At 73.6% G+C, this 55,043-nt stretch carries 51 protein-coding genes, 1 tRNA gene and 1 pseudogene (1 of these 53 running past the window's edge); 22 read left to right on the forward strand and 31 right to left on the reverse strand.

Translation table 11 applies throughout. The annotated features are described in order from the left end of the window. Positions 1-148: 148 nt before the first annotated feature. Complete coding sequence (locus tag ACFWXO_RS11870; RefSeq protein ID WP_380523408.1) at positions 149-1,351, reverse strand: globin domain-containing protein; 1,203 nt, start codon at positions 1,349-1,351, stop codon at positions 149-151. 14 nt (positions 1,352-1,365) lie between these two features. Next, the gene (locus ACFWXO_RS11875) at positions 1,366-1,776 is read right to left on the reverse strand and encodes a globin domain-containing protein (protein ID WP_380523450.1); all 411 of its coding nucleotides are present in this window, start codon (positions 1,774-1,776) and stop codon (positions 1,366-1,368) included. Positions 1,777-2,122: 346 nt separating this feature from the next. Between ACFWXO_RS11875 and ACFWXO_RS11880 the strand changes: the two genes are divergently transcribed. From ACFWXO_RS11880 to ACFWXO_RS11890, 3 genes are all read left to right on the forward strand, one after another. After that, positions 2,123-5,143 carry an Ig-like domain-containing protein gene (locus ACFWXO_RS11880; protein ID WP_380523409.1) on the forward strand — a complete coding sequence of 1,007 codons (3,021 nt, stop codon included), beginning with the start codon at positions 2,123-2,125 and terminating at the stop codon, positions 5,141-5,143. A gap of 195 nt (positions 5,144-5,338) precedes the next feature. Continuing rightward, positions 5,339-6,622 carry an SPFH domain-containing protein gene (locus tag ACFWXO_RS11885; protein WP_380523410.1) on the forward strand — a complete coding sequence of 428 codons (1,284 nt, stop codon included), beginning with the start codon at positions 5,339-5,341 and terminating at the stop codon, positions 6,620-6,622. Further along, a complete protein-coding gene (locus ACFWXO_RS11890) occupies positions 6,619-7,617 on the forward strand; it encodes a C40 family peptidase (protein WP_380523411.1) in 999 nt (332 codons plus the stop codon). The genes ACFWXO_RS11885 and ACFWXO_RS11890 overlap by 4 nt, the downstream gene beginning before the upstream one ends. Positions 7,618-7,673: 56 nt before the next feature. Here ACFWXO_RS11890 and ACFWXO_RS11895 read toward each other — a convergent pair whose 3' ends face one another. Then, the gene (locus ACFWXO_RS11895) at positions 7,674-8,627 is read right to left on the reverse strand and encodes an aldo/keto reductase (protein ID WP_380523412.1); all 954 of its coding nucleotides are present in this window, start codon (positions 8,625-8,627) and stop codon (positions 7,674-7,676) included. Positions 8,628-8,782: 155 nt separating this feature from the next. On the opposite strand from ACFWXO_RS11895, the gene ACFWXO_RS11900 reads away from it, so the two are divergent. Next, entirely contained in the window at positions 8,783-8,986 is a 204-nt protein-coding gene (locus ACFWXO_RS11900; RefSeq protein ID WP_375882615.1) for a hypothetical protein, read from the forward strand. A 54-nt stretch (positions 8,987-9,040) separates the two neighbouring features. Here the strand turns inward: ACFWXO_RS11900 and ACFWXO_RS11905 are convergent, their stop codons facing one another. The 8 genes and pseudogenes from ACFWXO_RS11905 to ACFWXO_RS11940 all read right to left on the reverse strand — a co-directional run bounded on the left by ACFWXO_RS11905 (position 9,041) and on the right by ACFWXO_RS11940 (position 19,276). Continuing rightward, positions 9,041-10,042 carry an endo alpha-1,4 polygalactosaminidase gene (locus tag ACFWXO_RS11905; protein ID WP_380523413.1) on the reverse strand — a complete coding sequence of 334 codons (1,002 nt, stop codon included), beginning with the start codon at positions 10,040-10,042 and terminating at the stop codon, positions 9,041-9,043. Between the two features lie 22 nt (positions 10,043-10,064). Beyond that, positions 10,065-10,760, reverse strand: coding sequence for a spherulation-specific family 4 protein (locus ACFWXO_RS11910; RefSeq protein ID WP_375882610.1), 696 nt, complete (start codon positions 10,758-10,760; stop codon positions 10,065-10,067). Further along, the gene (locus tag ACFWXO_RS11915; protein WP_380523414.1) at positions 10,757-11,674 is read right to left on the reverse strand and encodes an NAD-dependent epimerase/dehydratase family protein; all 918 of its coding nucleotides are present in this window, start codon (positions 11,672-11,674) and stop codon (positions 10,757-10,759) included. Before ACFWXO_RS11915 ends, ACFWXO_RS11910 begins: the two co-directional genes overlap by 4 nt. 125 nt (positions 11,675-11,799) lie before the next feature. Continuing rightward, positions 11,800-12,501 (reverse strand): annotated as a pseudogene (locus ACFWXO_RS11920) (NDP-sugar synthase); the annotation flags it as partial. Between the two features lie 73 nt (positions 12,502-12,574). Continuing rightward, complete coding sequence (locus tag ACFWXO_RS11925; protein ID WP_375882606.1) at positions 12,575-13,567, reverse strand: SDR family NAD(P)-dependent oxidoreductase; 993 nt, start codon at positions 13,565-13,567, stop codon at positions 12,575-12,577. A gap of 80 nt (positions 13,568-13,647) precedes the next feature. After that, positions 13,648-15,201, reverse strand: a complete 1,554-nt coding sequence (locus tag ACFWXO_RS11930; protein ID WP_375882604.1) for a hypothetical protein — start codon at positions 15,199-15,201, stop codon at positions 13,648-13,650. A 73-nt stretch (positions 15,202-15,274) separates the two neighbouring features. Continuing rightward, positions 15,275-16,789 carry a GT4 family glycosyltransferase PelF gene (pelF, locus tag ACFWXO_RS11935; RefSeq protein ID WP_375882602.1) on the reverse strand — a complete coding sequence of 505 codons (1,515 nt, stop codon included), beginning with the start codon at positions 16,787-16,789 and terminating at the stop codon, positions 15,275-15,277. 114 nt (positions 16,790-16,903) lie between these two features. Continuing rightward, positions 16,904-19,276, reverse strand: coding sequence for a hypothetical protein (locus ACFWXO_RS11940; protein ID WP_380523416.1), 2,373 nt, complete (start codon positions 19,274-19,276; stop codon positions 16,904-16,906). Positions 19,277-19,692: 416 nt separating this feature from the next. Here ACFWXO_RS11940 and ACFWXO_RS11945 point away from each other — a divergent pair, with 416 nt between their 5' ends. Then, complete coding sequence (locus ACFWXO_RS11945; protein ID WP_380523417.1) at positions 19,693-20,580, forward strand: tyrosine-protein phosphatase; 888 nt, start codon at positions 19,693-19,695, stop codon at positions 20,578-20,580. A gap of 30 nt (positions 20,581-20,610) precedes the next feature. Here ACFWXO_RS11945 and ACFWXO_RS11950 read toward each other — a convergent pair whose 3' ends face one another. The 8 genes from ACFWXO_RS11950 to ACFWXO_RS11985 all read right to left on the reverse strand — a co-directional run bounded on the left by ACFWXO_RS11950 (position 20,611) and on the right by ACFWXO_RS11985 (position 25,562). Next, positions 20,611-21,531, reverse strand: coding sequence for an RNA polymerase sigma factor SigF (locus ACFWXO_RS11950; RefSeq protein WP_380396449.1), 921 nt, complete (start codon positions 21,529-21,531; stop codon positions 20,611-20,613). 145 nt (positions 21,532-21,676) lie between these two features. Beyond that, on the reverse strand, positions 21,677-22,516 hold the full coding sequence (locus ACFWXO_RS11955; protein WP_375882921.1) for an RNA polymerase sigma factor SigF: 840 nt from the start codon (positions 22,514-22,516) through the stop codon (positions 21,677-21,679). A 275-nt stretch (positions 22,517-22,791) separates the two neighbouring features. Beyond that, positions 22,792-23,085, reverse strand: coding sequence for a Dabb family protein (locus tag ACFWXO_RS11960; RefSeq protein ID WP_375882594.1), 294 nt, complete (start codon positions 23,083-23,085; stop codon positions 22,792-22,794). Between the two features lie 12 nt (positions 23,086-23,097). Next, complete coding sequence (locus ACFWXO_RS11965; protein ID WP_188304848.1) at positions 23,098-23,262, reverse strand: hypothetical protein; 165 nt, start codon at positions 23,260-23,262, stop codon at positions 23,098-23,100. A gap of 513 nt (positions 23,263-23,775) precedes the next feature. Further along, a tRNA-Ser gene (locus tag ACFWXO_RS11970) sits at positions 23,776-23,862 on the reverse strand. A gap of 68 nt (positions 23,863-23,930) precedes the next feature. Beyond that, the gene (tadA, locus tag ACFWXO_RS11975) at positions 23,931-24,458 is read right to left on the reverse strand and encodes a tRNA adenosine(34) deaminase TadA (RefSeq protein WP_380523418.1); all 528 of its coding nucleotides are present in this window, start codon (positions 24,456-24,458) and stop codon (positions 23,931-23,933) included. A 50-nt stretch (positions 24,459-24,508) separates the two neighbouring features. Next, positions 24,509-25,066, reverse strand: coding sequence for a tRNA adenosine deaminase-associated protein (locus ACFWXO_RS11980; protein WP_375882588.1), 558 nt, complete (start codon positions 25,064-25,066; stop codon positions 24,509-24,511). Positions 25,067-25,325: 259 nt separating this feature from the next. Continuing rightward, positions 25,326-25,562, reverse strand: coding sequence for a hypothetical protein (locus tag ACFWXO_RS11985; protein ID WP_375882586.1), 237 nt, complete (start codon positions 25,560-25,562; stop codon positions 25,326-25,328). Positions 25,563-25,724: 162 nt separating this feature from the next. Between ACFWXO_RS11985 and upp the strand changes: the two genes are divergently transcribed. Then, positions 25,725-26,360: a uracil phosphoribosyltransferase gene (gene upp, locus ACFWXO_RS11990; protein ID WP_049650159.1), complete on the forward strand. Its 636-nt coding sequence runs from the start codon at positions 25,725-25,727 to the stop codon at positions 26,358-26,360. A 77-nt stretch (positions 26,361-26,437) separates the two neighbouring features. Here the strand turns inward: upp and ACFWXO_RS11995 are convergent, their stop codons facing one another. Together ACFWXO_RS11995 and ACFWXO_RS12000 are read right to left on the reverse strand one after the other, a co-directional pair. Continuing rightward, on the reverse strand, positions 26,438-27,109 hold the full coding sequence (locus ACFWXO_RS11995; protein ID WP_375882919.1) for a LytR C-terminal domain-containing protein: 672 nt from the start codon (positions 27,107-27,109) through the stop codon (positions 26,438-26,440). 253 nt (positions 27,110-27,362) lie between these two features. After that, positions 27,363-27,659, reverse strand: coding sequence for a type II toxin-antitoxin system VapB family antitoxin (locus ACFWXO_RS12000; RefSeq protein WP_014136828.1), 297 nt, complete (start codon positions 27,657-27,659; stop codon positions 27,363-27,365). A 181-nt stretch (positions 27,660-27,840) separates the two neighbouring features. Here ACFWXO_RS12000 and ACFWXO_RS12005 point away from each other — a divergent pair, with 181 nt between their 5' ends. Next, positions 27,841-29,403 carry a helicase HerA-like domain-containing protein gene (locus ACFWXO_RS12005; RefSeq protein ID WP_380523420.1) on the forward strand — a complete coding sequence of 521 codons (1,563 nt, stop codon included), beginning with the start codon at positions 27,841-27,843 and terminating at the stop codon, positions 29,401-29,403. Between the two features lie 33 nt (positions 29,404-29,436). Here the strand turns inward: ACFWXO_RS12005 and ACFWXO_RS12010 are convergent, their stop codons facing one another. Continuing rightward, on the reverse strand, positions 29,437-30,603 hold the full coding sequence (locus ACFWXO_RS12010; RefSeq protein WP_380523421.1) for a hypothetical protein: 1,167 nt from the start codon (positions 30,601-30,603) through the stop codon (positions 29,437-29,439). A 137-nt stretch (positions 30,604-30,740) separates the two neighbouring features. After that, positions 30,741-31,415, reverse strand: coding sequence for a rhomboid family intramembrane serine protease (locus tag ACFWXO_RS12015; protein ID WP_380523422.1), 675 nt, complete (start codon positions 31,413-31,415; stop codon positions 30,741-30,743). A gap of 83 nt (positions 31,416-31,498) precedes the next feature. On the opposite strand from ACFWXO_RS12015, the gene ACFWXO_RS12020 reads away from it, so the two are divergent. Together ACFWXO_RS12020 and ACFWXO_RS12025 are read left to right on the forward strand one after the other, a co-directional pair. Continuing rightward, a complete protein-coding gene (locus ACFWXO_RS12020) occupies positions 31,499-32,017 on the forward strand; it encodes a YbhB/YbcL family Raf kinase inhibitor-like protein (protein WP_375882577.1) in 519 nt (172 codons plus the stop codon). Positions 32,018-32,025: 8 nt separating this feature from the next. Then, positions 32,026-32,910 carry a hypothetical protein gene (locus tag ACFWXO_RS12025; RefSeq protein ID WP_380523423.1) on the forward strand — a complete coding sequence of 295 codons (885 nt, stop codon included), beginning with the start codon at positions 32,026-32,028 and terminating at the stop codon, positions 32,908-32,910. Here the strand turns inward: ACFWXO_RS12025 and ACFWXO_RS12030 are convergent. Then, positions 32,907-33,887: a helix-turn-helix transcriptional regulator gene (locus tag ACFWXO_RS12030; RefSeq protein ID WP_380523424.1), complete on the reverse strand. Its 981-nt coding sequence runs from the start codon at positions 33,885-33,887 to the stop codon at positions 32,907-32,909. The genes ACFWXO_RS12025 and ACFWXO_RS12030 overlap by 4 nt on opposite strands. Before the next feature lie 94 nt (positions 33,888-33,981). Between ACFWXO_RS12030 and ACFWXO_RS12035 the strand changes: the two genes are divergently transcribed. Further along, positions 33,982-35,538 carry an MFS transporter gene (locus ACFWXO_RS12035; RefSeq protein WP_380523452.1) on the forward strand — a complete coding sequence of 519 codons (1,557 nt, stop codon included), beginning with the start codon at positions 33,982-33,984 and terminating at the stop codon, positions 35,536-35,538. Positions 35,539-35,610: 72 nt separating this feature from the next. Beyond that, on the forward strand, positions 35,611-35,832 hold the full coding sequence (locus tag ACFWXO_RS12040; protein WP_375882570.1) for a KTSC domain-containing protein: 222 nt from the start codon (positions 35,611-35,613) through the stop codon (positions 35,830-35,832). Between the two features lie 2 nt (positions 35,833-35,834). Here the strand turns inward: ACFWXO_RS12040 and ACFWXO_RS12045 are convergent, their stop codons facing one another. Continuing rightward, positions 35,835-36,476, reverse strand: a complete 642-nt coding sequence (locus ACFWXO_RS12045) for an HhH-GPD-type base excision DNA repair protein (protein ID WP_380523425.1) — start codon at positions 36,474-36,476, stop codon at positions 35,835-35,837. A gap of 283 nt (positions 36,477-36,759) precedes the next feature. On the opposite strand from ACFWXO_RS12045, the gene ACFWXO_RS12050 reads away from it, so the two are divergent. The 4 genes from ACFWXO_RS12050 to ACFWXO_RS12065 all read left to right on the forward strand — a co-directional run bounded on the left by ACFWXO_RS12050 (position 36,760) and on the right by ACFWXO_RS12065 (position 41,456). Continuing rightward, entirely contained in the window at positions 36,760-37,107 is a 348-nt protein-coding gene (locus ACFWXO_RS12050; RefSeq protein ID WP_375882567.1) for a DoxX family protein, read from the forward strand. A gap of 170 nt (positions 37,108-37,277) precedes the next feature. Beyond that, entirely contained in the window at positions 37,278-39,785 is a 2,508-nt protein-coding gene (locus ACFWXO_RS12055; RefSeq protein ID WP_380523426.1) for a germacradienol/geosmin synthase, read from the forward strand. A 346-nt stretch (positions 39,786-40,131) separates the two neighbouring features. Beyond that, complete coding sequence (locus tag ACFWXO_RS12060; protein ID WP_375882555.1) at positions 40,132-40,929, forward strand: VOC family protein; 798 nt, start codon at positions 40,132-40,134, stop codon at positions 40,927-40,929. After that, complete coding sequence (locus ACFWXO_RS12065) at positions 40,929-41,456, forward strand: DinB family protein (protein ID WP_375882553.1); 528 nt, start codon at positions 40,929-40,931, stop codon at positions 41,454-41,456. Before ACFWXO_RS12060 ends, ACFWXO_RS12065 begins: the two co-directional genes overlap by 1 nt. Before the next feature lie 35 nt (positions 41,457-41,491). Here the strand turns inward: ACFWXO_RS12065 and ACFWXO_RS12070 are convergent, their stop codons facing one another. Then, positions 41,492-42,271, reverse strand: a complete 780-nt coding sequence (locus ACFWXO_RS12070) for an ArsR/SmtB family transcription factor (protein WP_380523427.1) — start codon at positions 42,269-42,271, stop codon at positions 41,492-41,494. Positions 42,272-42,335: 64 nt separating this feature from the next. Here ACFWXO_RS12070 and ACFWXO_RS12075 point away from each other — a divergent pair, with 64 nt between their 5' ends. After that, on the forward strand, positions 42,336-43,664 hold the full coding sequence (locus ACFWXO_RS12075) for a hypothetical protein (RefSeq protein WP_380523428.1): 1,329 nt from the start codon (positions 42,336-42,338) through the stop codon (positions 43,662-43,664). Next, positions 43,661-44,488: an isocitrate lyase/phosphoenolpyruvate mutase family protein gene (locus tag ACFWXO_RS12080; protein WP_380523429.1), complete on the forward strand. Its 828-nt coding sequence runs from the start codon at positions 43,661-43,663 to the stop codon at positions 44,486-44,488. The genes ACFWXO_RS12075 and ACFWXO_RS12080 overlap by 4 nt, the downstream gene beginning before the upstream one ends. 31 nt (positions 44,489-44,519) lie before the next feature. Here the strand turns inward: ACFWXO_RS12080 and ACFWXO_RS12085 are convergent, their stop codons facing one another. Further along, positions 44,520-45,296, reverse strand: a complete 777-nt coding sequence (locus ACFWXO_RS12085) for a TetR/AcrR family transcriptional regulator (RefSeq protein WP_375882543.1) — start codon at positions 45,294-45,296, stop codon at positions 44,520-44,522. A gap of 276 nt (positions 45,297-45,572) precedes the next feature. Here ACFWXO_RS12085 and ACFWXO_RS12090 point away from each other — a divergent pair, with 276 nt between their 5' ends. Beyond that, positions 45,573-47,099, forward strand: coding sequence for an MFS transporter (locus ACFWXO_RS12090; RefSeq protein WP_380523430.1), 1,527 nt, complete (start codon positions 45,573-45,575; stop codon positions 47,097-47,099). Positions 47,100-47,218: 119 nt separating this feature from the next. Then, positions 47,219-47,926: a helix-turn-helix domain-containing protein gene (locus ACFWXO_RS12095; protein ID WP_380523432.1), complete on the forward strand. Its 708-nt coding sequence runs from the start codon at positions 47,219-47,221 to the stop codon at positions 47,924-47,926. A 97-nt stretch (positions 47,927-48,023) separates the two neighbouring features. On the opposite strand, the gene ACFWXO_RS12100 is transcribed toward ACFWXO_RS12095, so the two are convergent. Then, positions 48,024-48,431, reverse strand: coding sequence for a VOC family protein (locus ACFWXO_RS12100; protein WP_380523434.1), 408 nt, complete (start codon positions 48,429-48,431; stop codon positions 48,024-48,026). A gap of 74 nt (positions 48,432-48,505) precedes the next feature. Between ACFWXO_RS12100 and ACFWXO_RS12105 the strand changes: the two genes are divergently transcribed. Both ACFWXO_RS12105 and ACFWXO_RS12110 read left to right on the forward strand, forming a co-directional pair. Beyond that, positions 48,506-49,054, forward strand: coding sequence for a GrpB family protein (locus tag ACFWXO_RS12105; RefSeq protein WP_375882533.1), 549 nt, complete (start codon positions 48,506-48,508; stop codon positions 49,052-49,054). 83 nt (positions 49,055-49,137) lie between these two features. Next, positions 49,138-50,079 (forward strand): molybdopterin-dependent oxidoreductase, encoded by a 942-nt coding sequence (locus tag ACFWXO_RS12110; protein ID WP_375882531.1) that lies wholly within the window; start codon positions 49,138-49,140, stop codon positions 50,077-50,079. A 96-nt stretch (positions 50,080-50,175) separates the two neighbouring features. Here the strand turns inward: ACFWXO_RS12110 and ACFWXO_RS12115 are convergent, their stop codons facing one another. Continuing rightward, positions 50,176-51,261, reverse strand: coding sequence for an alpha/beta fold hydrolase (locus tag ACFWXO_RS12115; protein ID WP_380523437.1), 1,086 nt, complete (start codon positions 51,259-51,261; stop codon positions 50,176-50,178). Positions 51,262-51,423: 162 nt separating this feature from the next. Here ACFWXO_RS12115 and ACFWXO_RS12120 point away from each other — a divergent pair, with 162 nt between their 5' ends. Continuing rightward, positions 51,424-52,164 (forward strand): TetR/AcrR family transcriptional regulator, encoded by a 741-nt coding sequence (locus ACFWXO_RS12120; protein WP_380523439.1) that lies wholly within the window; start codon positions 51,424-51,426, stop codon positions 52,162-52,164. Between the two features lie 50 nt (positions 52,165-52,214). On the opposite strand, the gene ACFWXO_RS12125 is transcribed toward ACFWXO_RS12120, so the two are convergent. After that, positions 52,215-53,351, reverse strand: a complete 1,137-nt coding sequence (locus ACFWXO_RS12125; RefSeq protein WP_380523441.1) for a metallophosphoesterase — start codon at positions 53,349-53,351, stop codon at positions 52,215-52,217. Between the two features lie 702 nt (positions 53,352-54,053). Beyond that, a protein-coding gene (locus ACFWXO_RS12130; protein WP_380523443.1) for a DNA sulfur modification protein DndB crosses the window boundary here: on the reverse strand, positions 54,054-55,043 show its 3' portion. It continues 303 nt past the right edge of the window; 990 of the gene's 1,293 nt are visible here — the last part of the coding sequence; its start codon lies beyond the right edge, outside the window — the gene reads right to left on this strand; it ends in the stop codon at positions 54,054-54,056.

Here is a 55,043-nt window from a genome sequence, read left to right on the forward strand (position 1 = left end):
CACAACCCCACACCGTTTAGCCAACTTCCCTCCGCATAATGGGGTTGCGGTTTCCATACCTGGTGCGCCCACCCGCCAGACGCCCCCGCCCCCGGGCGGGGCGCTTCTCCGTTTCCGGGCACGGTTTCCGCCGCTGAGCGGGCGCTGGTCACTCCAGGTCGGTCCGGTTGATCCAGGGCACGTCCCGGCGGTCCAGGAACCAGTCCGAGCTGGTCAGCGGCCGGGCCCGGTTGAAGGTCACCGGCGCCGGGTCGTGCCGGACCAGCTCCGGGGCGGCCCCCAGGGCGAGCAGCAGTCCGGCGAGCTCGGCGACCAGCTCCGGCGGCCCGGAGAGGTGGACCTCCCAGCCGGTGAAGTCGCCCTGCCCGAGCAGCGTCTCCCGCAGCAGCGCGGTGGTCGCGCCCGGACCGGCGGGCCGGTCGGGGGCGGCGGTCAGCACCCGCAGCCGGGCCTGGCGGGTGAGCATCCGCCGCACGGTGTCCAGGTCGTACTGCCCCGCCGTCGACCGGGCGGCCAGCAGCACGGTGGCCACCCGCTCCGGCTGCCCGGCGGCGAGCTCCTCCAGCAGCGCCTTGGTCTGCCCCCAGCCGCTGCTCGCGGCGACCAGCAGCAGCGGCCGGTCCGAGGCGGGGGCGAGCACGGCCTCGCCCAGCGGCGGTCCGAGCCGCAGCAGCTCGCCAGGCATCACGTCCTCCACCAGGACCGGGCTGAGCAGCCCGCCGGGCACCCGCCGCACGTGCAGTTCCAGGCTGCCGTCCGGGCGCGGGGCGTTGGCGAGCGAGTACGGCCGCCAGACCCGGGGCCTGCGGGGGCTGCTGAGGGTGACGTACTGGCCGGCCGTGAAGGGGTACGGGCGCATCGGGGCCAGGGTGAGCACGACCAGGTCGGGCGCGGCCCGGCGGCGGCGGGCCACCTCGGCCTCCCACCAGGCGGGGTGGTGCTCCGGGAGCTCCCCGGCGGCCCCGCACATGATCCGGGCGATCACGGTGTAGGCCTCGGACCAGGCCTTCTCGGTCTCCGGTGTCCAGGAGTGGCCGGAGCACTGCCGCAGCGCGGCGATCAGGCTGGCCCCGACGGCCGGGTAGTGCTCGGGCGCGGCCTGGAACTTCCGGTGGTCGCGCCCGAGCGCCCGCAGGTACGCGGTGAGCCGCTCGGGGTCGTCCAGTTGCCGCACGATCCGGGTGAGCGCGGCGAACAGCCGGTCCCGCTGCTCGTGCAACTGGGCCGGGAAGAGCGGACGCAGGCCGGGGTTGTGGCTGAACAGGTGGGCGTAGAAGTAGGTGGTCAGGTGGTCGGCCCGGCGTTCCACGACGGCGAAGCTGGCGCGGATGACCGCGGGGTCGAAGGCCACCACGCCGCTCCCGGCTAGACCGACCGGGCTTCGGTGAGGGCCGCGCCCATGGTGTCGCTGACCACTCCGTAGACGGCGGTCCAGGCGGCCTCGGCCTCCGGGGTCCACGCGTCGCCGGCGTAGTGGGCGAGGGTGGCGAGCAGGCTCGCGCCGACCGCCGGGAAGTGCTCCACCAGCGCGCCGTACCGGGCGTGCCGCGCGCCGAGGTCGCGGAGCAGGCCGACCACGGTGTCGGTGTCCTCCAGGTGGGTGACCAGCACGCCGAGGGCGGCGAACAGCCGGTCCTGCTGCTCGCCCAGGTGCTCGGCGAAGAGGCCGCGGACGCCGGGATTGTGCTCGAACAGGTGCTGGTAGAAGTATTCGGCGACGACCGGGCCGTGGGGCTCCACCGCGGCGAAACTGCGCTTGACGAGTACGGGGTCCATAGTCACGGTGCCCGACTCTACTGAGCGGGTGGGTAATTCGAACAGAGTTCCTCGATGAATGGTCAGGTACCGGACACTGGTGTCCGTCTGATCAGCCGGAATTACCCTCTCTCCGCCATTCGGGTGGGTCCGGGCGTTCCCGGCGGGATCCATTACCGCCTAATGGATGAAATGCAGTCGTTTCGGGTACATCCCGTCCTGCCGCCCGGATGGCCGCCAATCGGGTGGGACGCGGCCAAAAGCGCAGGTGTCGGAGTATGACCGGTCCAGGATCGTGATTCCGTTTTGTCGGATCTTGTGCCCGGACTGCCCGCCGCCCCGGCAGCCGACCGTGAAGGAGAGCCGGATGAGCCGACAGTTTCCCCGCACAGCTGCCGTCCTGGCCGTTCTCACGGCCGGGGCGCTGAACGGTTGGAACGCCCCGCTCTCGGCGGCCCGGCAGGCCCCTGATTCCTGGTCGGCCGAACACCGGGCGGTACTGCCCTCCGGACTCTCCGTCCAGTTCGACCTCACGGCCGAAACCGGAACGGCGGTCACCGCCGAGGCGGGCCGATTGGCCGATCGTTCCGGAGGGGGGCGTTCCGTCGGGTACGCGGACGGAATGCACGCCGGAGACCCGGCCCAGACCTTCCTCCTCACCCCCGACCGTCCGCAGACGGACGGTTCCTGGCGGACCGTCGGAACCCTCCGGCTGGGTTTCTCCCGGCCGGTCCGCAATCCCCGGCTGCACCTCAGCGGACTCGCCGCCGTCGCCACCGGGAATTCCGGCACCACCAGCACCGCGGCCCGACTGACCCTCACCGGCGGATCCCCCGCCGCCCCCGGCCTGATCGGGCGCACCGACTGGCCCGGCTGGACGGTCGACGGCAACGCCCTGGCACCCGCGGGCACCGACGGCTCCACCGACGCCGCCGCGGGCTCCGCCGCCGAGGGCACCCTGGAACTCACCGGGCCGGTCCGCACCGCGGTGTTCCGGATCGAGCAGCGCTCCACCCCCCGGGCCGGCAGCACCACCGCGCCGCCCGTCCTGCGGCAGGCCTACACCGTCACCGTGGACGAGGACCTCGGCACCGCGCCGCAGGCCTACGGCAACGCCTCGCACGTGCTCTCCGACCTCTTCCTGGGCGCCGACGCCACCGGCCCCGGCCACCGCGACCGCCGCCGCCCCGCCGTCACGGCCGACCGGCCGCTGGTCGAGCTCGACCACGACGCGGTCCGGCGCGGCAACCCCTTCGCGAGCCTGCCCGCCGGCCCGTCCGGCAGCCCGCCGCCGCCCAAACTCCAGCCCGGCCGCGGCGAGTACCAGGGCGCCGACCCCTCGCTCGGCTTCCCCGACGAGGCCGCCATCGGCCGGTACTACCGGGTCACCGTCCCGGTCGCGGTGGGCGACCAGCCCGCCACCCTGGCCGGCTGGATCGACTTCGACCACAGCGGCCGGTTCGACCCCGCCGACCGGGTGCAGACCGAGATCCCGGCCGGCGCCGACACCGCGACGCTGGAGTGGACCGTGCCGGCCGGCGCCGCCTCCGGCGACACCTGGGCCCGGCTGCGGATCGGCCGCGACACCAGCCAACTCGTGCCCTCCGGCGGCTTCGCCGACTCCGGGGAGGTCTCCGACCAGCGGATCAGGCTGACCGTCGGCGCCGCCCGGCCCGAGGTCGCCGAGCCGGTCGACGGCACCGTGCTGGCCGACGCCCGCCCCAGGATCAGCGGTGAGGGCGCCGTCGCCGGCGCCTCGATGGAGATCCGGGACGGCGACACCGTGCTCTGCCGGGCCAAGGTCGAGCGCAAGGGCGACTGGTCCTGCCGCCCCGGCAGCGCGCTCGCCGCCGGGCCGCACTCCCTGACCCCGGTGGAGACCACCACCGGCGGCGTGGTGCTGCGCGGCGAGCCCGCCAAGGTCACCGTGAAGACCACCCCGCCGACCGCGCCGGTGCTCACCCTCCCCGCCTACACCAATGACCCGGGGCTGCAACTCACCGGCACCGGCGAGGCCGGCAGCACCGTCTCGGTCACCGACCGGTCCGCCTCCGCGTCCACCCCCGCCTCCGCCTCCGCCGAACTGTGCAGCAGCGCGGTCCGCCCGGACGGCGGGTGGTCCTGTCTGCCGGTCGAGAACCTGGCCGACGGCAGCCACCAGCTCGCCCCCGTCGCCGTCGACGCGGCCGGGAACCGGACGGCCGGACAGCCGGTCGCGCTGGTCGTGGACACCGTGCCGCCGGACAAGCCGGTGCTCACCGCGCCCGCTCCCGGGGAGGTCCTGCGGGTCAGCCGGCCCAAGCTCGCCGGACGGGCCGAAGCGGGGGCGAACGTGCAGGTCGCGGCCGCTCCGACGGCGGGCGGCGACCGTACGGTGCTCTGCGGGGCCACGGCGGCGCTGGACGGGAGCTGGAGCTGCACCGCCGGCCGGGACCTGACGGACGGGGAACAGTGGCTGACCGTCACGGTCACCGACCGCGCGGGGAACGGGACTTCGGCGGATCCGGTGCGGGTGCGGGTGGCGGCTGCGGGGGTGGCGAGCCCTTCGGCGGCGAGCTCTCCGGCGGTCAGTCCTCCGGCGGTCAGTGCGCCGGTCGTCAGTTCTCCGGCGGTCAGTCCGTCCGCGGCCGGTCCGTCCGTGGTCGGCCCTTCGGCGGTGAGTCCTTCGGTGGTCGGTCCGTCAGGGGCGGTTCCGTCGGGGGCGGGTGGGGTGGCATCCGTGGCGGCGAGTGCGAGCGTGAGTGCGAGCCCGTCGGCTTCGGCTTCGGCTGCGCCGTCGGCGGTGGTGGCGCCGACGGCCGTCGGGTCGCCGAGTCCGACCGAGGTGCCGGTGTTCCCGCCGATCCCGGTGGGGCTGCTGCCGATCGTCGTGCCGCCGGTGGCGCCGTCGGTGCTGGTGGCGCCGGCGGTGCCCCCGGTGCCGGCGCCGTCGGTGACGTCCGTCCCTGCGGTCCCGGCGGGGGTCTCGGCCGCCCCGACGTCCCCCGGCGCCTCCACCGGGTCCGGCGCCTCGGCCCGTCCGCCGGTTCCGTTCGTTCCCGCCGGTTCCGCCGTCCCGGCCCCGCCGTCCGGGAGTGCGGTGCCGTCCCCGGGCGTCGGCTCGTCGAGAGCCCTGGCCGCCTCGCCCGGCGGCAGCCCGGCCCCGGTGGCCGCGTCCCCGTCGGAGGTCGCCGCCGTGCCGCTGTCGGCCGCTGACCAGGAAGGATCCAGGGCGAGCGGCACCGCTGCCCGGCCGTTGCCGGCGCCCCCGGCCGAAGGGGCGGCGGCCGCCCGGCCCCGGGAGGCCGGCCGGCACGGCCTGCTCGCCGGGGTGCTGCTGGTGCTCGCCGGAATCGGGCTGATCACCCGTCGGGTGTTCGCCCGTGGATCCGGTGCCCGACGGCGCTGACCTGCGCCGAACCGTCCCGACCACCCGACCATGTGCCTGCGCGTCAGGTCAGCTTTGGACGATTCGTCAGCAATTGTCGACACACCTCGGCTCAAATGTCGCATTTGATGACGTATGAACTTAGCCTGACTCTGGCACTGCCCGTCAGATCCGGGCCGCCCGTTGCGCGACACACCAGACCCAGAGGATCCGTGCATGGACGTCACCCGCGATTCTTCGCAGCGACCCGACCACCTGCCCAAGGCGTTCCCCCCGGCCCTGCCGGAACGTTCCGCCTCCGGCGCCAGCCCGCTGCCCAAGGTCTCGACCGTCAAGGCATCCAAGCCGGTCGGCCCGGCCGGCCCGGTCGACGGCGGTCCGGCCACGGCCCCGCTGGCGGTCGTCCCCGCGCCGTCCCCGGCCGGTCCCGTCGACCGGCGGGACCCGCTGGAGGCCGTCGCCCCGGAGACCGTCGAGCTCCCCGAGCTCGGCCCGGCCGATGCCTCCGCCGTCACCACCTCGCGCCGCCCCCCGCGGGCGGACCGGGCGCTGCGGGAGCACACCGCCGCCGTCCTGCCCGGCTGGGTCGCGCTGCTGGTGGTGCTGCTCGGCCTGGCCGCGGTGGGCTACGTGCTGCTGCGCACCGGCGTCCTCCCGCACTGGGACGGGCTGCCCGAACTGCGCAGCCCCGCCGCGCTGGCGAGCGGCCGGGCCGGGATCGACGCCCCGGCCATCGCCGCGGTCAGCGCCGCCGGGCTGCTGGTGGTGCTCGCCCTGGCCGGCCTGCTGGCCAACGCGGGCGGCGAGACCCGGGTGCTGAGCCGCTGGGGCCGCTACCGGGGCACGGTGCGCAGAACCGGCCTGGTCTGGGTCAACCCGCTGCTGCGCCGCCGCCGGGTCGACGTGCGGCTGCGGCACTGGCGCAGCGAGCCGGTCAAGGTCGTCGACCGCACCGGCACCCCGATCGTGGTCCGGCTGCTGATCGTCTGGCGGGTCAAGGACACCGCGCGGGCGCTGCTGGCGATCGAGGACCACGAGGGCTACCTGCGCGAGCAGGTCCAGGCGGTGCTCACCCGCACCGCCTCCACCCTGCCGTGCGACAGCAACGCGGCGCCCGGCCCGGCGCTGCGCGACGGGCAGTGGTTCGCCGACGAGCTGACCCGGGCGCTGGCCGCCGAGGCGGCCCCGGCGGGCCTGGAGGTCTACTCGGTGCAGCCGCTGGCGCTGGACTACGCGCCCGAGGTGGCCGAGTCGATGCGCCGCCGCCGGCTGGCGGACCTGGACGCGGGCCTGCGGACCGTCCTGGTCGACGACGCGGTGGAGGCGGCGGCGCTGGCCGTCCGGCGCCTGGAGCGCGCGACCGCGCACGAACTGGACGAGGCCGCCCGCAGCGCGCTGATGGAACAGCTGCTGGTCGCCTTCGTCGCCCCGGCCGGAGTGGCCGCCTCGGTACCGCCCCCGGCCGCCCGGGCCGGGCGGAAGGAAGGACGACCCGCATGAGGATAGCCACCGGCGCGTACGCCGAACCCGGCACCGGCTCCGACGCCGATCCCGGTCTGATCGGCTTCGAGGAGCGCCTGGGCAGCATCCCCGCGATCACGGGCTGCGGCTGCCCGAACTGCGCGGCCCGGCCGCGCACCGCCCGGGACGCCGCGGTCGGCGGTGGCAGCCGAATACACCGGGCCGTGCGAAGTACCTGCCTGGCCACCACCGTGCTGGCGGGCGCCGGCGTGGTCGGCCTGACGGCCGGTGCGGGCTCCGCGCAGGCGGCGGCCGGCAAGCAGGGCTGGGACGGGTCGAAGTACTGGTTCAAGAACGGCAGCGGTCAGTGGCGTTGGACCAGCCACTACGACGTCTACGCCAGTCGCACCGGCCAGTCCGGTTCATCCGGTTCATCCGGCTCTTCCGGTTCGTCCGGCTCGAAGACCGTCTCGAACGGCTCGGCCTCCTCCTGGGGCCCGCGCCAGGGCTGGGACGGGTCGAAGTACTGGTTCAAGAACGGCAGCGGCGAGTGGCGTTGGACCAGCCACTACGACGTCTACGCCAGTCGCACCGGCCAGTCCGGCGGCGGATCGGACCAGGGCTCCGGCGGGTCGGGCAGCCGCCCGTCCCCGGACACCACCCCGACCGCCGGGACCACCGAGGCGGCCGTCGACTACGCGCTCGCCCAGCTGGGCAAGCCGTACGTCTGGGGCGGTGACGGCCCGTCCGGCTACGACTGCTCCGGGCTGGTCCAGCAGGCCTTCCGGCGCAGCGGGATAGGCCTGCCCCGGGTGGCCGACGACCAGTACGCGGCGACCACGCCGATCAGCGCGGGCCAACTGCGCCGCGGTGACCTGGTGTTCTGGTCGGACAGCGGCCGGGCCTCGGGGATCCACCACGTGGGGATCTACCTGGGCGGCGGAAAGTTCGTCGAGGCACCCCGGCCGGGCAAGACCGTTCGGATATCGACGCTCAACTCGGGCTACTACCCGACCCACTTCGGGCGGCCGTAGCCGGGGAGCACACCGGGCCCCCGACAGCACGCCGCTGTCGGGGGCCCGGCGCGTGCTCAGGCGGAGGCGTCGGTGAGCAGGGCGGTCTGGGCGGGGGTGAGGGTGAGGGCGGCGGCGGCGAGCAGCGGGGGGAGCTGGTCGACGGTGCGGGCGCTGGCGATGGGGGCGGCGACCGTGGGGCGGGCGGCGAGCCAGGCGAGGGCGACGGTGGCGGGCTCGACGCCGTGGTCGGCGGCGACCTCGTCGAGGGCCGCCAGGACCTTGGGGCCGCGCGGCTCGGCGAGGTAGCGGGTGGCGCCCTCGGCGCGGGCGCTGTCGACGCCCGGGCCGCCCGGGCGGTACTTGCCGGTGAGGAAGCCGGAGGCGAGCGCGTAGTAGGGCACGGTGGCGAGGCCGTGCTCGGCGACCACCTCGGCCAGCGGGCCCTCGAAGGTGCCCCGGGACACCAGGTTGTAGTGGGGCTGGACCGCGACGTACCCGGCCAGGCCCTCGCGCTCGGCGAAGGACAGCGCCTCGGCGAGCCGCTCGGCGGAGATGTTGGAGGCGGCGACCGCCCGGACCTTGCCCGCGCGGACCAGCTCGTCCAGCGCCGTCACGAACTCCTCGACCGGGGTGTCGTCGTCCCGGTGGGTGTAGTAGAGGTCGATGTGGTCGACGCCCAGGCGGCGCAGCGAGCCCTCGACGGAGGACTTGATGGTGGCCGCGGCCAGGCCGGTCGCCTCGGGGTGGCTGCCGACCTTGGTGGCGATCACGATGTCGTCGCGGTTGCCCCGGCTGCGCAGCCAGTCGCCGATCACCGTCTCGGACTCGCCGCCGGTGTTGCCGGGTGCCCAGGCGGAGTAGGCGTCGGCGGTGTCGACGAAGTTGCCGCCCGCGGCGGCGTAGGCGTCGAGCACGGCGAAGGACTGCTGCTGGTCGGCGGTCCAGCCGAAGACGTTGCCGCCGAGGGAGAGCGGGTGGACGGACAGGTCGGAGGTGCCGAGGCGGACCCGGCTCTGGTTTCCGGTCATGCCCGCAGTCAACCAGGCCTGTGCGGCGGGCCATTCCGTCGGTCACACGGATTTCACGATCCGGTCGTACCGCCGTCGCACGCGCGGGTGGCGGGTTCGCCTGGAGAGGGGTCCGGGGTGTGCCTGAGGTGGGCGGATTCGTTAGAGTCCCTGCCATGGCTGACAACGACTACGACCCCGCCGGTAACACCCAGATGTTCCGGGCGTTCGTCGACGAGAGCCCGGCGCGTCCGGCACCGGGCTCCGTCTCCACCTACGGCAGCAGCAAGACCGGCGGCAGTCGCACCGGCGTGATCGCGCTGATCGCCGTCGTCGCCCTGGTCGTCCTGGGCGCCGTCGTCTGGCTGGCGGTCAAGTGACCCTCGCGCGGGTGGCCCCGGTGAGGGTCACCCGCGCGACGGGAAGTACCGGTCTCAGCAGGGCTTGCGCCAGGCGTTGAGGTCGAGCTTCTTCTGCATCGAACTGAACCCCAGGGCCTTGGTCTTGGCGCAGAACTGGTCCGTGTCGAGCTTGTACTCGACGTGGAAGACCGCCTTGCCCGCCTTGACGAAGGGCGCGACCCGGTCGCACTCGTCGAACTGCGAGCACTCCTCGTTGACCGCGAAGTCGAAGTCCGGCAGCAGCGCGGAGATCTGGTCCAGGTCGTTCTTGAGGCCGATGGCGAGGCCGCGTTCGTGGGCGAGCTGGGCCAGCATCCGGTTGTACTTGATCTGGTCGTCCGGGGTCAGCGGGAAGCCGCTGTTCTGGTTGTAGGCCTCGATGGTGTCCGGCTCGATGGCGTCGAAGCCCTTGCTCTTGCACATGTCGAAGCGGGCCGCCATCAGCGGCCGGAGCTGGTCGAGCTTGCGGATGTCGAACCACTTCTCGCCCTTCCAGCCGGTGTCCGAGCCCTGCAGGGCCTTGGCGAAGGCCGCGGAGTCGGGGCGGAAGTCCTCCCAGGAGCCGGCGTTGATGTAGCAGATCACCTTGCGGCCCTTGGCGTGCAGCGCGGCGACCACCGAGGCGTCGTTCTCGAAGCCGTCGATGTCGTAGACCGGCACGTCCACCGACTGGTCCACGGGGCCGCCGCCGAGCTGCCACTGCCAGGTCAGGCCCGGGGTGGGCTGCCAGCGGGCGCCGGCCGCCGGCGGGGTGGTGGTGCCGGGCGGGGTGGTGCCCGGCGGGGTGCCCGGGGCGGTGGTGCCGCCCGGGGTGCCCGGGGCCGAGGTGGTGCCGGGGTCACCGGGCGTGCCGGGGGTGCTGGGTGCGGCGGTGCCGGGGGTGCTCGGCGCGGTGGCCGTGGGCGAGGCGCTCTGGGTGCCGTCGGCCGAGTCGTTGTCGTCCTCCGAGCCCGAGCTGCTGCACGAACTGACCAGCAGCGCGGTGACGGTGGCGAAGGCTATGGCGGCGGGCAGCAGCCGGGTACGGCGGTTCACGGTAGTCGAACTCCGGATCGGGTCAGGTCAGTTCAGCGGCGGTCAGGCCGTGCGGCAGGGTACGCCAGGGGTTGTCCCCGGCGCCCGGTACGGCGCAGCCGACGCCGGCTCGCCGGGCGGTGATCAGTGCGGAGGCGTCGCGGGCGGACTCGGCGGGGACGTCGTAGACCAGGTGGCAGAAGCGGGAGGCCGCGTGGCGGCCGGTCCACAGCGGCAGGGTCATGGCGCGGTACGCGTCCCAGTCGCCCTCGAAGGTGACCAGCAGGTCGGCCAGGCCGACCTCGGCGTACGCCGGGTCCGGGTGCTCGCCGTGGCCGAACACCACGGTGCCGCAGCCGGCCGCCCGGGCCGCCGTGGCGAGGCGGCGGTAGTGCGCCAGCGCGCCCGGGTGGGTGGCGACCTGGTCGAGGTACACGCCGGTGATGCCGTGGCGCTGACGGTACGTCAGGATGTCGGCGACCACGGCGGCGTGCGGCCGGCGGCCGTAGTCGGTGTCGGCGTAGCCGACCAACGGCAGCCCGGCGGCGCGGAGTTCCTCGGCGGCATCGGCGAAGACGTGGTCCGGGACCTCGCCCGGACCGTCCGCGAGGTTGAGCACCACGGCGGCGATCCGGGCGGGGTCGGCGGCGGCGACCGCCCGCCAGGCCGCCGGGTCCACCGCGGGGTGGACGTACAGCGGCACCAGCAGGCGGCCGTCGGGGGTGGTCCCGGAGGTCATGCGACCACCGGGGTCGGCGTCGGCTCGGCGGTGCTGAGCCAGAGGTCGCGCAGGGTGTCGGCGAGCCCGGTCTCCGGGTGCCAGCCGAGTTCCCGGGCGGCGGCCGACACGTCGGCCTGCTGCCAGGAGACCGCGGCCGAGCGCTCGGAACCCGCCCCGCTCTCGTCGATCCGGCCGGTGAAGCCGGACGCCGCGACCAGGCCCTCGGCGATCGCCCGGACCCGCTGGGCCCGGCCGGAGGCGAGGTTGAGCACCCGGGGCAGCGGGCCCTCGGCGGTGACGGCGAGGCCGACCGCCCGGGCGATGTCCCGGGCGTCCACGAAGTCCCGGTAGGCGGAGAGGTCCCCGACCGTGACCACGGCGTCGGCGCCCTCGGGCGCCGCCCGGCGCAGTTCGGCCGCCAGCCGGCCGGGCAGCGAGCCCGCCGGGGCGCCCGGGCCGACCGGGTTGAACACCCGCAGCACCACCGCGTCCAGCGGCGAGCCGGCCACCGCGAGGGAGCCGGCCAGCTTGGTCGCGCCGTACACGCCCACCGGACGGGCGTCGGCCTGCTCGGAGAGCGACTCGCCCTCCGCGCAGACGCCGTACTCGCCGGCCGAACCGACGTGCACCAGGCGGGCCTTCGGGGCGCCCAGGGCGAGCGCCTCGCAGAGCACCGCCGGTCCGCGGGCGTTCACCTCGGCGAGCTTGACCGCGCTGCCGGCCACCGCGCCGGCGAAGTTGACCACCACGTCGGGGGCCAGCGCGGCCAGTTCCTCGCCGAGCGGGCCGGCCTGGGCGCTGCCCAGGTCCAGCCGGAGGTCGTGGGCGGGCCGCCGGCCCGCGGTCAGCACGGTGGCACCGGGCAGTGACCGCAGGACGTCGGTGGCGTGACGGCCCAGGAAGCCGTCGCCGCCGAGCAGCAGGATTCTCACGCGGCCCGTCCGTCGCTCTCGGCGCCCGCGGCGGCGGGCTGCTCGGCCGTGTCGTCCGGGGCGGTGCGGGCGGCCGGGACCGGCAGTTCCGCGACGCCCGGCACGGTGCCGGCCGACTCGAAGGGCATCAGGACCGGGCGGATCGAGGAGAACTCGGCGTTCGCCCGGTCGTAGTCGTCCGGGCGGCCGATGTCCAGCCAGTAGCCGCCGAAGTCGTACGCGGCCGGCGGGGTGTCGGCGGCCAGCAGGTCGAGCACCAGCTCGTCGAAGCCCAGCGGCAGGCCCGGGGTGTACTTGGCGAGCGCGGAGCGGGAGACGCCGTACACGCCCATCGAGACCCGGTAGTCGATGCTGGGCTTCTCCTGGAAGCCGGTGATGGTGCCGGACTCGGCGGTCAGCACACCGAAGTCGATCTTCACCTGACGGGCGTAGGTGGCGATGGTCAGCGGGGCGCCGGACGTCTCGTGGTGCTTGAGCACCCCGGCGAAGTCCAGGTCGGTGAGGATGTCGCCGTTCATCACCAGGAAGTGCTCGGGCAGGCGGTCCTGCATGGTGAGCAGCGGGCCCATGGTGCCGAGCGGGCTGTCCTCGACGGCGTAGCCGACCCGCAGGCCCCACTGGGACCCGTTGCCGACGTAGGCGCGGATGATGTGGCCGAGGTGGCCGATGGCCAGGGTGACGGTCTTGAAGCCCGAGGCGGCGAGCTGGCGCATCACGATCTCCAGGATCGCGTGCTGGTCGCCGATCGGGACGAGCGGCTTGGGAAGCGCGGTGGTGTAGGGGCGGAGTCGAACGCCCTTACCGCCGGCCAGGATCACTGCGTGCATGGTGTTTCCCCCACGGAAAGGATGTGCAGGCCACGAACCTTGGTAACCAGGACGAGCATGATCGTTACGACGGTCAGACGTTGTAGATGTCGGTCTTGTAGCGGGCCAGGTTGGCCGGGTCGCGGAAGAACTCGATGGTCTGCTCCAGGCCCTGCTCCAGCGTGAACTGCGGCGCCCAGCCGGTGGCCGTGCGCAGCCGGGTGGCGTCCGCGACCAGGCGCATGACCTCGGAGTTGGTCGGACGGATGCGCTGCTCGTCCTCCTTCACCACCAGGTCCACGCCCATCAGCTTGCCGACCAGGGTGACCAGGTCGCCGACCGAGATCTCGCCGCCGGTACCGGCGTTGAAGGTCCGGCCGACCACGGTCTCGGCGGCCGCGGTGCCCACCGTGCGGAAGGCGTTGGCGGTGTCCTTGACGAACATGAAGTCGCGGGTCGGGCGCAGGTCGCCGAGGGTGATCTCGGTCTGGCCGGCCGCGACCTGGGCGATCACGGTCGGGATGACGGCGCGCATCGACTGCCGCGGGCCGAAGGTGTTGAACGGGCGCAGGGTGACGACCGGGGTCTCGAAGCTGGCGTGGTAGCTGTCGGCCAGCCGGTCCCCGCCGGCCTTGGAGGCGGCATACGGGGACTGGGTGTTGATCGGGTGGTCCTCGGTGATCGGCACGGTCTGCGCGGTGCCGTAGGTCTCGCTGGTGGAGGTGTGCACCAGGCGCGGGATCTCCAGGTGGCGCACGGCCTCCAGGACGTTCAGGGTGCCGGTGACGTTGGTGTCCACGTACGAGTGGGGGGCGCTGTAGGAGTACGGGATCGCGATCAGGGCGGCCAGGTGGTAGACCGCCTCGGTGCCCTTGACCAGGCCGTTGACCGAGCCCGGGTCCCGGACGTCGCCGAGGACGATCTCGACCGAGTCCAGCACCTCCGGCGCCAGGGTCTCCAGCCAGCCGAAGGAGGAGAAGGAGTTGTACTGGACCATCGCGCGGACGTGGTGCCCGTCGGCGACCAGGGTCTCGACGAGGTGGGAGCCGATGAAGCCCTCGGCTCCGGTAACCGCGACGCTGCTCATGCGTTTTCGCTTTCTCGTTTTCGGGAGCGGCCGGACGTCTGAGCACGACCGGCCGGTGGTGCCTCGGAAGAGGCGGATTATCAGCGGTGTTGGGTGGTGCGGCCGAGCGCGGGCCCGGCGGTTGCGGTGAGGACGAGGGCGGCCGCCCCGCAGCCGATCAGCTGCAGGACGATCGGGTCCGCACCGGTCAGCAGCCCGACGCTCTCGGCGATCGCGGCGGCCAGACAGATGAGGGCGGTGCTCCAGCTGAACCCGAAGGCGTTCAGCAGCAGCGCCAGCCAGAGCGAGCCGCCCAGGAGCAGCATCGCGCCGAGCTGCGGCACGCCGAGCGACGGGGCGCCCGGCCACAGCACGGTCGCGGCGGCGTCCAGCGCGGCCACGGTGGTGAGGTAGATGAACAGGCAGCCGAGCAGGATCCCGCCGGTGCGGCGGGTGAACTGCCCGGTGGTGTGGCTGGTGCGCAGCGCGGCCACGGCCATCGCCCGGTAGCGGAACAGCAGCCACTCGGCGAGGCCCAGGCTGAGCGTCAGGGCGATCATGGCCGGGCCGGTCGGGGTGGTCCGCACCTCGTGCACGGCGTGCGCGCCCTGGGCCGCGGCGTGCACCGCGGGGCCGGCGGTCCGGACGGCCTGGTGGATGGTCTCGCCGAGCCCGGCGATCAGCGTCAGCGCACCGCAGGCCAGGCCGAACAGCAGGTGCGGGACCTCCTGGCGGATCGGCAGCCTCAGCTCCACGCCGTCCCGTTCGCCGCCGCGGGCCGCGACCAGCAGCTCCCGGACGGCCAGGCCGACCGCGAGCACCACCGAGGCGAGCAGCACGACCGTCCGGACCAGCTCCGGGACGTCGACCGCCAGCACCACGCCCGCGCCGACCGAGGCCGGGGCGAGCGCGAGCAGCAGGAACTTCTCCCGCCCGAGCACCAGCAGCGCGGTGGCGGCCGCCAGGTAGCAGGACTGGCCCGCGGCGAACCACAGGGCGCCGAGCGGACCGCCGACCACGTACGCGGACGCGGCGGCCAGCAGCGCGCCGACCGGCGCGCCGACGGCCAGGCAGACCGCGGCGTCCCGGCGGCGCAGCCGGCTCAGCCAGCGGTACGCGCGGTGCGCCAGGGCCTGGTTGAAGCCCCAGCTGACCAGCGTGGCGATGGACAGCGCGAGCATGCCCGAGGGCAGGCCGAAGCGCATCCGGGTGGTCGCGAACAGGTTGGCACCGAGCAGGTAGCCGAGCCCGGGCAGGGCGAACACCAGGCCGCGCACCACGCAGCGCCAGGGATCGGCCCGCCAGGGGTTGGCGAACTCGGAGCTCGGGCCGGGGTAGCGGCGCTCGACCTTCTCGAACAGCTCCTCGGCGACGGTGAACGCGTCGGGGCGGCCGTACAGCAGCGCGGCCTGCTCGTCGGAGAGGCCGTCGGACTCCAGGAAGGCCGCGATCTCGTACGGGTGGACGGCGTCGGCGCAGACGTCGCGCAGGCGCTCGGCCAGTTCGTCCAGCGGGTCGTCGGAGAGGCCGAGCTGTTCGGCGGGGTCGGGCTCGGCCGACGGTGCGGGGCGGCGGAGCTTCAACGGCAGGGTGCGCAGCTGCATCGTCCGCTCCGCGCCGCCCTCGTCGGGGACCAGGCGGATGGGACCGCTCATGCCCCCACCTCGCTGGGCTCGGCGGCCGCTTCGCGGAACCCGCACCTGCTGATGGTTCGCTCGCTTCGCTCGTTCACGCGCCCACCTCGCTGGGCTCGGGGCGGGCGGCGGCCAGCTGCTGGTCCCAGTCCGGGCTGGGGACGGCGTCGGTGACGGCGACCATGCCGCCGGGCATCCAGCGGGCGGTGCCCAGGAGTTCGGTGTAGATGCCCCGGAAGCCGTCGATGTTCTGGCGGAGCGTGAACTGCTCGATGACCCGCAGTCGGGCGCCCTCGCCGAGCCGGGCGCGCCGCGCGGGGTCGCGCAGCAGCTCGATCGCGGCGGCCGCCATCGGCTCGGGCTCGCGCGGCGGGACGACCAGTCCGGTGTCGCCGACCGCCTCGCGCACGCCGCCGACGTCGGTGGAGACGGTGGCGCGGCCGCAGGACATGGCCTCGATCAGGGTGAACGGGAAGCCCTCGCTGATGCTGGAGAGCATCACCACGTTGCCCGCCGCGTACGCGTCGGTGATGTCGGCGACGCGGCCCTCGAAGGCCACCGAGTCGGCGATGCCGAGCTCGGCGGCCAGGGCTATGCAGCCGTCCCGGTACGCCTCGCCGCCCTTGGGGGTGCCCCCGAAGAGCCGCAGCCGCGCCTCGGGGATCTCCTGGTGGACGATGGCGAAGGCCCGGATCAGCGTCTCCAGGTCCTTGATCGGGTCGACCCGGCCGGCCCAGCTGAGGGTCGGCGTCTCGGGTTCCGGCCCGGCGGGCGGGAAGGCGGCCGGGTCCACGCCGTTGTAGACGGTGCGGATGTGGTGGGACGGGGTGCCGCCGCGCTCCTCCCAGCGCCGGTTGTACCGGTTGCCGGGGGTGACCAGCGCGGCCTGCCGGTAGCTCTCCTCGGCGAGCATCCGGTAGAAGCCGAGCAGCAGGGCCTTGACCGGCCAGCGGTACGGGCCGGTGCGGTAGCCGAGGTAGCGCTCGCGCAGGTAGATGCCGTGCTCGGTGAGCAGGAACGGTACGCCGTACTGCTGGGCGGCGATCAGCCCGGGCAGGGTGGCGAGTCCGCCGCTGGCCGCGTGGGCGACGCCGTCGGTGGGCGGGTCGACCGAGAGCGGCCGCAGCGCGTGCTCCAGGAGGTCGGTGGCGTTCAACGCGTCGTGCAGGGTGGGCCGGGAGACCGCGGTGGGCAGGTAGTCGCGGGTCCACACGTGCTGGAGGGTGCGCAGGGCGCGCTCGCTGCGCAGCGCCGGGCTGAGCAGCCCGCGCCGGGCGAGGTCGGCGAAGCCGTACAGCTCGGTGCCGAAGTGGGTGGTGTAGACCGGGTCGAGGATGGAGTGCAGGAAGCGCTCGTACGCGTTGAGGAAGCGGCGCATCTCCTTGCCGCGCGGCGCCCGGGCCTCGGAGGCCGGGCCCCACAGCGGTGCGGTGGTGACCGACCGTACGTTGGCGGGCAGCTCCCAGGCCAGCGGTTCCTGGCCGGTTCCGGTGACGGCGATGACGTCGAAGTCGACGTCCGGCATGCCCTGGACGAGCTGGTCGCACCAGACGCTCACGCCGCCGTGCTGGTGCGGGTACGTCCCCTCGGTGAGCAGGGTGACGCGCATCTCCTGTCCCCCCTCCTGTTCTTGCGTCGGTTGTCCGGCCTGGGTGGCCGGAGCGGGAGCCGTGGCGGGGCCGGGCCAGGCGACCGGCCCGACCCCGCCACGGGGTGCTACGGATTACCGGTTGCCGGGGCGTCCGGTGGTGGTGGTGCCGTGCGAGGCCGTCCCCCCAGAGGCCTTGCCGGAGCCGTTCTGGCCGTTACCGGCCGGGGCACCGTTGCCCTGGGTCTTCGCGCCCTGGACGACGTCCTTGCCGGGCACCGGGGTGCCGCTGCCGGGGACGAGGGACTGGGCGGGCTTGCGGGTGACGTCGCCCGGGCCGGCCGGGACCGGGGTGGCGACGCCCTGCGGCACGACCTTCTTGTCCGTCGGCGCCGGTGCCGGGACGGACTTGGCGGCCACGTTCGGGGCGACGGCGGCCGGGGCGGCCGGCGCACTGCCGGACGGGAGCTGCAGGGTGATGCCGCTCTGCAGGGCGCCCGGGGACGCCCAACCGGAGAGCGTACCGGCGTAGGACGAACCGAAGGCGGCCGTTCCGATGGCCATCTTCTGAGCAGTTCCGGTCGGCATGGTGGCCTGGACCTGAACACCGGCGGGCGCGTTGACCGTGACGGTGTTGCCGATCTTGTAGGCGGTGACCTGGCCGGCGGCGACCGCCTTGTCCCAGGCCGCGCGCTTCTGGAACTCCTGGCCGATCTCGCGCTCGCCGAGGTTCACGATCGGGGCGTTGTCGGCGTACAGCGAGCGGTAGGTGCCGAGGATCTTCTCCAGCACCGGGTACAGGATGCGGTCCTCGGAGAGGTTCGACTGGTGCACGAAGTGCGGGCGCGGGTCGTTGCTCAGCACGTGGCCGAGGTCGATCCGGGCCTCCAGCGGCACGATGTACGACTGGTAGCCGGTGGTGGTGTCCAGCGGCGCGGGCAGGCAGGTGGAGTTGGCGTTGTTCTCGCAGACGCCGCTGCCGCCGTTGGCCTTGCTGGTGTAGATCCAGTTGTACTCGTCGGCCTCCTCCTTCGCCGAACCGGCGTTGTAGAAGACGTTCATCGGGTACCGCGGCACGGTCAGCGTGGACGAGCCGACGGCCCGCTGGGCGGGCTCGCGGGAGGCGTCGCTGCCGGTGAACTTGATGCCGTTGGCGACCAGCGCCGGCGCCAGGTTCGGGTTGTCGCTGGTCTCCTGCGGGGCGGTGAGCAGACCGGAGTGCTCACCGGTGACGAGCACCTGCGGGTCGACCTTGAGGCCGTTGGTGGCGGCCCAGTCGAAGTTCTGCTTGATCTGGGTGGAGATGGTGTTCTGGTCGGTCCAGACGGTGTTGCCGGACGCGTCCTTGGTGCACTTCCACGGGACCACCGAGACGTCCTGCACGCAGCCCAGGTAGGGGTGGGTGTAGGTGTGGTTGACCCAGCGGTAGCTGGTCTGGTCGGTGATCATCTGGGTGGCGGTCGGGTCCACCGTGGTCTGGTGGTCGGACTTCCAGTCCTCGCTGCCGCCACCGTTGAACACCATGTCCAGGGTGAAGTTGTTGGCGGTCTGCCACTGCTTGAGGTACTGCGCGTCGGCGGGGGTCATCCGGATCGGGTTGGCGGTGTCCGGGGTGCCGGGCGGGCAGGTGACGTCGCCGGGGGTGCACTTGAGCGCGGTGTCCCAGCGGTCGTCGGCCAGGAACACGTCGTCGACGTGGGTGGCGAAGTAGTTGCGGTCGTAACCGAGGTGGACGCCCTGGGTGATCCAGTCGACCATGCCTCGGGCCAGCAGCCGGTACTGCTGCTGGTACTGGTTGTAGACGAAGGTGACGACCAGTTCCTTGCGGCCGTCGTGGGTGTACTCACCGACCAGCGAACCGCGGCTGGTCGAGTCGGGTATCGCCGCGTCGACCAGCGGGACGAAGGAGGCGCCGGACGGCAGGTTGGCGAGTGGGGTCGCCAGGTAGCCGTAGCTCTCGCTGACCTTCGGGTCGTTGTCCTCGAACGGGACGCTGCCCTTGAGGTACCCGAACGGGCCCGAAGTTCCGGCCGTGGTGGTGGCGGCCTGGAATCCGTCGAGGGTCCCGACGAATCCCGGATTCTGGGCGTAGTTCAGGCCGACGGCCGGGCTGGCCCAGGTGTAGGCGTCGATCTGCCGGACGTTGAAAGCCGCTTCGTAGGTGGCGATCGCGGTCATCTCGGCGGCGCTGTTCGGGAAGGGGTTTTCGTTGGGCAGCACGATGCCCTGGTACTTGCCCCGGGGGAGCCCGTTCACCGTGTCGCTCAGGAAAGCGGCGTTGATGACGGGGCGGTTGGTGTCATTGAGGCTGACGACCTTGTAGGGCGTGCCCTGGCTCTTGAGCTCGGCGGTGATCGCGGCGACCGACGGGCCTCCGTCGTCGATGACCAGGATCGTGAGGTCGATCCTGGGCGGCGTGGTGTCGCCGTGGGCCAGGGTGGTCTGCAGGCCGCTGGCCAGCAGAACTGCCGCTGCGCAAGCGGCGACTCTTCGGGTCGCTCGACCCATGTCTGATCCTCCCCTTGGGTCAGGCGCCGCGCTGCTTCGGCGCTCGCCTGCCCGTGTAGCTGTTCGCGGGCAGCAGGCTGCCCGGCGCCCATCCTGGTCGAGGGTCGGCAGTCCGGGGGACCAATTGGGCGATAGTGCAGCGAACCTGTTACCAACGTTCATGGTGAAGCCATGGAGGCGCTGATTGTGACCGTAACCGGACCGCTCGCGCAAATAATGAATTGAAAATGAAAAACCGGAAGCCGACTGCTACAGCTGGTTACCGACTGTGCGCCTCGCACGGCCCCGTGCGGCACCTACACTGTCGTCGTTGCGCATGACACTCTTGCACATCCTGCCGCTCCAATGGGCAGGTTCATGCAATATCGGGCGCCGCTGTGCCATGTGACAGTCCGAATATGCAATGGAGGTCGCGGGTGGTCGATCGTCAGATCGCGTCCGAGCGAATCGGGGACGCACGGAATGCGCGCCCGGAGCCCGCCGGAACCATCCTGGTCGGCCGCAGTCTCGGGCTGCGCGGTGCGGTCAACGCCCGCGATCTGGGCGGGTACCGGACGGCCGGCGGAGGGGTGCTGCGGGCCGGCATGGTCCTGCGCAGCGATGGTCTGAACCGTGTCACCGCCGAGGACCTCGACCCGCTGGGCGCGCTCGGCCTGCGCGCGGTGGTCGACCTGCGCAGCGCCGACGAGGTCCGCGAGGCCGGTCCGGACATCCTGCCGGGCGGTGTGACGGCGCACCATCTCCCGCTGCTGGCAACAGACTTCGACATCCACGCGACGCTGCGCGGCGCCCTGGCGGAGCGCAGCCCGGACAAGCAGCGCGCCCTGCTCGGCGACGGCCGGGCGGCCGCCATGATGACCGGCCTCTACCGCTGGTTCGTCACCGACCGGGAGGCCCGCGAGACCTTCGCCGCCCTGCTGCGGCTGCTGGCCGCCCCGGACGGCGTGCCGCTGCTGTTCCACTGCTCGGCGGGCAAGGACCGCACCGGCTGGGCCGCGGCGCTGCTGCTGACCGCGCTGGGTGTGGACCGCGAGACCGTGCTCGCCGACTACCTGCTCACCAACGAGCGGGTCGCGGCCGTGGTCGAGCTGGTGCTGGCGGACTTCGCCGGCCGCGGCCTGATGCGCGAGCCCGAGCTCCTGCTGCCGGTCTTCCGGGCCGAGCGCGACTACCTGGACGCGGCCTTCGCGGAGGTCGCGTCCGGCTGGGGCGACTTCGCCGCGTTCTGGCGCGAGGGGCTCGGGCTGGACGACCGGGTGCTGGCCGGGCTGCGCGCCAACCTGCTCGACGGCGACGGAAGTTGAACCCGCCGCCGTCGGCGGTCAGCCCTCGTTTCAGCCTTCGTTGATGAGCCCCGCGCGGAGCTGGGTCAGCGTCCGGGTGAGCAGGCGGGAGACGTGCATCTGGGAGATCCCGATCTCCTCGCCGATCTGCGACTGGGTGAGGTTGCCGAAGAACCGCAGCATGATGATCCGGCGCTCGCGCGGCGGCAGCTTGGCCAGCAGCGGCTTGAGCGACTCCCGGTACTCCACGCCCTCCAGCGCGAGGTCCTCGTAGCCGAGCCGCTCGGCCAGCGGCCCCTCGCTGTCCTCCTCGCCGGGGCTGGAGTCCAAGGAGGAGGCGGTGTAGGCGTTGCCCACCGCGAGGCCCTCGACCACGTCCTCCTCGCTGACCCCGAGGCAGGCGGCCAGTTCGGCGACGGTGGGGGAGCGGTCCAGCCGCTGGGACAGTTCGTCGCCGGCCTTGGTGAGCGCCAGCCGCAGCTCCTGGAGCCGTCGCGGCACCCGGACCGACCAGCTGGTGTCCCGGAAGAAGCGCTTGATCTCGCCGACCACGGTGGGCATCGCGAAGGTGGGGAACTCCACCCCGCGTTCCGGGTCGAAGCGGTCGATCGCCTTGATCAGGCCGATGGTGCCGACCTGGACGATGTCCTCCATCGGCTCGTTGCGGCTGCGGAAGCGCGCCGAGGCGTACCGGACCAGCGGCAGGTTGAGCTCGATCAGGGTGTCGCGGACGTAGGTGTGCTCCGCGCTGCCGGGCTCCAGTGCGGCCAGCCGCAGGAAGAGCGAACGGGAGAGCGTCCGGGTGTCCAGCCCGGAGCCGGGCGGTGCCGCGCCGGCGGCCCCGGCGCCGGGCGCTCCCGGGCCGGGCCTCGCGGGGGACGTGGCCCGTTGGAGCGGGATCCGGTCCCCGGCGACCGCCGTACCCTCGGCCTGACCAGCGTGGATCTCCGCAGTGCCCAGCTCTCCGGACATGCACCCACCCCCTCGTGACTGACAGTTGAACGGGGGCCGTCGCACGGAGGTTCCCGGCGGGGGCCCAACCCCCTGCATACCGGAACACGGTGCACGGCAAACCCGAACGTCGCAAGATGTCACGCCGGGGTAACGCGCTGCAATCTCACTCTTCCCAGGAGTTGCCGGTCCGAAGCCTGGTCAGGATCCGTGAGAGCAGCCGGGAGACGTGCATCTGGGACATCCCCAGTTCGGTGCTGATCTGCGACTGGGTGAGGTTGGCGAAGAACCGCAGCATCACGATCCGCCGCTCCCGCTCGGGGAGTTGGACCAGCAGGTGGCGCACCATGTCGCGGTGCTCGACCTCGGCCAGCGCGGCGTCCTCGTAGCCGAGCCGGTCCAGCAGGGCGAGTCCGCCCTCGTGCTCCTGGGCGGCCTCCAGCGAGGCGGCGTTGTAGGCGCGCCCGGCGTCCAGGCAGGCCCGGACGTCCTCCTCGGGGATCCGGAGGCTGGCGGCGATCTCCGGCACCTTGGGGGCCCGCCCGTGCAGCACCGTCAGCTCCTCCATGGCGCCGCTGACCTGGACCCAGAGCTCCTGGAGCCGGCGTGGGACGTGCATGGTGCGGACGTTGTCCCGGAAGTAGCGCTTGATCTCGCCCAGGATGGTCGGCAGCGCGTAGGTGGGGAACTGGACGCCCCGGGTCGGGTCGAAGCGGTCGATCGCGTTGATCAGGCCGATGGTGCCGACCTGGACGACGTCCTCCATCGGCTCGCTGCGGCTGCGGAAGCGGGTGGCGGCGTAGCGGACCAGGGGGATGTTCACCTCGATCAGGGCGGCCCGGACCCGTTCCCGTTCGGGGGCGTCGGGGGGCAGCTCGGTGAGCCGCTCGAACAGCACCCGGGTGAGCGTCCGGACGTCCACGGCGGGGCGACCGCCGGGGCCGCGGAGCCCGTCCGGGCGGAGCTCGCCGGCCGGACTGATGATCGCGGCCAACACCTCGTCCACGGACACGTCCCCCCTCCCAAATCGACAACGGTGGGCCCTGCGGATCGTGTGTCGCGGCTGGTTCGGTACCTCGCCATGTCCGGCAAAACCGGTCATAGCATCACAAGGTGGGCGCAGGTCGGGCAAGCACCCGGTGGAGGTGTGTTGGTGGGCTGCGCGGCCGGTGGCCACCCGGTCGGCGAGGCGCCGCAAGGGTTGTTCCGGGGCAGACGGAGACGCCCCGCCCGGGAGCCGGGCGGGGCGGGCGCGGGCCGTCCGGGGGACGGCGGCGGGGGTCAGACCTCGATGTCGGCGATCACCCAGGTCGCGAACTCGCGCCACAGGCCGGCCGCGGCCTGGTGCGCGGGGTGGGTCAGGTAGGCCTGGAGGGCCGTGCGGTCCTCGACCAGGCTGTTGATCGCGTAGTCGTACGCGATGTCGCGCTCGGTGGTGTTCCAGCCGCACTCCCACTCGCGCAGCTCGGGGACCAGTGCGCCGAGCTCCTCGAACGCCTTGGCGGCGGCGAGCACGCGCTGCTCGTCCTTGGCGACGCCTTCGTCGAGCTTGAACAGGACCAGGTGGCGGATCACGATTGCCGCTCCTTACTTGATCAGACCGGTCATGAAGGTGCCGACCGCCTTGGCCGCGTTCGAGATGCCCTCGAAGCCCAGCTGGACGAGTTCGGCTGACCGGGCCGGTGAGGTGATGATCGAGTAGAGCACGAAGATGAGCAGGAGGGCCATGCCGATCTTCTTCGCCTGCGCCATCGTGACCTTCCTCCCTGCGGTGGGCCGCCGTCATCCGGTCCCCGAGCAGCCCTGCACGGCAGCTTATCCACCGGACGGGCTATCAAGTGTGCGACGCGTTCGCCCGGCGGGACGAAGGTCCCCGCGAGTGGGGCCTTTCTCCGGATGCCCGGGCCGGGGCCGGGCGGCAGGATGGATGACGTGCCGAGGATCTGGCAGGAATCCCCGGCACGTGGATCCGGAGCCCCCGCTGTGGGACCGGTGGTCGCGGCTTCCCCCCTCGCGGCCCCGGTTGTGGGACTCCGCCGGGGGAGCGGTCAGTCCCCCCGAGCCGCTCCCCCTCCAAGGCTCCGTACGAGCCGGGCAATGGTGGTCATCGGCCCGGAGTGCGGAGCCTTCTCCGCGTCCGGGAGCCTTTCCCGCGTCAGGTGGCGCCCCGCCGCCGTCCGGAGCGCGCGAGCGGGCCGCGAACGGGCCGGGGCGCGCAAACGCCGAGGGCCCGTCCGTGATCGGACGGGCCCTCGGGCTTTCGAGCGGTAGCGGTGGGATTCGAACCCACGGTGGAGTTGCCCCCACACACGCTTTCGAGGCGTGCTCCTTTGGCCGCTCGGACACGCTACCGAGGGGAACTCTACCGGACGGGTGGCGCGGTCACGAAATCCTTACCGGGCGGGCCGTCGCCGGGCGGCTCAGCGGTGGGTGTCGAAGAAGGAGCGCAGCTGCTCGCCGCACTCCTCGGCGAGCACGCCCCAGATCACCTCGGGCCGGTGGTTGAGCCGGCGGTCGCGCATCACGTCGAAGAGCGAGCCGGCCGCGCCGGCCTTCTCGTCGAGGGCGCCGTAGACCACCCGGTCGATCCGGGACAGCACGATGGCGCCGGCGCACATCGTGCACGGCTCCAGGGTGACCACCAGGGTGCAGCCGCTGAGCCGCCACTCCCCGACCCGTTCGGCGGCCTGCCGGATCGCGACCACCTCGGCGTGCGCGGTCGGGTCGCCGACCGCCTCGCGCTCGTTGTGGCCGCGCCCGATCACCTCGCCGTCCGGGCCCAGGACGAGCGCCCCGACCGGGACGTCCCCGGTGGCCGGCGCCAGGGCGGCCTCGGCGATGGCGAGGCGCATCGGCGCCGCCCAGCGGTCGCGGACCGGGTCGGGGCGGACGGGGGCGGGCAGCGGGGGGACGTACGGGACGGTCAGCGGGGTGGATGCGGGCTGCATGGCATCCAGTGTCGGGCATCCGGTGGCGGACACCGGTGCGACCGGTGCCGCTACCGGACCGCTTCCAGGACCTCGCCGCAGCCCAGGGCCTCGGCGATCTCCTCCAGGGCGTCGCCCGGCACCGCGCCCTCGCCGCTGAGGGAGAGCAGGGCGTCGGCGGCCAGGCCGAACTCGGTCAGCAGGTGGGCGTCGCCGAGCGGGCCGACCGGGACGCCGCCGTGGGCGTCCGCGTCCTCGTCGTCCTGCTCCTCGGTCTCCGCGTCCTCGTCCAGCAGGTGGTCCAGGTCGCCGAACTCGCTCTCGCCGGCCTGGTCGACCAGTTCGTCGGTGAGGACGGAGCCGTAGGAGCTGCGGGCGGCGGCGGCGCCGTCCGACACGAAGATCCGCGGGTCGTCCTCACCGTCCACCCGGACGATGGCGAACCACGAGTCCTCCTGTTCGATGAAGATCAGGACGCTGTCGTCGTCCTGCGCGCAGGCGCGGGCCAGATCGGCCAGATCGGCCAGGGTTTCGACGTCGTCGAGCTCCGTCTCGCTCACGTCCCACCCGTCCTCGGAGCGAGCAAGCACTGCAGCGAAGTACGCCACCAGGGACACTCCCAAGATCATCGGTCTCGGCTGTCGGCGCGCTCGGGCGGCGCGGAATTCTGGCCGCCCCCGCGCCAGAGGCGGTCCGCTTGTTCGGACCGTCCCATCGGAATCGTGACAGAAAGCCCGCCCTCGCGGGGGGTGTTCGGCAGCGCGTCTTTGCAGGTCGTGTCGGAAGGGCCGGGCGGTGCGGGGAGGAGCCGGGCCGGGGCCGTCCGAAGCCGGTCGAATTTCGGCCGGACCGCCCGGTGGGGCCGCGGTGGGGCGGCGGTGGGGGTGGTCAGATCCGGAAGGTGCGCATCCGCATCGCTTCGCGCATCCGCCGTTCCTTGGTCCGCCGGGGCTGGACGCGCTCCCTCAACTCGCGGGCCTCGGCGAGTTCGCGCAGGAAGACGGCCCGCCGCTTGCGGCGCTCCGTCTCGGTCTCCGGGGGCTCCTGCGGCGGGCCGGCGCGAAGGGCCGGCCCGTCGACGGGCTCGTCGGCCGAGCCGTCCCCGGCCCTCGGGTTGCTCGTCATAAGACGTGACATTCCCAGAACGGCCGGGTTGATACCACAGGAGCCGGTTCCGTCCGGACATTCCTGGCACGTCACGGCGTGTCACCGGAAGGTGACCGCCGCCGGTCGACGGCCTGGCACGGCGTGTCGTACAGGCGTCCAGGACCGGGCTAACCTCGGTACATGCGTCTCCACGTCGTCGACCACCCCCTGGTCGCCCACAAGCTCTCCACCCTGCGCGACGAGCGCACCGACTCGCCGACCTTCCGTCGCCTGACCGACGAGCTGGTGACCCTCCTCGCCTACGAGGCCACCCGGGACGTCCGCACCGACGAGGTGGAGATCACCACGCCCGTGGCGGTCACCCTCGGCACCCGGCTCAGCTACCCGCGCCCGCTGGTCGTCCCGATCCTGCGGGCCGGCCTCGGCATGCTGGACGGGATGACCCGCCTGCTGCCGACCGCCGAGGTCGGCTTCCTCGGCATGGTGCGCAACGAGGAGACCCTGGAGGCCTCCACGTACGCCACCCGGATGCCCGACGACCTCTCCGGCCGCCAGGTCTACGTGCTCGACCCGATGCTGGCCACCGGCGGCACCCTGGTCGCCGCGATCAGGATGCTGATCGAGCGCGGTGCCACCGACGTCACCGCCGTGGTGCTGCTGGCCGCGCCGGAGGGCGTCGAGGTGATGGAGCGCGAGCTGGCCGGCCTGCCGGTCACCGTCGTCACCGCCGCCGTGGACGAGCGGCTGAACGAGAACGGCTACATCGTCCCCGGCCTGGGCGACGCGGGCGACCGGCTGTACGGCACGGCCGGCTGAGCGACCCCCCTCCGAACGTCCGAGAGCCCCCCGGCACTGCGTCTGCCGGGGGGCTCTCCTGGTTCCTGTGCCGCGCCTCAGCAGCTGCCGGTGGCGCTCGGGGTGGGGGAGGGCTTGACGGCCAGGGCGAGGGCCGCGGCCGCCTGGGTCTCGTCCAGCAGGGCGTTGTAGCTGTCGCCGATCACGAAGTCCACGCTGGTGTCGGTACGGGCGTCGGCGGTCACGCTGGCCCCGGCGATCTGGGAGCCCACCAGGGTGCCGGCCGCGACGCCGGTCGGGCCGGCGATCACCTGGGCGGTGCCGGGCACCTTCTTGTCCAGCTCGGCGGGGGCGTTGCCGACCTTGCCGATGGTGAAGCCGCGCTTCTTGAGCTCGTCGGCGGTCCGTCCGGCCAGGCCGGCCTTGGTGGTGGCGTTGTAGACGTTCACCGTGACGGCCGAGGGCTGCGGGACGGCGTGCGGGTCGACCGGCGCGCCGGAGGCCGCGGGGGCGCCCGGGGTGGCGCCCGCCGTCGGGGCGGCCAGCGGCTTCCCGGACGGGGTGGCGCAGGCCTGGGCGGAGGCGTTCCTGTCCTTGCCGCGGAAGATGTCGTACAGCTGGACGCCGCCGAGGCCGATCAGGGCCAGGGCGAGCAGGGCCGCGAGTGCGGCGATCACCTTGCGACTCTTCTTCGGGGGCCGGCCCAGCCGCGGGTAGGCGTTGCCGGTGACGCGGTACTGCTTCCCCTTGAGGCCTTGGGGAGTCAACATGCTCACGGGTCTGTCTCCCCCTCGTGCCGGGGCGGGGTCGGGATGACGGGTGGGCCAGGGCGGGGGGTCCTCCGGGAGCGGGCGGATCCCCTGGTCGCGGCCGTAGTCAGCAGCGTAGTGCCGGACAGCTGTGAAGGTACTAAACGATCATCATCTGGAGTACCCCGGTACCCGAAAGGGGGTACCCGGGTACGCGCGGACCGCCCTCCGCCGGGTGGCGAGGGGGCGGTCCGGAGTCGGCGGAGTGCGGCCGTCAGTCCATTTCCAGGACACGGGCGTGCAGCACCTGGCGCTGCTGCAGCGCGGCCCGTACGGCCCGGTGCAGCCCGTCCTCCAGGTAGAGGTCGCCGCGCCACTTGACCACGTGGGCGAAGAGGTCGCCGTAGAAGGTCGAGTCCTCGGCCAGCAGGGTTTCCAGGTCGAGCTGGCCCTTGGTGGTCACCAGCTGGTCGAGCCGCACCGGGCGTGGGGCGACGTCAGCCCACTGTCGGGTGCTCGTCCGGCCGTGATCCGGGTACGGCCGCCCATTGCCGATGCGCTTGAAGATCACACGGAAAGCCTACCGTTCGGACGGCGCACGGCGCAGCAGCCGTGCCTCCGCCACGCGCACCGGTGCGAGCTGCGCGGGGGCGATTGCGGCTGTTTGATGGGAAATGTCGCGAACATCGCCCGGTCCCGGCCGGGTTCAGGCCCGGCTTCCGACCGCCGATCCCGTCCAGGAGCGTGCACCGATGGACTCCGCCCCCACCCCGACGACCGTCCGGGAGATCGCCGACGGGTACGCCTTCACCGGGCCCGCCCTCGACCTCGGCGCGGTGCTGCTGGACGGCACCGCCTACCCCGACGCGCAGGTGCGCGTCCCGCTCGCGGTCCTCAACCGGCACGGACTGGTCGCCGGGGCCACCGGCACCGGGAAGACCAAGACCCTCCAGCTGATCGCCGAACAGCTCTCCGCCCAGGGCGTGCCGGTGTTCCTCGCCGACATCAAGGGGGACGTCTCCGGCATCGCCGCACCCGGCACGCCCGGCGAGCGCACCGCCGCCCGCGCCGCCGAGGTCGGACAGGACTGGACGCCGCTGGGCTGCCCGGTCGACTTCCACTCGCTCGGCGGGCAGGGCGCCGGCATCCCGATCCGGGCCACCGTCACCAGCTTCGGCCCGCTGCTGCTGTCCAAGGTGCTGGACCTGAACGAGACCCAGGAGTCCTCGCTCAGCCTGGTGTTCCACTACGCCGACCGCAACGGCCTGGAGCTCTACGACCTCAAGGACCTCACCGCCGTCATCGGCCACCTCACCTCGCCCGAGGGCAAGGAGGAGCTGCGCACCATCGGCGGCCTCTCCGCCGCCACCGCCGGGGTGATCCTGCGGGCGCTGACCGTGCTGGAGAACGAGGGCGCCGGGGCGTTCTTCGGCGAGCCCGAGTTCGACACCGCCGAGCTGCTGCGCACCACCGCGGACGGCAGGGGCGTCGTCTCGGTGCTGGAACTGCCCGCCGTGCAGGACCGGCCACGGCTGTTCTCCACCTTCCTGATGTGGCTGCTCGCCGACCTCTACCAGGAGCTGCCCGAGGTCGGCGACCTCGACCGGCCCAAGCTGGTGTTCTTCTTCGACGAGGCGCACCTGCTGTTCAAGGGCGCCTCCAAGGCCTTCCTGGAGGCGATCACCCAGACCGTGCGGCTGATCCGCTCCAAGGGCGTGGGCATCTTCTTCGTGACCCAGACGCCGCGGGACGTCCCCGCCGAGGTGCTCGCCCAGCTGGGCAACCGGGTGCAGCACGCGCTGCGCGCCTTCACCCCGGACGACGCCAAGGCGCTCAAGGCCACCGTCTCCACCTTCCCCCGGTCCACCTACGACCTCGCGACGGTGCTCACCTCGCTGGGCACCGGCGAGGCCGTGGTGACCGTGCTCTCCGAGAAGGGCGCGCCGACGCCGGTCGCGGCGACCAGGCTGCGGGCGCCCCGCTCGCTGATGGGGCCGATCGAGCCGGGGGCGCTCCAGGCGGCCGTGGACGCCTCGCCGTTGACGGCGCGCTACCGGGACGCGATCGACCGGGAGTCCGCGTACGAGAAGCTGGCGGCCCGGGCGCCCCGGCCGGACGCGGCACCGGTCGGGCCGGCGGAGCCCGAACCCGCGCCCGCGCCCGCTCCGCGGCGGGAGGAACCCCAGGGGGCGGGCGGGCTGCTGGGCTCGCTGCTCAACAACCCGACGGTGAAGTCCTTCGCCCGCTCGGCCGGGAAGCAGCTCGGGCAGGAGATCTCGCGCAGCCTGTTCGGGACGTCCAAGCGGCGGCGCTGAGTTCGGGCCCCGGGCGCCGGGCGCCGGGCGCCGCTACCCGGCGAGGGCCGCGCCGATCCGGTCCAGCGAGGACAGCCGCATCAGGCCGTAGTGGTAGAACTCGACCTCGGGGACGCCGAGTCGGCGCAGTTCGGCGAGCTTGGCGGCGAGGTTCTCCGGGCCGTCGCAGTCCGAGGCCATCGGGCGCAGGATCACCGCCATCCGCTCCGGGCGGACGCCGTGCAGGGCGAACGCGGCGACCTTCTCCCGGACTTCGCGCGCGGTCGCGGCGTAGCCGAGGGTCTCGATCTGGTCGGTGGCCCGGGCGAGGGAGGGCAGGTCGATGCCGGACAGCCAGCCCTTGCCGGGGCCGCCGCCGTCCATGAAGCTCAGCCGCATGCCGTGGCGGCGGGCCTGCTCGGTGAGGTCGGCGGCGAGCGCGGTGACGGTGGCGGCGGAGGCGTCCACGTACGCGGCGAAGGCGCCGTCGGCCAGGGTGCTGAGGTCGGCGGGCGCGGCGGCGGCGTGCCGGTCGGCCAGCCGGCGCCGCAGTTCGGCCCGGACGGCGTCGGCGACCCGGTCGGCCGGGACGCCCGCGCGGGTGGCGGCGGCGCGGCAGTGCGGGCAGAAGCAGACGCCGAGCAGGGCCTCGGCGGTCGGGCCCAGCTCCTCGAAGTAGCGCTCGTGGTGGTAGCCGTGGCGCAGGCCGTGGAAGTGCAGGGACTCGGCGCGGATCGCGTCCACGCCGTAGCGGGCGAGCTCCGCCACCAGGGTCAGCGCGTACTCGCGGACCTCGGGGTGGGCCGGGCAGAGCTCGGTGAGGTGGCGGTCGCCGAAGGCGTTGGCCGGGGCGCAGTCGGGGTGGGCGAAGCCGAGCCGGTCGTTGTGGCAGAAGACCGTCCAGGCGTGCAGTTTCAGGCCGCGGCGGCCCGCCTCGGCGGCGGCCTCGGCGAAGGGGTCGCGGTCGCCGATCGCGGTGGACGGCACGGGCGCCAGCCGGCGGCCCTGCCAGCGGGCCGGGTCGGGGCGGAAGTAGGCGGCGCCCGGCTCCAGGTAGCGGATCACCCGGCGGGGGTTGTGCGGGAAGACGTCACGGGCCTCGTGGTAGACGGAGGCCAGGGTGACGCCGCCGACGCCGGCCCGGTCGGTGAGGTTGCCGAAGAAGGTGTCGGCGCCCTCGTCGAGCAGGTCGGTGGCGAAGGCGAGGACGGACGACTCCACGGTGCGGCTCCGGAGCTGGGGGCAGGTGCGCCGTTCACGCTAGCCGCAGGGGTGGCAATGGTCTATACCTGGCGGGGCCGATCGGCCGAGGGCGCCCGCTCGGCCGGACGGGCTGGACGGGCCGGACGGGCCGGACCCTAGAGGCCCAGGTCGTCGAGCTCCTTGAGCAGGGCGGCGTTGGGGCTGCCCGGGGCGGGGGTGGCGGCCGGGGCGGGGGTCGCGGGCACCGGCTTCGACCGGGCCCGGTCGCGGAGCAGGACGGCGGCGGCCAGTCCGCCGATCAGCCCGCCGAGGTGGCCCAGCCAGCTGACGCCGGGGAAGACCGGCAGCACGCCGATCAGGATCGTCCAGTAGACCGCGGCGACGCCGAGGCCGACGACCGCGTCGAGCACGTTGCGGTCCAGGACGCCGCGCAGCACCACGTAGCCGAGGTAGCCGTAGACCATGCCGCTCGCCCCGGCCGTCACGTGGTTCGGGCTCTCCAGCAGCCAGACCAGCAGCCCGCCGGAGACCGTGATCACCAGGCTCGCCAGCAGGAACTTCCGCATGCCCCGGTAGGCGGCCAGGAAGCCGAGCACGAACAGCGGCCAGGAGTTGGAGACGATGTGGTCCCAGCTGAAGTGCAGGAAGGGCATGGTGAACATCTCGGGCAGGTCGTCCACCCGCTCCGAGCGCAGCCCGTACTCCCTGGACAGGTCGTAGTCGTCCAGCCAGTTCACCACCTGGACCGTCCAGATGACGGCCTGGATCCCGAGCATGGTCAACAGCGCGCGGCGGGAATCCGAGAGCAACTGGGCGAGTTTCGAGGCCATGAGGTCGACTGTAGGGGCCGCCGGATCGGTCGTGCACCCCATTACAGTGACCGATGTCATCCCGACCGTGAGAGGTGCACCCAATGAGTGTTCGCCCGCCGCTGCCGTACGAGTTCCTGCCGCAGGTGCCGTCCTTCCCGCTGAGCAGCGAGGACTTCACCGAAGGCGCCACGCTGGACCGGGAGTTCATCCATGCGGGCGGCAACCTCTCGCCGCAGCTGGCCTGGTCGGACCTGCCGGAGGGCACCCGGAGCATCGCCGTCACCTGCTACGACCCGGACGCCCCGACCGGCTCCGGCTGGTGGCACTGGCTCGCCCTGAACCTGCCCGCCGACACCGTCGAACTGCCGCGCGGCGCCGGTTCCTCGGACGACGCCCTGCCCGGCGCGGACTCCTTCCACGGCCGCAACGACTTCCCCTCCCACCAGTACGACGGCGCCGCCCCGCCGCCCGGCGCCCCGCACCGGTACGTGTTCGCGGTGCACGCGCTGGACGTCGAGAAGCTCGACGTCGGCGCCGACACCCCGCCGGCCCAGGTGGGCTTCCACCTCACCTTCCACACCCTGGGCCGGGCGCTGCTGACCGGCGAGTACGGGGTCTGAGCGGCGTGGTGCCCGGACGTCCGGTCGAGGTCTGGCGGCTGCCCGAGGAGGAGCGGCGGGCCGGCCGCCGGGCCGTGACCTGGACGGTCGGGCCGGACGGGGACCTGGCCGTCCTGCTGGTGCCGGACGAGTACGCGGCGCCGGCCGGGTCGTGGCCGGCCGTCCGGCTGCCCTACGACGGCGAGGTGCCGGTGGCACCCGGGACGGCCGGTGAGCGGCGGGTGCCGCTCACCGGCGTCGCGGTGCCGCCGGACCACCTGGCGCTGCTGCCGGGCGGGCGGGTGCTGCTGGCGGCCGTCCGGGCGGACCGGGACGGCGAGGAGTGGCTGCCGAACGGCTCCGTGTACGGCCCCGACGGGACGCCGGGGGCGGAACTCGTCCTCGGTGACGACACGGGTGTGCTGGTGACCGACCGGGACGGCCGGATCTGGATGGCCTACGGCGACGAGGGCATCTACGGCGACCACCCGACGGCCACCGCGGGACTGCTGGCCGCCGACGCCCGGGGGCGGGTGGTGTGGAGTCCGACCGGCCTGCCGGCCGACCCGCTGGAGGGCCTGGCCGGTGCGACCGAGGGCCGGTGCGCCTGGCTGGCCTGGTACCCGAGCTCCTCGGGCAGCCACCTCACCCGGATCGACCCGGCCGACGGGACGTCGGGCACGGTGCCCTGCCCCGCCCGGCAGCCGGTCGGCTTCGCGGTCCGGGGGCGCGAGGGCGTCTTCCTCACCGGGGGCGGCGAGTTGACCTGGCAGCTGCTGGTCGGGAAGGCCTGGAAGCAGACCGCGCGGCGCAAGCCGGACCTGCCCGGCGAACTCGACCGGCAGCGGGCGTACGGGCGGGACGGCGTGCTGTGGTTCCGCCGCGGTGACGGCTGGTACCGGGTGTCCGTTTAGGCGCTGTCGGGCCTGGGCCCGTCGGTCGCGGCGTGCGCGGCCCGCGCCGCGACCGTGCGCAGGTGCTCGCGCAGCTCCGGGGGTTCGTGCACCTCGAAGTCGCAGTCCAGCATGAGCAGTCCGGCCGCCATCCACTTCAGCGAGTCCGCGCGGGCGCGCAGCCGGCAGCTGCGGTCGTCGATCGGCTCGATCTCGTAGTCGCCCGTCCAGGGCATCCAGCCGTCGACCTCGGCGGCGGGGCGGTGCACGGTGGCCACCATGGAGCGGGTCGGCGAGCGGCGCAGCCGGTTGGCCACGAACACGGCGGCGTCCTCGGCGGGGAGCGGGCGCGGGGTGAAGCGGGCGCCGGTGGCGAAGGGGTCGGCGATCCGGTCGACCCGGAAGAGCCGCCAGTCGTCCCGGTCCAGGTCGTAGCCGATCAGGTACCAGCGGCGGCCGGTGGAGACCAGGCGTTCGGGTTCGACGTTGCGCCGGGTCTCGGCGCCGTCGCGGGCCCGGTAGCCGAAGCGCAGCCGCTCGTGGTTGGTGACGGCGCCGGCCAGCAGGGTCAGCGCCTCCGGGTCGACGGTCGGGCCGTCCCCGGTGAGCAGCGGCACGGTGGCGGAGTTGAGGGTGCCCACCCGGTGCCGCAGCCGGGCCGGCAGCACCTGGAGCAGCTTGCCGAGGGCCCGTACCGAGGCCTCCTCGATGCCGACCACGGCGTGCCCGGCGGCCGCCCGCAGGCCCACCGCGATGGCCACCGCCTCCTCGTCGTCCAGCAGCAGCGGCGGCATCGCGGTGCCCGCGACCAGCCGGTAGCCGCCGACCGCGCCCATGCTGGCCTGCACCGGGTAGCCGAGCTCGCGCAGCCGGTCGATGTCGCGGCGGATCGTGCGGGGGCTGACGCCGAGCCGCTCGGCGAGTTCGCTGCCGGGCCATTCGCGCGGGGTCTGCAGCAGGGAGAGCAGGTTGAGCAGTCGGGCCGGGGTGTCGGTCATGCCGTCCAGCATGCCGGAGCAAGTGGGACAGATCCTGACCTACATGGCCGTTACCGTCCTCGATGTGGAGAAGCGGACGAGCGAGGAGAACGGCATGAGTACGGCGGGAGCCGACCGGCGGAGGTGGATCGCGCTGGCGATCGTGATGGTCGCCTCCTTCATGGACCTGGTGGACGTGACCATCGTCAACATCGCCATCCCCAGCATCCAGCAGGACACCGGCGCCTCGTTCAGCGCCATCCAGTGGGTCACCGGCGGCTACGCGCTGGCCTTCGCCATCGGGCTGATCACCGGCGGACGGCTCGGCGACATCCACGGCCGCAAGCGGCTGTTCCTGATCGGGATCACCGGCTTCACGCTGGCCTCCGCGCTGTGCGGTCTGGCCGGCGGCCCGGAGATGCTGGTCGCGATGCGGATCCTCCAGGGCGGGACGGCCGCCCTCATGGTGCCGCAGGTGCTGTCGATCATCCACGCGACCTTCCCGGCGGAGGAGCGCGGCAAGGTCTTCGGGATGTTCGGCGCGGTGGTCGGCCTGGGCGCGGTGTCCGGTCCCATGATCGGTGCGCTGCTCACCGAGTGGAACCTGCTCGGCCTCGAATGGCGGCCGATCTTCCTGATCAACCTGCCGGTCGGCATCGCCGGGCTGCTCCTCGGCCGCCGCTTCATCGACGAGTCCAAGGCCGAGCACGCGCTCAAGCTCGACCTGGTCGGCGTCGCGCTGGCCAGCCTCGGCCTGCTGATGCTGATCTACCCGCTGACCCACGGCCGGGAGGCCGGCTGGCCGCTCTGGGGCTACCTGTCGATGGCCGGCAGCCTGCCGGTGTTCCTGCTGTTCGTGGCGTACGAGAAGGTCAAGACCCGGCGGGACGGCTCGCCGCTGGTCGAGCTGTCGCTGTTCCGGGTGAAGAGCTTCGCGGCCGGGATCTGCGTGCAGCTGGCCTTCGGCGTCGCGCTGGGCATCTTCTTCCTGGTCTGGACCCTCTACATGCAGGTCGGCCTCGGCTGGAGCCCGCTCAAGGCCGGTGCCACCGGCATCCCCTTCTCGATCGCCGTCTCCACGGCGGCCGGGCTGTCGGTGCAGAAGCTGGTGCCGCGCTTCGGGCGCAAGGTGCTCCAGGCGGGCGCGCTGGTGATGGCGGCGGGCGTGCTCACCTACATCTGGGAGGCCGACCGGTACGGGACGGCCATCTCGGCCTGGCAGATGGCGCTGCCGCTGGTCGTGATGGGCCTCGGGATGGGGCTGATCGTCGCGCCGATCACCGACGCGGTGCTGTCCGAGGTGCCGCGCCGGCACGCCGGCTCGGCCTCCGGCCTGATCAACACCGTGCAGCAGGTCGGCAACGCGCTCGGGCTCGGCCTGGTGTCGGTCGCCTTCTTCGGCGCGATGGACGACGTGGTCGCGCCCGACGCGCTGGGGACGGCCTTCGGCGGGGCGTTCGTGCACGCGATGTGGTGGGTCACGGGGGTGCTGGTGGCGGTGTTCCTGCTGATGTTCGCGCTGCCGCGCAAGCGGGCGGTGGCGCCGGTCGAGGCCGGCGGGTCGGAGGGGACCGACGGCTCGGAGCGTCCCGGCGGCCCGGCGGAGACCGGCGGCTCGGATGAGGCCGGCGGTTCGGAGGAGACCGTGGTGGAGCGGCCGGTCCTGGTCTGAGCCCCGCTCCTCCCGGCCCGGGGCCCCGGTCGCACTGCGCGACCGGGGCCCTCACCGCACACTGGGAGGGTCATGGACCGTACGGCGGTGGACTCCTCGGTGCTGCGCTCGGTCGGGTACGACCCCCGGGCGCGGGTGCTGGAGCTGGAGTTCACCGGCGGGCGGGTCTACCGGTACGCGGGCGTGCCGCCCCGGGTGCACCGGGAGCTGCTCGCGGCGGAGAGCCACGGGCGGTACTTCGTACGGTCGGTGCGCGGGCGCTACGCCTACGCGGCGGTGCCGGCCGGCCGGTAGCTTCAACGGGCCCCGGTGACGGCCGCGGTGACGGACCGGGTGGTGGTGCGGGGCTTCGCGGCGGCCTTGGCCTCCTTCGCGGCGCGCTTCGTCTCCTGCTTGAACTCCCGCACCAGGATGAGGGATTCGGGCCCGGTGATGTCGGCGACCGAGCGGTGCGCGCCCTCCTCGCCGTACGCGCCGGCCGCCTCGCGCCAGCCCTCCGGCCGTACCCCGTACTGCTTGCCGAGCAGGGCCAGGAAGATCTGCGACTTCTGCTTGCCGAAGCCGGGCAGCGCGTTGAGCCGGCTGAGCAGCTCCTTTCCGGTGCGGGCGTCCTTCCACAGCGCGGCGGCGTCGCCGTCGTACTGCGCGACCAGGAACTGGCACAACTGCTGGACCCGTTTGGCCATCGCGGCCGGGTAGCGGTGGACGGCCGGTTTGGCCGACAGCAGGGCGACGAACTCCTCGGGGCCGTAGGTGGCGATCTCGTGGGCGTCGAGATCGTCCCCGCCGAGTCGTCGGGCGATGGTCAGCGGGCCGGTGAACGCCCACTCCATCGGGACCTGTTGGTCCAGCAGCATGCCGACGAGCGCGGCGAGCGCGCTCCGTCCGAGCAGTTCGTCGGCCTCGGGCTGCTGGGCGAGCCGGACGGTGACGTTCATGAGGTGGGGCCTCCTCGGAGTTGACGTCGGTCGGCGCCCAGTCTGGATGACGCGGCGTGGGCGGACACCGTCAACACGCCCGTAGCTGGGGAAGTCTTGGTGTTCAAACCCTTGTCAGGCCTGCTTTGTTCGTTGGCGGAGCGGTTGTCGGGGGCTGCTCGCGGGTGCGACGGAAAAAAATTTGTCCGTGGCTGTCACATCGGTCGCGCGGGCCGGGTCAGTGCTGTGTCCGACCGGATCCGAGCACATCGGATCGACCACCCACCGAACGGGGAGCACTCCAATGTCCGTCGCCCACACCGTCGTCACCGTCCTCGGCGCCCTCATGGTCGGCTTCTCGGCGTACTCCGTCTTCGCCGGGGCTGAGTACGTCGTGGGACCGCTCGCCGAGTACGGCGTCCCGCGCGCCTGGTGGACCTGGCTCGGCGTGGCCAAGGCCGCCGGCGCCCTCGGCCTGCTGGCCGGCCTCGCCGTCCCGGCCGTCGGCTACGCGGCCGCCGTCGGCATCGTCCTCTACTTCCTCGGTGCCGTGGTCACCGTCGCCCGCGCCCGCGCCTACGCCCACATCCCCTTCCCGCTGATCTACCTGGCCCCGGCCGCCGCCTCCCTCGCCCTCGGCCTCGCCGCCTGACCCACCCCCCGCCCCCTGGGCCGGCCCACCGCCCGGCGGCCGGTCCCGGGGGCGGGGGCATTGTTCCAGGGGCGGGGCATCTCGTATGACTGTTTCGGTTGTGGCGGTGCCGGGAGGTGACGGGGGGTCATTCTTGATCCCCAACGACGTGTCGAGAAAGGCCCGCCGCCGTGAGCCAGCCGTTCGAACTGCCGTCCTTCTACGTGCCGCACCCGGCGCGCCTCAATCCCCATCTGGAAGAGGCACGGGCCCATTCCTCGGTCTGGGCCCGGGAGATGGGGATGCTGGAGGGGTCGGGGATCTGGGACCAGGCCGACCTGGACGCCCACGACTACGGGTTGCTCTGCGCGTACACCCACCCCGACGCCTCCGCCGAGGCGCTGTCGCTGGTGACCGACTGGTACGTGTGGGTGTTCTTCTTCGACGACCACTTCCTCGACATGTACAAGCGCACCAACGACCGCCGGGCCGGCAAGGCGCACCTCGACCGGCTGCCGCTGTTCATGCCCGCCGATCCGGCCGCGCCGGTGCCCGAGCCGGAGAACCCGGTCGAGGCCGGGCTGGCCGACCTGTGGCGGCGCACCGTGCCGGTGATGGGCGAGGACTGGCGGGTCCGGTTCGCGGAGAGCACCCGCAACCTGCTGAACGAGTCGCTGTGGGAGCTCGCCAACATCGACGCGGGCCGGATCGCCAATCCCGTCGAGTACATCGAGATGCGCCGCAAGGTCGGCGGCGCGCCGTGGTCCGCGCAGCTGGTGGAGTACGCGGCCGGGGCCGAGGTACCGGCGGAGGTGTCGGGCTCGCGGGCGCTGCGGGTGCTGATGGACGCCTTCTCCGACGCCGTGCACCTGCGCAACGACATCTTCTCCTACCAGCGCGAGGTCGAGGACGAGGGTGAACTGAGCAACGGGATCCTGGTGTTGGAGCGCTTCCTGGAGTGCTCGACCCAGGACGCCGCCGAGGCGGTGAACGACCTGCTCACCTCACGGCTGCAGCAGTTCGAGAACACTGTGTTCACCGAACTGCCGGTGCTGTTCGAGGAGGCCGGGCTGGACCCGGCGGGCCGGGCCCGGGTGCTGGCGTACGTCAAGGGGCTGCAGGACTGGCAGTCCGGCGGGCACGAGTGGCACATGCGGTCGAGCCGGTACATGAACGGCGGTGGTGCCGCGGCGACTTCGGCCGGTGGGGCGGGTTCGGCCGGCGGGGTGCCGCCGGGCAGCGGGGGCGGGCTGCCGGGGCTGCCGGGGTTGCCGGGGCTTCCCGGGGCCGGCAACTGGTGGGACCAGTACGCGATCGGCGGGATCGGGACCTCGGCCCTGGACATCCTGCGGAAGGGGGCGGTCGGCGGCGCACCGGCGGGCGGTGGGTTGCCGTCCGGCACCGGGCCGACGGCGGCACCGGCCGTGCGGCGGGCGCGGTCGCACGCGCACCGGCCGTACCGGGCCGTCGGGCCGTCCCGACTTCCGGAGTTCGAGCTGCCGTTCGGTCTCACCCTGAGCCCGCACCTGGACGGTGCGCGGGAGCGGGTGATCGAGTGGGCCGAGCGGGTCGGGCTGCTGGACGCGGCCGTCCCCGGCGTCCCCGGCTCGGGCATCTGGGACGCCGCGTCGATGCGCGACTACGACCTCGCGCTGTGCGCGGCCGGCCTCCAGCCGGACGCCACCGTCGACGAACTCGACGTCGCCTCGGCCTGGTTGGCCTGGGGCACCTGGGCCGACGACTACTACCCGGTGGTCTACGGCCGCACCCGCGACCTGGCCGGGGCGAAGGCCGCCACCGCCCGGCTGCCGCTGTTCATGCCGGTGGACGGCACCCCCGCGCCCGAGCCCGCCAACGTGCTGGAGCGCTCCCTCGCCGACATCTGGGAGCGCACCGCCGCCCCGATGACCGTCGAGGCCCGGGGCCGGCTGCGGGATTCCGTCGAGGTGATGACGGCGAGCTGGATCTGGGAGCTCGCCAACCAGATCCAGAACCGGATCCCGGACCCGGTGGACTACCTGGAGATGCGCCGCACCACCTTCGGCTCCGAGCTCACCACCCTGCTCGCCCGGCTCGGCCACGGCCGGACCGTGCCGGAGGAGGTCTACCGGCACGGCTCGATGCGGGCGCTGGAGAACTCCGCGATGGACTACGGCGCCATGGTCAACGACCTGTTCTCGTACCAGAAGGAGATCGAGTACGAGGGCGAGCTGCACAACATCGTGCTGGTGGTGCAGAACTTCTTCGACTGCGACTACCCCTCGGCGGTCCGGATCGTCGACGACCTGATGCACTCGCGGCTGGAGCAGTTCCAGCACGTCGCGCAGAAGGAACTCCCGGTGATGTACGAGGACTTCGGGCTGTCGGCGAAGGCCCGGGGGCTGCTCGACGGGTACGTGCGGGAGCTGGAGAACTGGCTGGCCGGCGTGCTGAACTGGCACCGGGAGTGCCGCCGGTACCGGACCGAGGACCTGGAGCGGCACTTCGGCGCGGAGCGGGACCTCGCGGGCGCGGTCCGGGACCGGGCGGGGACTGCCCCGGCGGGCGCGAACCCGGCGGGCGCTCCAGCGGCCTCGACCCCGGCAGCCGCGCCGGCGCCTCGGCCCGGCGTGGGTGCGGCCGCGGGGCCGCTCGGCCCGACCGGTCTGGGCACTGCCTCGCTGCGCCCCCCGTTCGGCGCGGCGGCCCCGGCGAACTGACCTGACCCTCCCGGACGGAGCCCTCCTGGACGGAGCCCTCCCGGACGGAGCCCTCCTGGACGGAGCCCTCCCGGACGGAGCCCTCCCGGACGGAGCCCTCCCGGACGGAGCCCTCCTGGACGGAGGCGCACCTGGACGGAGGCGGGCGCCCCCGGCGCCCCCCCCCGGGGGGGGCGCGGGGGGGGGGGGCGGGGGGGGCGGGGGCGCGTGTGTGGAGAGCCTCGGGGTTCTCTCGCGGGGGCGGCGCCGCGGGGGGGGCGCCGCCGCGTCGTGGCTAGGCTGGCGAGTCGGGGGCCGTGCGCGCCTTCCGGCGCGCGCCCGCACCGTCGTACACGAGGGCTGAGAGATGGCAGTGCTACCTGAGGGCACACCCTGCTGGGCCGACGCGATGTTCACCGACCTGGAAGGCGCCAAGGCCTTCTACGGGGACGTCCTCGGCTGGACCTTCGGCGAGAGCTCGTCGGAGTACGGCAACTACACCCAGGCCTATTCGGACGGCAAGGCGGTGGCCGCGATCGTGCCGCCGATGCCCGGCCAGCAGGCGCAGTCCGCCTGGTGCCTGTACCTCGCCTCGCCGGACGCCGCCGCCACCGCCGAGCGGATCCGCACCAACGGCGGCGAGGTGGTGATGGGGCCGATGCAGGTCGGCGACTTCGGCACCATGGTGATCGCCAAGGACCCGGGCGGGGTCGTGTTCGGGGTCTGGCAGGGCGGCACCCACGAGGGCTTCGAGAAGCAGGACGCGCCCGGCGCGTACGCCTGGGCCGAGCTCGTCACCCGCGAGCCCGGGAAGGCCGACGCCTTCTTCCCGGCCGTCTTCCCGTACGGCGTGCGGAAGATGGACTCCGAGCAGTTCGACTACCGGATGTTCCTGGTCGGCGGCCGGCCGGTGCTGGGCCGGATGGGCGCGGAGGGCGACTTCCTGCCGCCCGAGGCGCCCTCGTACGTGAGCGTCTACTTCGCCGTGGACGACACCGACGCCGCGATCGGACGGCTGACGGCGCGCGGCGGCAAGGTGTACTTCGGCCCGATGGACAGCCCGTTCGGGCGGTTCGCGGCGGTCGGCGACCAGCAGGGTGCGGCCTTCGGGCTGATCGACCTGGGCCGCACGGTGGGGGACCAACCGCCGACGGTGGACGTCTGATGGGCGAGCGCGAGGACCTCGTCGAGACCCTGGACAAGCACCGCGGCCTGCTGCGACGCACCGTCCGGGACCTCACCGACGAGGAGGCGGCGCGGCGCACCACCGCCAGTGAGCTGTGCCTGGGCGGCCTGATCAAGCACGTGGCGGCGGTGGAGGCGCGCTGGGCGCGGTTCATCACCGGGGGAGCGGAGGCGATGCGCGGCGGGGACGGCGGCTCCGGTGGGCACGGCGGCTCCGGTGCCGGCGGCGTCGACGAGTGGGCGGCGCAGTTCCGGATGGCCGAGGGCGAGACCCTGGCCGGGCTGCTCGCCGGGTACGAGGCGGTGGCGCGCGGCACGGACGAGCTGGTCCGGAGCCTGCCCGACCTCGACCACGGCCACCCGCTGCCGTCGGCGCCCTGGTTCGAGCCGGGGGCGAGCTGGTCGGCCCGACGGGTGCTGCTGCACCTGATCGCGGAGACCGCGCAGCACGCCGGGCACGCGGACATCATCCGGGAGGCGCTGGACGGGGCGAAGTCGATGGGCTGAGCGGGTGACCCCCACACCTCGGCTCACACCTCGGCTCACACCTCGACGCCGAGCAGCTCGCGCAGCGCCCGGCCGCCGTCCGGGGTGACCCGCAGGGCCCGGCCGGAGCCGATCCGCTCGACCCAGGCGCGGTCCAGCGCGGTGCGGCAGAGCGCCGCGCCGAGCGCGCCGCCCAGGTGGCTGCGGCGCTCCGTCCAGTCCAGGCAGCTGCGCACCACCGGGCGCCCGCCCGGGCGGCCGGCCCGGGCCGGCAGGTCGATCCGCTGGGCGGCCAGCCAGGCGTGGCCGCGCTCGGTGACGGCGAGCCCGGCGCGGTCGCTGACCAGGCCGCGGTCGATCAGGGCCTCGGCGACGGCCACGCCGAGGCGCCCGGCCAGGTGGTCGTAGCAGGTGCGGGCGCGGGCCTCGGCGCTCTGCCGGGTGGCCTCGCGCAGGGTGCGGGGCGCCGGTCCGGCCCGGCGGGCGGGCTCGCCGGGACTTCCGTCGGCCGTACCCCCGGCGGGCTCCGGGCCGGTCTCGGCGAAGACGGTGAGGTCCTCGATCAGGGTCGCGACGGCGGGCGAGGCCAACCGGACGTACCGGTGCCGCCCCTGGCGTTCCTCGCTCAGCAGGCCGCCCGCGATCAGCCGGGACAGGTGCTCGCTGGCCGTGGACGGCGCGACCCCGGCCGCCCGGGCCAGCTCGCCCGCCGTCCAGGCGCGGCCGTCCAGCAGGGTGGAGCAGAAGGCGGCGCGGGTGGGGTCGGCGAGCAGCGCGGCGAGGGCGGCGAGCGGGGAGCCGCGGTGGTCCACCGGCGTGCGTTCGTGGTCGGGCATGCCTCCATGGTCGTCCCGGCACGGTTCGGCCGGGGCCGAAACGACTCGGGGCCACGATGACGGCATGAACGAAGTGATCTTCGCCCGCTACGAGGACGTGACCGCGGCCCTGGCCGACCCGGCGCTGGTCCCGCCGCCCGCGACGCCCGGCCGGTACGGCACGGTGGCCTGGCTGCGGTCCACCGTCGCCCGGTTCAGCGCGGGCGAGCCGCACGCCCGCCGCCGGGCGCTCGTCCTCGCCGACCTGGCCCGGCTGGACCCGGGCCGGCTGCGGATCCTGGCCGCGGGCGGCTACGAACCGGACGTACGGCTGCGGGTGGTGCGGGTGCTGGCGACGGCGCTGGGGCTGGCCGGGCCGGAGGCCGTCGCGCGGGACGTGAAGGCGGTCGCCCGGGCGTACTTCGACCCGGCGCCGGACGGTTCGGCGCCATCCGGCTCGGTGGCGGAGGCGGACGCGGCGGTGGCCCGGCTGCTGCCCGCGATGGGCGACGCCGACGCGGAGACGGCGGCGAACCGGATCGGCCTGCTGGTGCAGGCCTGCGAGGCCACCGCGGCCCTGGTCGAGCACGCCCGGCGCGGCGGCGGGGTACCGGACCTGGCGGCGGTGCTGCGGGAGGACCCGCCGGTCCGGGCGATGCGCCGGTTCGCCGCCCGGGCGACCGTGGTCGGCGGGGTCGCCGTGCCGGCCGGCGCGCGGGTGCTGCTCGACCTGGACGCCGCCCGGGAGCCCGGGCGGGAACCGCTGGCCTTCGGCGCCGAGCCCCGGCTCTGCCCGGGCCGCGCGCACGCCCTGGTGATCGCCGAGGGCATCCTGTTCGGCGCCTCCGACCCGGCGGACGGCTCGGGCCCGCCGGCCGGGGAGCAGCCCGGCCCGGCCGAACCGGCCGAGCTGATCCCGGCGGCGGTCCGGCACGTGCTCGCCCTGGCGGACACCTGGACGGCCTGGGACGGCCGACCGGTGGTCAACGCCGACGGCCGGACGTACACCCCGCACAAGGTGGTGCGCCGGGTCGCCGACCACCTGCTCGACCACCTGGCCGAAGTGGAGGCCCGGCTGGTCGGCGAACCGACCGCGCCCGACCACTGGCACGCCTCCCTGGTCACCACCCCGGCCGACCTGGCGCCGTTCACCGCCGCCGACCTGGACGAGGCCCGCAGCCGGCTCACCCGGCTCGGCGCGATCTGGGCCCACCGGGTCGCCGCGCTGCCGGAGCGGCAGCTCGACGACTCGCCGGGGACGGGCTGGAGCATCCGGCAGATCGTCCGTCACCTCGCCGAGGCCGCCGCCTACTACGCGGACTCGCTGGGCCCCGTCGGCCCGGTCGGCCCCGTCGGCCCCGTCGTAGCCGCTCCGGCCGCACCCGCCACCACGACCGAGGAGCAGACCCGATGACCACCCCCGACCCGATGACCACCCCTGCCCCGATGACCACCCCCGCCCCGCCGACCGCCTTCGCGGCCCTGCACCACCGCCCCGGCCGCCCGCTGCTGCTCCCGAACGCCTGGGACCACGCCTCCGCCGCCGCCCTGGCCGCCGCCGGCCACCCCGCGATCGGCACCACCAGCCTGGGAGTGGCGGCCGCCGCCGGACTGCCCGACGGCGCGGCCGCCACCCGCGCGGAGACCGTCCGGCTGGCCCGCCGGCTGGGCCGCGACGACTACCTGCTGAGTGTCGACGTGGAATCCGGATTCAGTGACGACCCGGTCGAAGTGGCCGCGCTGGCCGTGGAGTTGGCTGGCTTCGGGGTGGTCGGCATCAACCTGGAGGACGGCCGGCCGGACGGCACCCTGGCGCCGGTCGAGCTCCACGCGGCCAAGGTCGCCGCGGTGAAGGCCGCCGTGCCGGAGCTGTTCGTGAACGCCCGCACCGACACCTACTGGTGCGGGCACGACGAGCCGGAGCCGGAGACCGTACGACGGTTGGACGCGTACCGACGGGCGGGCGCGGACGGCGTGTTCGTGCCCGGGCTGAGCGAGCCGGCGGCGATCGCCGAGCTGGTCGGAGGGCTGTCCGTCCCGCTCAACGTCCTCTGGACGCCGACCGGTCCGAGCCTCGCCGAGCTGGCCGGGCTCGGGGTGGCCCGGGTCAGCACGGGCGGGCTGCTGTACCGCGCGGCGCTGGCGGCGGCGGTGGCGACGGCCGCCGCGGTGGCCTCGGGCGGGCCGGTCGGTCCGCTGCCCGGCTACGCCGAGGTCCAGGCGCTGAGCGGGAGTTGACGACCTGCCGACGGGGTGCGGCGGTCCGGGCTCAGGCCCTGGACCGCCGCGCCTCGACGCCGTCCAGGAGAATGTTGAGGCCGCGCAGGAAGCTGCTGTCCCGGCCCGCGTCGATCTCGTCCGGTACCTGGGTGGTGTACAGCCGGTGCAGTCGCGGGTGCGAGCGGGTGGCCTCGACGACGGCGGGCAGCAGCCGGTCCATGAACTCCTGCTCGCCCTGTCCGCTCCTGGTCAGCGCGCTCAGCCAGGCGGCCTCCACGGTGGCGGTGCCGATGGTGTAGCCCATGACGACGCCCATCACGTCGTTGGCCTCGCCGAGTTCGAAGCCGGCCGTCTCCATCAGGCCCAGCAGCGCCTCGGAGAGCCGCATCCAGTTGGGGCCGAGGTAGACCATCCCGACGTCGCCGATCATCGAGACCATCCACGGGTGGCGGACCACGGCCGCGCGCAGGCCCTCGGTGCACTCGACGATGGCGGCGCGCCAGACCGCCGGGTCCTCGGCGCCGGTGGCCCGGGGCAGCGGGAGTTCGCCGAAGACCTGGTCGACGACCAGGGCGAGCAGTTCCTCCTTGTTGGCGACGTGGGTGTAGAGGGAGGTCGCGCCGGCGTTGAGCCGGGCGCCGAGCTTGCGCATGCTCAGCGCCTCGATGCCGTCGGAGTCCAGCAGGGCGAAGGCCTCGGCGACGATCTGCTCGCGGCTGAGGGCCGGCTGGGTGCGCCGCTTCTGCGGGCGGTTCCACGGCGAGGCGAGGCCGGGCTGCGCTTCGGTCCGGTGCTCCGGCGCGGTGTCCTCCGACTTGGCCGTCATCAGGCCCTCCATTCCACGTGCCCCCTGGTCGGGTGCGGTCCGTCCAGCATAGGCCCCGGCGCCGAACACCGTACGGTCCTGCGAACGCTGTGCGGCGGGCGCACACCGTACGGCCTTGCGCACAGTGTTCGGCCTCCGTACAGTGTTCGGCGTAGCGCACACCGTTCGGTCGGGGACGGCGGACGGTGTGCGCCACGGGGACTTCCGCGCGGCTGCCGCCGACGCGAGGACGTGCGCAGGGCTGCGGCCGACGCGCCGAACCGAAGGGGGAACGCGGTGGATCGTCACCCGCGTCGCTGGCTCATCCTGGTCGTGCTCTGCCTCAGCAGCCTGGTGCTGGTGATCGACAACATGGTGCTCACGGTGTCCATCCCGCCGATCGCGGAGGACCTCGGGGCCGGGGCGCAGGACATCCAGTGGATCATCGATTCGTACATCCTGGTCTTCGCCGGCCTGCTGCTGACCTCGGGCAGCCTGTCCGACCGGTTCGGGCGACGAAAAGTGATGATCATCGGACTGGTGCTGTTCGGCGCCGCCTCCCTGGTCGCCTCCGTCGCCTCCAGCCCCGGTGAACTGATCGCCGGCCGGGTGCTGATGGGCGTCGGCGGGGCCCTCGTGATGCCGAGCACGCTCTCCATCCTGATCACCGTCTTCGACGACGCGGAGCGGCCCAAGGCGATCGCCGCCTGGACCGCGGTGGCCATGGTCGGCCTGGTCGGCGGCCCGGTGCTGGGCGGCGTGCTGATCGCCCACTTCTGGTGGGGCGCGGTGTTCCTGCTCAACGTGCCGGTGGCGGCGGTGGCCGTCGTCGCGGCGATCGTCCTGATGCCCGAGTCCAAGGGCCCCTGGCGCAGGACCGACCTGCCCGGCATGGTGCTCTCGATGGTCGGCATGACCGCGCTGGTCTGGTCGATCATCGTCCTCCCGAAGGACGGCTTCGCCCACGTCAACACCCTCGGCCCGCTGGCCGTCGCGATCGCCGCACTGGTCGGCTTCGGCATCCGCCAGGTCCGCACCGATTCGCCGATGGTCCCGCTCAAGCTGTTCCGCAACCGGGTCTTCACCGGCGCCAGCTTCTCCCTCGTCCTGCTCACCTTCGCCACCGGCGGCCTGATGCTGGTGCTCACCCAGTACCTGCAGTTCGTGCTGGAGTTCTCGCCCACCGACACCGGCCTGGCCTTCATCCCGCTGGCCGTCGCCTCGCTCGCCTTCAACGTGATCGGCGCCGCGATCGGCAAGAAGGTCCCCGCGCGGGTGGTGACCTCGATCGGCATGGTGGTCATCGCGGGCGGCTTCGGCCTGCTGGCCACCCTCTCGGTCGGCGACGGCTTCCCCAAGGTCGCCCTCGCCATGCTGGTCCTCGGCGTCGGCTCCGGCCTCGGCATGCCGGCCGCCGCCAACGCGCTGATGGGGGCCATCCCCGGTGAGCACGCCGGCGTCGGCTCCGCGCTCAACGACACCATCCAGCAGTCCGGAGCCGCCCTGGGCGTGGCCGTCCTCGGCACCGTGCTCTCCAGCACCTACACCGGCGCCATGCCCGCCGACGCCCCCGCCGCGGCCCGGCACGGCATCACCGACGCCCTCGCCCTCTCCGCCGGCAGCGGCGACGGCGCCCTGGCCCGGGTCGCCCGGGAGGCCTTCAACACCGCCACCTCCACCACCTTCACGGTCGGCGGGATCGCGGCCCTGGTCGCGGCGGCGCTCACCCTGGTGCTGATGCGGGGCGGGCCGGCGGGCGGGGCGGGGCCGGCGGCCGGGGAGGGCACCGAGGCCGAGGTGGCGGTCGCCGAGGTGGCGGCCTGACCGTACGCCCTTGGGCTCAGGTGCCCCGAAGGCAGCCCGAAGGCCTCGACCGGTTCGCCGGTCGGGGCCTTCGGGCGCTCCGGAACGCGGTGCCCGTGCGGCGCGCGTAGCCTTCGAACATGCCCACCGACTACGCGGAACGCGCGTCCAGGCTGCCCGGGGCGGTGCTGTGGACGAAGGGCCCGAGCGTGGGCGCCGACGGCGGTGGCCTGGTGCTGCCGGACGGCTGCATGGACCTGCTCTGGACCGAGGGCCGGCTGCTGGCCGCCGGACCGGACACCCGGGCGTTCCGGCCCGGCCCCGAGCTGCCCGGCCCGTGGGCCGGCGTCCGCTTCCGGCCCGGCACCGGGCCCCTGCTGCTCGGCGTACCGGCCTCCGAACTACGCGACCGCCGCGTCGGGTTGGCGGACCTGCTGCCCGGCGCCGAGGTGCGCCGACTGACCGGGCGGATCGCCGCCGCCCCCGACCCGGCCGCCGCCCTGGAGGAGCTGGCGCTGCACCTGGCCGCCGCGGCCCGGCCCGAGGACCCGCTGGTACGGGCGGTGGCCGGCGCGCTCGCGGCCGGGCGCAGCGTCGCGGCGACCGCCGAGGCGGTCGGGCTCGGCGCCCGGCAACTGCACCGCCGCTCACTGGCCGCTTTCGGCTACGGTCCCAAGACACTGGCCCGGATCCTGCGGCTGCAGCGCGCCCTGCGGTTGGCCCGCGCCGGCGTCCCGCTCGCCGACACGGCGGCCCGGACGGGCTACGCCGACCAGGCTCACCTGTCGCGCGACGTACGGGAGTTGGCGGGCGTCCGGGTGACGGACCTGCTGCCGGGCGGGCCGTAGCCCGGATCCCCGGACGGGCGCGTCGGAGCGGGCGTCGGAGCGGGCCTGGGACGGACCTCGGACGGACCCCGGACGGGCCTCGGAGCGGGCCCTGCCGTCAGCCCTGGAGCGGCGCGAGCAGGTCGACCCCGTTGCCGTCCGGGTCGCGCAGCGAGGCGTAGCGCTGGCCCCAGAAGGCGTCCCAGGGCTTGAGTTCGCCCTGGTACCCGGCGTCGGTCAGCTCCTGGTACACCGCGTCCACGTGCGCCGGGCTCTGGCAGCGGAAGGCCATGGCGGCCCGGGCGCCGCCGGTCGGCGGCTGCCAGTCCGGGTGGAAGGAGCGGATGGTCGATTCGGCGTCCAGGACCAGGAGCAGCCCACCGGGCAGCTCGGCCTCGACGTGCGGCTCCTGCTCGGAGCCCTCGGGGAAGACCAGTCCCAGCCGCCGGTAGAAGGCGACGGAGGCGGCCATGTCGGAGACGGCCAGGCCGATGAAGGCGAACCGTGGTGCGGATGTGCTGTCCATGGCTCCGACGGTAGGCGGCCCACGGGAGCGGGGTCTTGAAGGAATCGGACGTCCCCGCCCGCTACCCTCCGGTCATGTCGAACAGCACCTCCGACCTGGACGAACCGATCCACGTCGTCCCGTACGACCCGGCCTGGGCCGGTCTCGGCCGGGCCCTGGCGGAGCGGCTCGCGGCCGGGCTGCGCGGGCTTCCGGGGGCGGTCGGGCTTCCGGGGGCGGTCGGGGTCGAGCACATCGGCTCGACCTCGGTGCCCGGCCTGGCCGCCAAGCCGGTGCTCGACGTACAGGTCGGCTGCGCGCCCGGGGACGTCGACACGGTGGTCGCGCACGTCCGCGCCCTCGGCTTCGAGGACCTCGGCGAGTCCGGCGTACCCGGTCGGCGCTACCTGCGGCGGCGGGCGGAGCAGCCGGCCAACGTCCACGTGGTGGCGCTGGGCGGCGGGCTGTGGACCGACAACCTGCTGCTCCGCGACCACCTGCGGGCCCACCCGGAGGCGGCCGCCCGCTACGCCCGGGCCAAGCGGGAGGCGGCCGCGGCCACCGGGCGGCTGCTCGCGTACTCGGCGCACAAGGCGGCGACGGTGGCGGAACTCCTGGCCGAGGCACGGGAGACGGGGGCCTGATCGGCCCGCCGTCGGCCGCTCCTTGTACTGTCGATCACACTGTCGATCTTGGGAACAGTGACACCAGTACGGGGGAATGACGCATGTTCAGGACCGATCCGGAGACGCCCGACGCCTACCGCACCCCGGTCGAGGAGGTCTTCATCCGCAACCACCTCGGCCGGCGACCGGAGCTCGACGCCGACAGCTGGTCGCTCACCGTCGAAGGCCTGGTGGAACGGCCCCTGCGGCTGGACTTCCGGGCCCTCCGGGGGCTGCCGCAGACCAGGTTCACCGCCGTCCACGAGTGCTTCGGCAATCCGCTGCACCCGACCGTGCCGACCAGGGCCGTGACCAACCTGGACTGGGAGGGCGTCCCGCTCGCCGAGGTGCTGGCGCTGGCCGGCCCGCTCCCGCAGGCCCGGCACGTCTGGCTGGAGGGCGCCGACCGGGGCGACTTCGCGGGGGAGAGCGACGTGAGCTTCCTCAAGGACCTCCCGCTGGAGCAGGCCCGCACCGAGGTGGTCCTCGCGCACCGGATGAACGGCGAACCGCTGGCCCCCGACCACGGGCACCCGGTGCGTGCGGTGGCGCCGCGGATGTTCGGCACCAACTCGGTCAAGTGGCTGACCAGGATCGTGCTGGCCGCCGAACGCGCCGAGCACCTCTTCACCACCCGCCTGTACACCCGGGTCCTGCCGGGGGAGAGCGAGGTCCGGCCGGTCCGCGAGAAGGACGTCTGCAGCAAGCTGCTCAGCCTCAAGGACGGCTCCACCGTCCCCGCCGGGGTCCGTGAACTGGCGGGCTACGCCTGGAGTTCCACCGAGGTGACGGCCGTCGAGGTCGCGGTGGACGACGCCGACTGGCAGCCCGCCGAGCTGGACGGGCGCGGCCCGGACCCGAGTTGGCAGCGGTTCCGGCTCCGGCACGACCTCGCCCCGGGGGCGCACCGGATCCGCTGCCGGGCCACCGACTCCGCGGGGCGGGTGCAGCCGCTCACCGGTGACCGGAACGCCGTCCACGAGATAGCCGTCGTGGCGGTGTGACGCCTGCCCGCCTCTCCGAGGCTCTGCGGTGACACCCGTCCGCGGCTCTGCCGTGACACCCGTCGGTCGCTCCGCTGTGACACCCGTCGGCCGGATTCAGCGGCTGACGGGGCCGGCGGTGATCGCCGGGCGGACCTTGGTCAGCATCAGCTGGAGGAACCGGTCGGGGTGGCGGAAGCTCGCGAAGTGGCTGGCGTCGTCGATCAGCGCGAAGTCCTTGACCGGCGCGGTCACGTCGTCGAAGAAGCGGCGGGCCGGCGCGGGCGGGGTGAGGACGTCGTCGGCGCCCTGGAAGACGAAGAACGGGATGCGGAAGTCGGTGCCCTCGGCCCGCTCGTCGAAGGTCGCGGCCTCCAGCTGGAGCTGCTCGGAGAACTCCATGGCCTTCAGGTAGGACCGCAGCCCGCGCAGGGTGTGCAGCGGTGAGAACCAGAGCGAGCGCATCACCACGGTCTTCATGGTGTCGTAGGAGAGCGGGTCGCTGGTGAGGACCAGCTTGTTGTACTCGGCGACGTCCTTGGTGGTCCACCGGGTGCGGTCCGCTCCCATGGCCAGGGCGGTGGCCAGCTCCTTCTCCTTCTTCCGGCCCGCCGCGCGCAGCCGGGCGACGAGGGCGTCGTAGGCGGTGCGCTCCCGGCCGCCGTCGATGATGTTCTGGTCGGTGCCGACGTAACCGGAGTACAGCTCCGGGTGGTTGCGGGCCAGCCGCAGGCCGAGGACGGTGCCGAAGGAGTTGGCGACCAGCAGCAGCCGGTCGACCCCGAGCCGGGTGCGCAGGTGCTCGGTGACCTCCAGGGCGTCGCGGTACAGCTGCGGGTAGCTGAGCTCGCCCTGCCCCTCCGGGCCGCCGGCGGCGAAGGTGAAGCCGGCGCCGCGCATGTCCCAGCGGACGATCGTGAAGTGCTTCTCCCAGCCGTGGGTGCGGGGGAGGAAGACCAGGTTGGAGGCGCCGGGGCCGCCGAGGATCTCCAGGATCACCGGGTTGCGGCGGTCCTCGCCGCGGACGGAGACCCACTGGTCGATGCCGCCGATCCGGACGAAGCCGGACTCCTCGATGCCGTTCGGCGCGGTGATCCGCAGCTCCTTCGCGAACGCCGCGCGCTTGAGCTGCCGGTAGCCCAGCAGTCCGGCGACGGGAGTGGCGAGGGCGGCGGTGGTGACGGTGGCGATGGTGGCAAGCATGGTGTATCCCCCAAACTGTTTACTGCGTCAGCAGATGTGTTTAAGGTATATACAGTTCTGGGTGCTGTCAACGGGCGCCGCACGGGCGCCGCGCACGGACATGGCACGGACGTCGCACCGACATGGCACGGACATCGCACTGGATTCGAGGAGGAGACCGGGATGGCCAAGGAGAAGGCACGCGATCTGCGTGCGGGCGTCGCACTGCTGTGGGGCGAGCAGGAGCAGCCCACCCGCGGGCCCAAGCCCAGCCTGACCCCCCAGCGCATCGCCGCCGCCGCCGTGGTGATCGCCGACGCCGAGGGGCTGGACGCGGTCTCGATGAGCAAGGTCGGTGCCGAGTTCGGCGTCTCGGCCATGGCGCTCTACCGCTACGTGCCCGGCAAGGCCGAACTGGTCGAGCTGATGGTCGAGTCCGTGCTCGCCGGGGCCCCCGACCTGTCAGCCGCCGGCGACGGCTGGCGGGAGCGCATCACCGAGTGGGCCCGCCGCTCCGCCGCGATCCACCGTGCCCACCCGTGGCTGCTGGCCGCCACCGCCATGCGCCGCCAGCTGATGGGCCCCCACCAGCTCGGCTGGCTCGACGCGGCCCTCGCCGCCCTGGGGCCCTCCGGCCTGAGCGCCGCCGAGCAGCACCGGGTCTTCGTCCTGGTCGCCGGCCTGGTCCGCACCCTCGTCCAGCAGGACCTCGACTTCGACGAGCAGCACAGCCGGGAGTGGAGCCGCCTCACCAACGAACTCCTGGAGCGCCACGCCGACCGCTTCCCCACCCTCACCCGGGCCATCGCCGCCGGCGCCTTCGCCCCCGACCCCGTCGACCCCCTGGAGTTCGGCCTCGCCCGCATCCTCGACGGCGTCCAACTCCTCCTCGACCGCCCCACCGCCTCCGCCCCGCCGGCCTGATTCCCGCCCGGACCGGGGGCGGTTGCCGTCGGATCCTGCCGTCGGGGCCGCTACCGGTCGGCGGGGGCGTCGCCCGTGCGGAGGGTGAGGACGGTGATCTCGCTCGGGGCGAAGATCCGGAAGGGCGGGCCCCAGAAACCGGTGCCGCGGCTGGTGTAGAGCCTGGTCCGCTGCCCGTGCAGGCTCAGGCCGTGCACCACGGGCTGGTCGATCCGGACGAGGAAGTTGAACGGCCAGATCTGGCCGCCGTGGGTGTGTCCGGAGACCTGCAGGTCGATGCCGGCGGCCGCGGCCTGCGGGACGTACTTGGGCTGGTGGGCGACGAGCAGGACGGGCAGGTCCGGGTCCGCCCCCGCGAGGGCGCCGGCCAGGTCGGTACGGTGCCCGGCCAGGCCGGAGGACTCCGCGGTGACGTCGTCCACGCCGGCCAGCACCAGGGTGTCCCCGCCGCGCTCTACCAGCACGTGGCGGTTGTGCAGGGGTTCCCAGCCGAGGTCCGCCATGCGGTCCAGCCAGCCCTGGGCCTCCCCGCCGTACTCGTGGTTGCCTGTGACGTAGACCTTGGCCAGCCGGGCCCGGACGGTGCCGAGCGGCGCGGACTGCTCGCGGCGCTGGGCGGGGGTGCCGTCGGCGATGTCCCCGGCGTGGACGACCACGTCCGGGTCGAGCGCGTTGACCGCCTCGGTCACCCGCGCCGACCAGTCCGCCCGGTCGATCGGCCCGTAGTGGGTGTCGGCCAGCACCACGACCCTGGTCCCGTCCAGCCCGCCGCCGAGCCGCGGCAGGTGGACGTCCAGCCGCTTCACCCGGGGCACCCGCATCGCCTCGTGGTGCCCCCAGGCCAGCAGCCCGGCCGAGACCGCGGCCACCGCCACGGCCACCGTCCTGGCCCGGTCGGCGCCGCCGACGTCGAGCCCGCCCAGTACGAGGTTCACCAGGCCGCCCAGCACCGACCAGGTGAACAGGACCCACATCACCCCGAGGCTGGTGTCCCCGAGGCGCGCCGCCCGGTCGTTCCGCCGCGATCCGTGGCCCGCGACCATCAGGAACGGGAACGACACCAGCCAGACGGCGAACACCGCCGTGCCCGCCACGACCACCGGCAGCGGCCAGCCGGCCCCGGACCCGAGGAGCGTCCACCAGGGCGGCAGGCACAGCACCAGCAGGACGAACACCAGAACGGCCACCCGCCGAACCACCGACCGCCGCCGCCCCGGCCCCGCCGCCTCCGCCCCACCCGCAGGCCGTGCGGCAGCCGCGACCGCCCCGCCCTCCGCCCCGACCCCTGCTCCCGACCCGCCGGATCCGCTGTCAGCCACTGCGTCGCCCCTCACGTCTGGACCCCCTGCCCTCCCCATCATCCGCCACCCGCCACCCCACGAGCCCCGGCCGGTTCAGCCCGGAGACCGTCCGCGACTGGCTCACCACCTGGCACGCCACCGGCTTCTTCCGGGACCCGCCTGCTCGGCACGGTCCGAGCCCTGCGCAACCGGCACTGACGGGCACCTGGCCCGCCTCTGTATCACTGCCGGGCCTCCGCGGCCACGGCCTCGCTGGCCTCTTCCTCCGCACCCCCGAATCTGCCACCACCCTCCTCATCACACCCCTGCCCCATGACCCCGCCAAAACAACGAAGCCCCGGACCGTCGAAACGGTCCGGGCCTTCGCAAGCCGGAGGGTTTAGTTCCCCCGAACGCCGTCCGCCGGGGATCACACCCGTCTAGACCCGTGGTGGACCGGGATGTCGGAGGCCAGTCGCACCCCGCTGCCCGGGAGCGAACGAGAACGGACCTGAGAGCTGATTTGTGCCCTCGGCCCGGTTGTCGATCGGTACTGGTCCGGAGTTGACCGTGATGCTGGTGGCAGGCTTTTCGGAGGAGCGGGTCCGGCTAGGTTGTGGCCGGGGTGACGAGCGTCGGTTGGACGTAGCCGCGAATCTGCCCGTACCGAGGCGAAGCCGGATCCTCGAGCGCGGCGGCAGTCCTCGAACCGCTGTCCTTGACACCACCGGCAAGCGAGAGCGTCGGTCGGCCGGTCCGTGCGTCAGTCGTTGCCTTGCCTACGGTGCCGTCCCAGATCTTGGGGTCGCGGGCCCACTCGACCTCCGACAGCAGCTCGATCAGAGCCTCGGGGCTGCGTCGGGGCTCCGGGCTCCACGGCATCGACCGGTAGGCGACGGCACCGAGTGCAGCGAGCATGGCGGGGGCAGCGATGACCGTGTCCGTCCGGCGCTCGAAGTGCTTGGCGAAGGAGCTGAAGATCAACTCGGTGACGGCTCCGATGTACTGCTTGGCGAGCTCGGGGGTGCACCCCGCGGGCAGATCGGAAATGGGGCCGCTGGTCTTCTCGAATCCCGACCGCCCGAAGAGCGCCGTCACCACGAATGCGCGGAACGAGGACAGCGTCATCCACTCGGGGTCCGTGGACTTCAGCTGACGGGGACGTGCCGAGACCACCAGGCCGAGTGAGGTGTCCTGGCCTCCGGCCGAAGCCGGAAGGATGACACTCTCCAGCAGCGCGAAGGTGATGTCGGTGGCGAGGTTGCTGGAGTCCGAGGCGAGCGCCACGTTCTTGTTGGGGATGACTCCGAGCAGGTTGCGGTCGTGGAAGATCTGGCGTGCCCCGCGCAGGCTGATCTGGTGGTAGATCTCCACACTGACCAGCCGTTGTGACACCTGGCCTTTGGTCAGCCCGTAGGTCGCCGGCTCCTCCTGGAGCAGGATGTGTGCAAGGTGCTGGGTCTCGGCATCCACCAGGACTCCGGTGGCATCGAACGGCATGTACGCCAGCAGGTCGTCACCGAACGGAGTCCTGAAGCGGACGATGTCCATGTCGCCCGGTAGCCAGAGTGCGAACGGGGGCGTGGCCCAGCGCTCGCC

The organism is Kitasatospora sp. NPDC059088, from assembly GCF_042738155.1.
In the GTDB taxonomy this organism is placed as follows: Bacteria; Actinomycetota; Actinomycetes; order Streptomycetales; family Streptomycetaceae; genus Kitasatospora.

Excerpts from the sequence above, each read along its gene's own strand:
- tadA (WP_380523418.1), bottom strand. The coding sequence starts at position 24,458 with ATGCAGCCCGCATCCACCCCGCTGACCGTCCCGTACGTCCCCCCGCTG.
- ACFWXO_RS12060 (WP_375882555.1), top strand. The coding sequence starts at position 40,132 with ATGGCAGTGCTACCTGAGGGCACACCCTGCTGGGCCGACGCGATGTTC.
- ACFWXO_RS12120 (WP_380523439.1), top strand. The coding sequence starts at position 51,424 with ATGGCCAAGGAGAAGGCACGCGATCTGCGTGCGGGCGTCGCACTGCTG.
- ACFWXO_RS12105 (WP_375882533.1), top strand. The coding sequence starts at position 48,506 with ATGTCGAACAGCACCTCCGACCTGGACGAACCGATCCACGTCGTCCCG.
- ACFWXO_RS12050 (WP_375882567.1), top strand. The coding sequence starts at position 36,760 with ATGTCCGTCGCCCACACCGTCGTCACCGTCCTCGGCGCCCTCATGGTC.
- ACFWXO_RS11875 (WP_380523450.1), bottom strand. The coding sequence starts at position 1,776 with ATGGACCCCGTACTCGTCAAGCGCAGTTTCGCCGCGGTGGAGCCCCAC.
- ACFWXO_RS12095 (WP_380523432.1), top strand. The coding sequence starts at position 47,219 with ATGCCCACCGACTACGCGGAACGCGCGTCCAGGCTGCCCGGGGCGGTG.
- ACFWXO_RS12070 (WP_380523427.1), bottom strand. The coding sequence starts at position 42,271 with ATGCCCGACCACGAACGCACGCCGGTGGACCACCGCGGCTCCCCGCTC.
- ACFWXO_RS12115 (WP_380523437.1), bottom strand. The coding sequence starts at position 51,261 with ATGCTTGCCACCATCGCCACCGTCACCACCGCCGCCCTCGCCACTCCC.
- ACFWXO_RS11910 (WP_375882610.1), bottom strand. The coding sequence starts at position 10,760 with ATGACCTCCGGGACCACCCCCGACGGCCGCCTGCTGGTGCCGCTGTAC.
- ACFWXO_RS11890 (WP_380523411.1), top strand. The coding sequence starts at position 6,619 with ATGAGGATAGCCACCGGCGCGTACGCCGAACCCGGCACCGGCTCCGAC.
- ACFWXO_RS11985 (WP_375882586.1), bottom strand. The coding sequence starts at position 25,562 with ATGACGAGCAACCCGAGGGCCGGGGACGGCTCGGCCGACGAGCCCGTC.
- ACFWXO_RS11900 (WP_375882615.1), top strand. The coding sequence starts at position 8,783 with ATGGCTGACAACGACTACGACCCCGCCGGTAACACCCAGATGTTCCGG.
- ACFWXO_RS11930 (WP_375882604.1), bottom strand. The coding sequence starts at position 15,201 with ATGAGCGGTCCCATCCGCCTGGTCCCCGACGAGGGCGGCGCGGAGCGG.
- ACFWXO_RS12080 (WP_380523429.1), top strand. The coding sequence starts at position 43,661 with ATGACCACCCCCGACCCGATGACCACCCCTGCCCCGATGACCACCCCC.
- ACFWXO_RS11895 (WP_380523412.1), bottom strand. The coding sequence starts at position 8,627 with ATGACCGGAAACCAGAGCCGGGTCCGCCTCGGCACCTCCGACCTGTCC.
- pelF (WP_375882602.1), bottom strand. The coding sequence starts at position 16,789 with ATGCGCGTCACCCTGCTCACCGAGGGGACGTACCCGCACCAGCACGGC.
- ACFWXO_RS12085 (WP_375882543.1), bottom strand. The coding sequence starts at position 45,296 with ATGACGGCCAAGTCGGAGGACACCGCGCCGGAGCACCGGACCGAAGCG.
- ACFWXO_RS11980 (WP_375882588.1), bottom strand. The coding sequence starts at position 25,066 with ATGATCTTGGGAGTGTCCCTGGTGGCGTACTTCGCTGCAGTGCTTGCT.
- ACFWXO_RS12100 (WP_380523434.1), bottom strand. The coding sequence starts at position 48,431 with ATGGACAGCACATCCGCACCACGGTTCGCCTTCATCGGCCTGGCCGTC.
- ACFWXO_RS12065 (WP_375882553.1), top strand. The coding sequence starts at position 40,929 with ATGGGCGAGCGCGAGGACCTCGTCGAGACCCTGGACAAGCACCGCGGC.
- ACFWXO_RS11950 (WP_380396449.1), bottom strand. The coding sequence starts at position 21,531 with ATGTCCGGAGAGCTGGGCACTGCGGAGATCCACGCTGGTCAGGCCGAG.
- ACFWXO_RS12035 (WP_380523452.1), top strand. The coding sequence starts at position 33,982 with ATGAGTACGGCGGGAGCCGACCGGCGGAGGTGGATCGCGCTGGCGATC.
- ACFWXO_RS12045 (WP_380523425.1), bottom strand. The coding sequence starts at position 36,476 with ATGAACGTCACCGTCCGGCTCGCCCAGCAGCCCGAGGCCGACGAACTG.
- ACFWXO_RS12040 (WP_375882570.1), top strand. The coding sequence starts at position 35,611 with ATGGACCGTACGGCGGTGGACTCCTCGGTGCTGCGCTCGGTCGGGTAC.
- ACFWXO_RS11965 (WP_188304848.1), bottom strand. The coding sequence starts at position 23,262 with ATGGCGCAGGCGAAGAAGATCGGCATGGCCCTCCTGCTCATCTTCGTG.
- ACFWXO_RS12015 (WP_380523422.1), bottom strand. The coding sequence starts at position 31,415 with ATGGCCTCGAAACTCGCCCAGTTGCTCTCGGATTCCCGCCGCGCGCTG.
- ACFWXO_RS12020 (WP_375882577.1), top strand. The coding sequence starts at position 31,499 with ATGAGTGTTCGCCCGCCGCTGCCGTACGAGTTCCTGCCGCAGGTGCCG.
- ACFWXO_RS11995 (WP_375882919.1), bottom strand. The coding sequence starts at position 27,109 with ATGTTGACTCCCCAAGGCCTCAAGGGGAAGCAGTACCGCGTCACCGGC.
- ACFWXO_RS12075 (WP_380523428.1), top strand. The coding sequence starts at position 42,336 with ATGAACGAAGTGATCTTCGCCCGCTACGAGGACGTGACCGCGGCCCTG.
- ACFWXO_RS12110 (WP_375882531.1), top strand. The coding sequence starts at position 49,138 with ATGTTCAGGACCGATCCGGAGACGCCCGACGCCTACCGCACCCCGGTC.
- ACFWXO_RS12005 (WP_380523420.1), top strand. The coding sequence starts at position 27,841 with ATGGACTCCGCCCCCACCCCGACGACCGTCCGGGAGATCGCCGACGGG.
- ACFWXO_RS11880 (WP_380523409.1), top strand. The coding sequence starts at position 2,123 with ATGAGCCGACAGTTTCCCCGCACAGCTGCCGTCCTGGCCGTTCTCACG.
- ACFWXO_RS11885 (WP_380523410.1), top strand. The coding sequence starts at position 5,339 with ATGGACGTCACCCGCGATTCTTCGCAGCGACCCGACCACCTGCCCAAG.
- upp (WP_049650159.1), top strand. The coding sequence starts at position 25,725 with ATGCGTCTCCACGTCGTCGACCACCCCCTGGTCGCCCACAAGCTCTCC.
- ACFWXO_RS11940 (WP_380523416.1), bottom strand. The coding sequence starts at position 19,276 with ATGGGTCGAGCGACCCGAAGAGTCGCCGCTTGCGCAGCGGCAGTTCTG.
- ACFWXO_RS12030 (WP_380523424.1), bottom strand. The coding sequence starts at position 33,887 with ATGACCGACACCCCGGCCCGACTGCTCAACCTGCTCTCCCTGCTGCAG.
- ACFWXO_RS11925 (WP_375882606.1), bottom strand. The coding sequence starts at position 13,567 with ATGAGCAGCGTCGCGGTTACCGGAGCCGAGGGCTTCATCGGCTCCCAC.